The 47568-nt window shown below is 70.3% G+C and carries 53 protein-coding genes and 1 pseudogene; 25 read left to right on the top strand and 29 right to left on the bottom strand.

The genetic code is table 11. The annotated features are described in order from the left end of the window. The 9 genes and pseudogenes from H293_RS60580 to H293_RS59345 all read left to right on the top strand — a co-directional run. Positions 1 to 155 (top strand): annotated as a pseudogene (locus H293_RS60580) (FtsK/SpoIIIE domain-containing protein); the annotation flags it as partial. Positions 156 to 241: 86 nt separating this feature from the next. Continuing rightward, a complete protein-coding gene (locus tag H293_RS0137925) occupies positions 242 to 871 on the top strand; it encodes a DUF2637 domain-containing protein (protein ID WP_020123012.1) in 630 nt (209 codons plus the stop codon). Between the two features lie 14 nt (positions 872 to 885). Beyond that, the gene (locus H293_RS0137920) at positions 886 to 1077 is read left to right on the top strand and encodes a mobile element transfer protein (RefSeq protein WP_020123011.1); all 192 of its coding nucleotides are present in this window, start codon (positions 886 to 888) and stop codon (positions 1075 to 1077) included. Between the two features lie 16 nt (positions 1078 to 1093). Next, positions 1094 to 1288 carry a hypothetical protein gene (locus H293_RS0137915; protein WP_020123010.1) on the top strand — a complete coding sequence of 65 codons (195 nt, stop codon included), beginning with the start codon at positions 1094 to 1096 and terminating at the stop codon, positions 1286 to 1288. A 25-nt stretch (positions 1289 to 1313) separates the two neighbouring features. Next, positions 1314 to 1559, top strand: a complete 246-nt coding sequence (locus tag H293_RS0137910) for a hypothetical protein (RefSeq protein ID WP_020123009.1) — start codon at positions 1314 to 1316, stop codon at positions 1557 to 1559. Positions 1560 to 1679: 120 nt separating this feature from the next. Beyond that, the gene (locus tag H293_RS0137905) at positions 1680 to 2996 is read left to right on the top strand and encodes a replication initiator (protein ID WP_020123008.1); all 1317 of its coding nucleotides are present in this window, start codon (positions 1680 to 1682) and stop codon (positions 2994 to 2996) included. Further along, complete coding sequence (locus H293_RS0137900) at positions 2989 to 3228, top strand: helix-turn-helix transcriptional regulator (protein ID WP_020123007.1); 240 nt, start codon at positions 2989 to 2991, stop codon at positions 3226 to 3228. The genes H293_RS0137905 and H293_RS0137900 overlap by 8 nt, the downstream gene beginning before the upstream one ends. Beyond that, positions 3228 to 4469 (top strand): tyrosine-type recombinase/integrase, encoded by a 1242-nt coding sequence (locus tag H293_RS0137895; protein WP_020123006.1) that lies wholly within the window; start codon positions 3228 to 3230, stop codon positions 4467 to 4469. Before H293_RS0137900 ends, H293_RS0137895 begins: the two co-directional genes overlap by 1 nt. A 585-nt stretch (positions 4470 to 5054) precedes the next feature. Beyond that, positions 5055 to 5231, top strand: a complete 177-nt coding sequence (locus tag H293_RS59345) for a hypothetical protein (protein WP_199790243.1) — start codon at positions 5055 to 5057, stop codon at positions 5229 to 5231. 80 nt (positions 5232 to 5311) lie between these two features. Here H293_RS59345 and H293_RS0137880 read toward each other — a convergent pair whose 3' ends face one another. Then, complete coding sequence (locus tag H293_RS0137880) at positions 5312 to 6073, bottom strand: phosphoglyceromutase (RefSeq protein ID WP_020123003.1); 762 nt, start codon at positions 6071 to 6073, stop codon at positions 5312 to 5314. A 164-nt stretch (positions 6074 to 6237) separates the two neighbouring features. Here H293_RS0137880 and H293_RS0137875 point away from each other — a divergent pair, with 164 nt between their 5' ends. Then, on the top strand, positions 6238 to 7497 hold the full coding sequence (locus H293_RS0137875; protein ID WP_020123002.1) for an MDR family MFS transporter: 1260 nt from the start codon (positions 6238 to 6240) through the stop codon (positions 7495 to 7497). A 57-nt stretch (positions 7498 to 7554) separates the two neighbouring features. Here the strand turns inward: H293_RS0137875 and H293_RS0137870 are convergent, their stop codons facing one another. Beyond that, positions 7555 to 7980 carry a DUF2000 domain-containing protein gene (locus H293_RS0137870; RefSeq protein WP_020123001.1) on the bottom strand — a complete coding sequence of 142 codons (426 nt, stop codon included), beginning with the start codon at positions 7978 to 7980 and terminating at the stop codon, positions 7555 to 7557. 49 nt (positions 7981 to 8029) lie between these two features. Here H293_RS0137870 and H293_RS0137865 point away from each other — a divergent pair, with 49 nt between their 5' ends. After that, positions 8030 to 8878 carry a helix-turn-helix transcriptional regulator gene (locus H293_RS0137865; RefSeq protein WP_020123000.1) on the top strand — a complete coding sequence of 283 codons (849 nt, stop codon included), beginning with the start codon at positions 8030 to 8032 and terminating at the stop codon, positions 8876 to 8878. A 9-nt stretch (positions 8879 to 8887) separates the two neighbouring features. Next, a complete protein-coding gene (locus H293_RS50730) occupies positions 8888 to 9412 on the top strand; it encodes a hypothetical protein (protein WP_199790242.1) in 525 nt (174 codons plus the stop codon). Between the two features lie 22 nt (positions 9413 to 9434). On the opposite strand, the gene H293_RS0137855 is transcribed toward H293_RS50730, so the two are convergent. Then, on the bottom strand, positions 9435 to 9935 hold the full coding sequence (locus tag H293_RS0137855; RefSeq protein WP_020122999.1) for a type III secretion system chaperone family protein: 501 nt from the start codon (positions 9933 to 9935) through the stop codon (positions 9435 to 9437). After that, complete coding sequence (mshA, locus tag H293_RS0137850) at positions 9928 to 11265, bottom strand: D-inositol-3-phosphate glycosyltransferase (protein ID WP_020122998.1); 1338 nt, start codon at positions 11263 to 11265, stop codon at positions 9928 to 9930. The genes H293_RS0137855 and mshA overlap by 8 nt, the downstream gene beginning before the upstream one ends. Before the next feature lie 226 nt (positions 11266 to 11491). Between mshA and H293_RS0137845 the strand changes: the two genes are divergently transcribed. The 3 genes from H293_RS0137845 (at position 11492) to H293_RS0137835 (ending at position 15362) form a co-directional block, all read left to right on the top strand. Then, the gene (locus tag H293_RS0137845; protein ID WP_199790241.1) at positions 11492 to 12322 is read left to right on the top strand and encodes a class I SAM-dependent methyltransferase; all 831 of its coding nucleotides are present in this window, start codon (positions 11492 to 11494) and stop codon (positions 12320 to 12322) included. A 387-nt stretch (positions 12323 to 12709) separates the two neighbouring features. Continuing rightward, positions 12710 to 13783 (top strand): C40 family peptidase, encoded by a 1074-nt coding sequence (locus H293_RS0137840; RefSeq protein WP_020122996.1) that lies wholly within the window; start codon positions 12710 to 12712, stop codon positions 13781 to 13783. Between the two features lie 274 nt (positions 13784 to 14057). Then, positions 14058 to 15362 (top strand): PP2C family protein-serine/threonine phosphatase, encoded by a 1305-nt coding sequence (locus H293_RS0137835; protein ID WP_020122995.1) that lies wholly within the window; start codon positions 14058 to 14060, stop codon positions 15360 to 15362. 88 nt (positions 15363 to 15450) lie between these two features. Here the strand turns inward: H293_RS0137835 and H293_RS0137830 are convergent, their stop codons facing one another. From H293_RS0137830 to H293_RS0137800, 7 genes are all read right to left on the bottom strand, one after another. Further along, complete coding sequence (locus tag H293_RS0137830; protein ID WP_030318102.1) at positions 15451 to 15789, bottom strand: DUF2516 family protein; 339 nt, start codon at positions 15787 to 15789, stop codon at positions 15451 to 15453. 143 nt (positions 15790 to 15932) lie between these two features. Next, positions 15933 to 16607 carry a hypothetical protein gene (locus H293_RS0137825; RefSeq protein WP_020122993.1) on the bottom strand — a complete coding sequence of 225 codons (675 nt, stop codon included), beginning with the start codon at positions 16605 to 16607 and terminating at the stop codon, positions 15933 to 15935. Between the two features lie 89 nt (positions 16608 to 16696). Then, positions 16697 to 17284, bottom strand: a complete 588-nt coding sequence (locus H293_RS0137820) for a helix-turn-helix domain-containing protein (protein WP_020122992.1) — start codon at positions 17282 to 17284, stop codon at positions 16697 to 16699. 120 nt (positions 17285 to 17404) lie between these two features. After that, a complete protein-coding gene (locus tag H293_RS50725) occupies positions 17405 to 18511 on the bottom strand; it encodes an AraC family transcriptional regulator (RefSeq protein WP_020122991.1) in 1107 nt (368 codons plus the stop codon). Between the two features lie 60 nt (positions 18512 to 18571). Further along, entirely contained in the window at positions 18572 to 20023 is a 1452-nt protein-coding gene (locus tag H293_RS50720) for an aldehyde dehydrogenase family protein (protein WP_051138211.1), read from the bottom strand. A 2-nt stretch (positions 20024 to 20025) separates the two neighbouring features. Continuing rightward, the gene (locus tag H293_RS0137805) at positions 20026 to 20904 is read right to left on the bottom strand and encodes an SDR family NAD(P)-dependent oxidoreductase (RefSeq protein ID WP_020122989.1); all 879 of its coding nucleotides are present in this window, start codon (positions 20902 to 20904) and stop codon (positions 20026 to 20028) included. Further along, entirely contained in the window at positions 20901 to 22247 is a 1347-nt protein-coding gene (locus H293_RS0137800) for a flavin-containing monooxygenase (protein WP_020122988.1), read from the bottom strand. The genes H293_RS0137805 and H293_RS0137800 overlap by 4 nt, the downstream gene beginning before the upstream one ends. Positions 22248 to 22881: 634 nt before the next feature. Between H293_RS0137800 and H293_RS0137795 the strand changes: the two genes are divergently transcribed. The 4 genes from H293_RS0137795 to H293_RS0137780 all read left to right on the top strand — a co-directional run bounded on the left by H293_RS0137795 (position 22882) and on the right by H293_RS0137780 (position 26040). Then, positions 22882 to 24099: an MFS transporter gene (locus H293_RS0137795; RefSeq protein ID WP_020122987.1), complete on the top strand. Its 1218-nt coding sequence runs from the start codon at positions 22882 to 22884 to the stop codon at positions 24097 to 24099. Positions 24100 to 24492: 393 nt separating this feature from the next. Further along, positions 24493 to 24855 carry an ArsR/SmtB family transcription factor gene (locus tag H293_RS0137790; RefSeq protein WP_020122986.1) on the top strand — a complete coding sequence of 121 codons (363 nt, stop codon included), beginning with the start codon at positions 24493 to 24495 and terminating at the stop codon, positions 24853 to 24855. Next, on the top strand, positions 24839 to 25375 hold the full coding sequence (locus tag H293_RS0137785) for an SRPBCC family protein (RefSeq protein ID WP_020122985.1): 537 nt from the start codon (positions 24839 to 24841) through the stop codon (positions 25373 to 25375). Before H293_RS0137790 ends, H293_RS0137785 begins: the two co-directional genes overlap by 17 nt. Beyond that, positions 25375 to 26040 carry a dihydrofolate reductase family protein gene (locus tag H293_RS0137780; protein WP_020122984.1) on the top strand — a complete coding sequence of 222 codons (666 nt, stop codon included), beginning with the start codon at positions 25375 to 25377 and terminating at the stop codon, positions 26038 to 26040. Before H293_RS0137785 ends, H293_RS0137780 begins: the two co-directional genes overlap by 1 nt. 69 nt (positions 26041 to 26109) lie before the next feature. On the opposite strand, the gene H293_RS0137775 is transcribed toward H293_RS0137780, so the two are convergent. Then, positions 26110 to 27150 carry a hypothetical protein gene (locus tag H293_RS0137775; RefSeq protein ID WP_020122983.1) on the bottom strand — a complete coding sequence of 347 codons (1041 nt, stop codon included), beginning with the start codon at positions 27148 to 27150 and terminating at the stop codon, positions 26110 to 26112. 89 nt (positions 27151 to 27239) lie between these two features. Here H293_RS0137775 and H293_RS0137770 point away from each other — a divergent pair, with 89 nt between their 5' ends. Further along, on the top strand, positions 27240 to 27980 hold the full coding sequence (locus H293_RS0137770; protein ID WP_020122982.1) for a VOC family protein: 741 nt from the start codon (positions 27240 to 27242) through the stop codon (positions 27978 to 27980). Between the two features lie 67 nt (positions 27981 to 28047). Here the strand turns inward: H293_RS0137770 and H293_RS0137765 are convergent, their stop codons facing one another. The 3 genes from H293_RS0137765 to H293_RS0137755 are packed head-to-tail and all read right to left on the bottom strand — an operon-like array spanning position 28048 to position 30008. After that, entirely contained in the window at positions 28048 to 28773 is a 726-nt protein-coding gene (locus H293_RS0137765; RefSeq protein WP_020122981.1) for a class I SAM-dependent methyltransferase, read from the bottom strand. Between the two features lie 52 nt (positions 28774 to 28825). After that, positions 28826 to 29347, bottom strand: coding sequence for an HAD domain-containing protein (locus H293_RS0137760; RefSeq protein WP_020122980.1), 522 nt, complete (start codon positions 29345 to 29347; stop codon positions 28826 to 28828). A 37-nt stretch (positions 29348 to 29384) separates the two neighbouring features. Beyond that, entirely contained in the window at positions 29385 to 30008 is a 624-nt protein-coding gene (locus H293_RS0137755; RefSeq protein ID WP_020122979.1) for an RraA family protein, read from the bottom strand. 157 nt (positions 30009 to 30165) lie between these two features. Between H293_RS0137755 and H293_RS0137750 the strand changes: the two genes are divergently transcribed. Continuing rightward, positions 30166 to 31014, top strand: coding sequence for a nitroreductase/quinone reductase family protein (locus H293_RS0137750; protein ID WP_020122978.1), 849 nt, complete (start codon positions 30166 to 30168; stop codon positions 31012 to 31014). 75 nt (positions 31015 to 31089) lie between these two features. On the opposite strand, the gene H293_RS0137745 is transcribed toward H293_RS0137750, so the two are convergent. The 5 genes from H293_RS0137745 to H293_RS0137725 all read right to left on the bottom strand — a co-directional run bounded on the left by H293_RS0137745 (position 31090) and on the right by H293_RS0137725 (position 37686). Beyond that, positions 31090 to 33147, bottom strand: coding sequence for a HelD family protein (locus H293_RS0137745; protein WP_028808536.1), 2058 nt, complete (start codon positions 33145 to 33147; stop codon positions 31090 to 31092). A gap of 56 nt (positions 33148 to 33203) precedes the next feature. Next, positions 33204 to 33812, bottom strand: coding sequence for a TetR family transcriptional regulator (locus tag H293_RS0137740; RefSeq protein WP_020122975.1), 609 nt, complete (start codon positions 33810 to 33812; stop codon positions 33204 to 33206). A gap of 404 nt (positions 33813 to 34216) precedes the next feature. Then, a complete protein-coding gene (locus H293_RS0137735) occupies positions 34217 to 34414 on the bottom strand; it encodes a hypothetical protein (protein WP_020122974.1) in 198 nt (65 codons plus the stop codon). Further along, a complete protein-coding gene (locus H293_RS50715; protein ID WP_020122973.1) occupies positions 34374 to 36494 on the bottom strand; it encodes an aminoglycoside phosphotransferase family protein in 2121 nt (706 codons plus the stop codon). Before H293_RS50715 ends, H293_RS0137735 begins: the two co-directional genes overlap by 41 nt. A 274-nt stretch (positions 36495 to 36768) precedes the next feature. After that, positions 36769 to 37686, bottom strand: coding sequence for a winged helix-turn-helix domain-containing protein (locus tag H293_RS0137725; protein WP_020122972.1), 918 nt, complete (start codon positions 37684 to 37686; stop codon positions 36769 to 36771). A gap of 168 nt (positions 37687 to 37854) precedes the next feature. Between H293_RS0137725 and H293_RS0137720 the strand changes: the two genes are divergently transcribed. Beyond that, positions 37855 to 38037, top strand: a complete 183-nt coding sequence (locus H293_RS0137720) for a hypothetical protein (protein WP_020122971.1) — start codon at positions 37855 to 37857, stop codon at positions 38035 to 38037. Here H293_RS0137720 and H293_RS0137715 read toward each other — a convergent pair. Both H293_RS0137715 and H293_RS0137710 read right to left on the bottom strand, forming a co-directional pair. After that, the gene (locus H293_RS0137715) at positions 38034 to 38747 is read right to left on the bottom strand and encodes an HAD family hydrolase (protein WP_020122970.1); all 714 of its coding nucleotides are present in this window, start codon (positions 38745 to 38747) and stop codon (positions 38034 to 38036) included. The genes H293_RS0137720 and H293_RS0137715 overlap by 4 nt on opposite strands. A 29-nt stretch (positions 38748 to 38776) precedes the next feature. Continuing rightward, complete coding sequence (locus H293_RS0137710) at positions 38777 to 39655, bottom strand: winged helix-turn-helix domain-containing protein (RefSeq protein WP_020122969.1); 879 nt, start codon at positions 39653 to 39655, stop codon at positions 38777 to 38779. Positions 39656 to 39827: 172 nt separating this feature from the next. Between H293_RS0137710 and H293_RS0137705 the strand changes: the two genes are divergently transcribed. Continuing rightward, on the top strand, positions 39828 to 40016 hold the full coding sequence (locus tag H293_RS0137705) for a hypothetical protein (protein WP_020122968.1): 189 nt from the start codon (positions 39828 to 39830) through the stop codon (positions 40014 to 40016). 35 nt (positions 40017 to 40051) lie between these two features. Here the strand turns inward: H293_RS0137705 and H293_RS0137700 are convergent, their stop codons facing one another. Beyond that, positions 40052 to 40969 carry a winged helix-turn-helix domain-containing protein gene (locus H293_RS0137700; protein WP_078612783.1) on the bottom strand — a complete coding sequence of 306 codons (918 nt, stop codon included), beginning with the start codon at positions 40967 to 40969 and terminating at the stop codon, positions 40052 to 40054. A gap of 185 nt (positions 40970 to 41154) precedes the next feature. Between H293_RS0137700 and H293_RS0137695 the strand changes: the two genes are divergently transcribed. Beyond that, positions 41155 to 41340, top strand: coding sequence for a hypothetical protein (locus H293_RS0137695; protein WP_020122966.1), 186 nt, complete (start codon positions 41155 to 41157; stop codon positions 41338 to 41340). Positions 41341 to 41608: 268 nt separating this feature from the next. Here H293_RS0137695 and H293_RS0137690 read toward each other — a convergent pair whose 3' ends face one another. Together H293_RS0137690 and H293_RS0137685 are read right to left on the bottom strand one after the other, a co-directional pair. Further along, positions 41609 to 42859 carry a GNAT family N-acetyltransferase gene (locus tag H293_RS0137690; protein WP_020122965.1) on the bottom strand — a complete coding sequence of 417 codons (1251 nt, stop codon included), beginning with the start codon at positions 42857 to 42859 and terminating at the stop codon, positions 41609 to 41611. A 112-nt stretch (positions 42860 to 42971) separates the two neighbouring features. Next, positions 42972 to 43595, bottom strand: coding sequence for an RsiG family protein (locus tag H293_RS0137685; protein ID WP_020122964.1), 624 nt, complete (start codon positions 43593 to 43595; stop codon positions 42972 to 42974). Between the two features lie 168 nt (positions 43596 to 43763). Between H293_RS0137685 and dtd the strand changes: the two genes are divergently transcribed. Next, positions 43764 to 44189: a D-aminoacyl-tRNA deacylase gene (gene dtd, locus H293_RS0137680; protein ID WP_007382986.1), complete on the top strand. Its 426-nt coding sequence runs from the start codon at positions 43764 to 43766 to the stop codon at positions 44187 to 44189. Positions 44190 to 44191: 2 nt separating this feature from the next. Here the strand turns inward: dtd and ygfZ are convergent, their stop codons facing one another. The 4 genes from ygfZ to H293_RS0137655 all read right to left on the bottom strand — a co-directional run bounded on the left by ygfZ (position 44192) and on the right by H293_RS0137655 (position 47319). Beyond that, a complete protein-coding gene (ygfZ, locus tag H293_RS0137675) occupies positions 44192 to 45157 on the bottom strand; it encodes a CAF17-like 4Fe-4S cluster assembly/insertion protein YgfZ (protein ID WP_020122963.1) in 966 nt (321 codons plus the stop codon). A 10-nt stretch (positions 45158 to 45167) separates the two neighbouring features. Beyond that, a complete protein-coding gene (locus tag H293_RS0137670) occupies positions 45168 to 45605 on the bottom strand; it encodes a Fur family transcriptional regulator (RefSeq protein WP_007382988.1) in 438 nt (145 codons plus the stop codon). A gap of 86 nt (positions 45606 to 45691) precedes the next feature. After that, positions 45692 to 46267, bottom strand: a complete 576-nt coding sequence (locus H293_RS0137665; RefSeq protein WP_020122962.1) for a heme-binding beta-barrel domain-containing protein — start codon at positions 46265 to 46267, stop codon at positions 45692 to 45694. Positions 46268 to 46482: 215 nt separating this feature from the next. Beyond that, positions 46483 to 47319, bottom strand: coding sequence for a hypothetical protein (locus H293_RS0137655; protein ID WP_028808535.1), 837 nt, complete (start codon positions 47317 to 47319; stop codon positions 46483 to 46485). Between the last annotated feature and the right edge of the window lie 249 nt (positions 47320 to 47568).

Genomic DNA, 47568 nt, shown 5'->3' with positions numbered 1-47568 from the left:
CGTATCTCTCCCTCGGCGACGCCGCCGAGATCTGCCGGGAATCGGCGCACCTGGTGCCCGAGCTGCCCGCGCTCAAGCCCTTCCAGCCAGCCATCCCCATACGCCTCGTCGAGACTCCGGCCCCGGCAGTCCTGCCGCACCCGGTGACCGACTGACGCACCCCCTCTTCACCCGGTCGGCGTGACCGCCTCGCGCCACGTCCCTACCCCTGCCATGGCCAAAACAGAAAGGAGCCGGACCGTTGCGCGCCCATCTGGCCCGTGTCGACGCGGTGTTGGTCCAGGCGCTCATCGCCGCCGCACTGTCCTTCGCCCACATCCACGACATTGCCATGGCGGCCGGACAGGGCGGATGGAAGGCGTGGGCCTATCCGATCAGCGTTGACCTGCTGCTCGTCGCCGCATGGCGTCGACTCCGCACCGGTACGGCCAAAGCGGCGGCCTGGTGCTGGTTCGTCATCGCCCTCATCGCATCCCTCGGCGCCAACGTCGCCACCGCCGGACTCCTCGACATGACCGACGTGCCGGCCTGGCTGCGCATCCTCGTCGCGGGCTGGCCCGCGGTCGCCTTCCTCGGCGGAACCCTCCTCGCACACTCGGCGCCCAAGGCCGCCACCGACGAGATCAGCGCAGAACTCATCGAGGACCAGGAGGACGAGCCCGAAGCCACACCCGACCCGCCTGCTCAACCCGCCACCGAATCGGCCCCGCCAACCGCGCCCATCCCGGTCCCGGTTGCGCTGGTCGACCACGCCCGCAAGGTCGCCGCCGAACACCACACCCGCACCGGAGCCCCGATCGACATCCCAACTCTCCGCGTCCGCCTGGGCGTTCCGGAGCCCCTGGCCGAAGCCATTGCCGCCCAGCTCTGAAGGGAGAACTCCACGTGTCCGCGAACCGCTGCTTCCGCAACGTCACCCGCATCGGCCCCGTTCAGGTCGCCACCTCGTACGACGGCCGGGGCCGCGAGAAGCACACCGCCGCCTGCACCGCCCCGCGCTGCAACTTCTCCGCCGACTACGACAGCCGCGCCGCCGCCGAACTGGCCGCCCGCACCCACCGCTGCCCCGTCCGCTGAAAGGACCCACCACCCCGTGACCGTCAGCCTCCCCCTCGTCGTCCTCCTCGGCTTCTTCGCCTGGGGAGCAGTCAAGTTCCTCGGCGTCCGCACCTGGATCGTCGTCCTGATCGCCCTCTTCGGCTTCTGGCTCTCCCACACCTTCCTCGCCCCCGCCATCGAATCCGGCACACGCTCCGGCGTGACCGTCATAAACGGACAACACATCTAGACGAGTAGATAAGAAGGGCTCCGCCGTGTTCCTGCCCAAGTACCCCGACAACCCCACCCCGCCGCCCGCACACACCCACGCCACGTCCGACCCGGCACCCGCCCGCCGCTCGCTGCCCTCGGTGTCCATCGATCAGAAGACGGTCGTCGCCCTGGTCGTCGGAGGAGTCGTCCTCACCGCACTCCTGGCCGCCGTCGCCGTCACGGCCATCTCCGTAGCCGTGGCCGCCGTCGTCCTGCGCTCCCTGCTCCGCGACCAGCACCGCCGCTAGACCCCGCCCGGCCTCCGGGGCGACGGCACACGACCAAGCATTACGCCGCCCCGGGGCCTTCCTCCCGACCGAGCCAGTCAGAAGGGAAACGCCATCTTCACCCGCACCACCCCGGCCCCCGTGCCGGAACTCGCGAACCTGGCCGCCCAGGGCACCCTCCCCGGTATCCTCCGCCAGCTCTCCGGCCTCGGCAGCTGCACCCACCCCATCCGCCTCGACGGCCACCGCACCGAATACGACCTCGACACCGCAACCGGCGAGATCGGCCGCATCCTCCAGCACCTCGACTCGACCAGCCTCCCCGCCGGCCAACTCCTCGTCCGCTGCAACAACCGCCGCACCACCCGCTGCCCGGCTTGCGCCGAGGTCTACCGCCGCGACACCTTCCACCTCATCACCGCCGGACTGCGCGGCGGCAAAGGCACACCCGAACAGGTCGGCACCCACCCCCGCGTGTTCGCCACCTTCACCGCCCCCGGTTTCGGCCCGGTCCACAACCGCCGCACCGACGGCCGCCCCTGCCGCTGCGGCCTCCACCACGACCAAGACGACGACCCCCTCGGCACCCCGCTCAACCCCGACACCTACGACTACGAAGCCGCCGTCCTCTGGAACGCCCACGCAGGCGCCCTCTGGCAACGCTTCTCCATCTACCTCCGCCGAGAAGTCGCCAAGCGCGCGGGCCTCTCACAACGGCGTCTCCGCGACTACGCCCGCGTTTCCTTCGCCAAGGTCGCCGAATACCAAAAGCGCGGAGCCGTTCACTTCCACGCGGTCATCCGCATCGACGGCCCTGAAGGCGGCAACACCCCACCGCCCGCATGGGCCACAGCCGAGCTCCTCACCGACGCCATAGAAACCGCCGCGACCAAGGTCCGTGTCGACGGCCCGGTCATCGACGGCCGCACCCACACCTTCACCTTCGGCCGCCAACTCGACGTCCGCACCATCCGCTCCGCCGACTTCAACGACGGCCAGGAACTCACCGAACGCGCCGTCGCCGCCTACATCGCCAAGTACGCCACCAAAGGCGCGGAGACGGCCACGGGAGCTCTCGACCGGCCGCTGAAGTTCGTTGCCGAACTCGCCCAGCTCGACATCAGCGACCACGCCCGCCAACTCATCCGAACCGCCTGGGCTCTCGGAGCCCGTAAGGACCTCGAACACCTCCGCCTGCGCGCCTGGGCTCACATGCTCGGCTTCCGCGGCCACTTCTCCACCAAATCCCGCCGCTACTCCACCACCCTCGGCGCCCTCCGCAACGCCCGCGCCGAATGGCGACGAGCACAGGCAGCAACGAATGAACCCGCCCCCGAGACGACGTACGTCCTCGCGCACTGGGTCTTCGCCGGGACCGGCCTCTCCGACGCCGAAGCCTGGCTAGCCGCATCCGCCGATCTCGCGCCCGGAACAGAAGGAGAACCCACCCGTGACTAGCCGACGCCTTGCGCCGGCCGACGTGGCCACCGAACCGCGCCCTCTGCCCCCGCGGTACCTAACCCCTGACGACCTGGTGGAGATGTTCGAGTTGCCCAGCGTCGAGACTGTCTACCAGTGGCGACGTAAGCGCACCGGTCCCCGTGGGTTCCGCGTAGGCCGGCACCTGCGCTTCGACCCGGCCGACGTGCAGACCTGGGTGGACTCCCGGCGTGAAGCGGCGGCTGCCTGATGGCCGGACACATTCAAGACCGCTGGTACAAGACCGAGGTCGGTCCGGACGGCAAGAGCCGCAGAGTGAAAAGTGACCGCTACGGTTCGGGCGCGCGCTACCGCGCCCGGTACGTCGGCCCGGATGGTACGGAGAAGTCCAAGAGCTTCCCCGACAGACAGAAGCGGCTTGCTGACCAGTGGCTCGCCCACACCGAGGCGGACATGGCACGCGGGCAGTACATCGATCCGCGCGCCGCTCGGATCACCTTCCAGCAATACGCCGAGGCATGGGTATCCACCCAGGGAGCCGACCCGAACACCCAGGCTTCGATGGAGTCGCAGCTTCGGCTGCACGCGTTCCCGTACCTGGGATCGCGACCGCTCGGCTCCTTCCAGCCTGCGCACATCCGGGACTGGGTGCGGCAACTGAGCGAGAACGGCATCCGAGGCTCGTACGCCCGCACTATCTACTCCAACGTGCGTGCCGCCCTCAGCGCAGCCGTGGATGACGGGCACCTTCCCCGGAATCCGTGTGCGGCTCGATCGGTCCGACCGCCGACCGTCGATGACAGGCGCGTCGCTCCCTGGACACCGGAACGGGTCTTTGCCGTCCGGGCCGGCATGCCCGAGCGGTTCCGGGCCATGGTCGATTTGGGTGGCGGCTGCGGCTTGCGCCAGGGCGAGATCCTCGGCGTGGCCGTCGACGCGATCGACTTCGAGTCGGACACGTTGCACGTGGTCCAGCAACTCAAGCTGAGCCGAAGCAAGGCCGTCTTCGCCCCGCCCAAGGGCGGCAAGCTCCGGGACGTGCCGCTTCCTGAGCCGGTCGCTGATGCCCTGCGGGCGCACATGAAGCGGTTCCCACCGGTCGACGTCACCTTGCCGTGGAAGGTGGCAGACGGGCCGCCGGTGACCAAGCGGCTGATCTTCACCGGGCCGCGCGGTGGTCATGTCTGGCGGACGTCACTCAACGAGGAGGCATGGAAGCGGGCGCTGGCCTCGGCCGGAGTGATCCCCGAGCGGAAGCAGGGCCAGCCGTATGCCGAGTCTCGCGAGAACGGCATGCACGCGCTCCGCCACTTCTACGCCTCGGTGCTCCTGGACGCCGGGGAGAACATCAAGGCCCTCGCCGAGTACCTGGGGCACTCGGACCCAGGTCTGACGCTTCGCGTCTACGCGCACCTCATGCCGTCCAGTCAGGAGCGCACTCGCAAGGCTGTGGCCGCCATATTCACCAACTGTCAGCCCCTCCATCCGTAATCTTCTCCAGCAAAACCAAGTCACGTTACACAATCGCGGACACCAGCATTGCGGATCACCAATCACAAATGCTCCACCCGGCGAAACCAAATCACGGTACGCAAATCGCGGACACCAGCATTGCGGATCACCAATCACAAATACTCCACCCGGCGAAACCAAATCACGGTACACAAATCACGGAACCATTTGGCCTCGCAGCCCATCCAACGTGCAGGACGACGTGCAGGACGACGTGCAGGACGACGTGCAGGACGACATGCAGGACGACATGCAGGACGACATGCAGCACTACATGCAGGACGACGTGCAGGACGACGAAAGCGAATGACTCGAAGAACGCCTTCACCTGGAAGGTCTAGATAGAGCCCAGAAGGCTCCGGGTGGGCACCCCCACCGACAGGCCACGTGATTATCGACCGATACCCGGCCAGGGTATCGGTCGAATTTGGCCCGCCAGATGATCCGTGGTTAAGTTCTCCTCGCGGATTGGAAAGGCCGCCCCCGTTACAGCGGAGGCGGCCCCTTCTCCATCCATGCTCGGAAAACCTGCGACGGCTCCTCAAGACGATGGAGAACACAAGCATGCCACGATTCGGATTGACCATCGACGTCTGGCCTCGAGATCTGCCGTTCTCGCTGCTGGGGGTGGCGGTGGCGGGATACGCCCACTGGACCGGCGTTCCCGCCGAAGTCGCCGACCCCGTGGCCCTGCTGATCGTCCTCGACATCCGGGTCCACCGCTGGCGTCGTCGCACCTGACGGCCCAGGGACGGCCCAGCCCCACCAAAAAGCCCCCGCCCTGCCGAGAAACAGCAGGTCGGGGGCTTGCTGGTGTTGCGTTACTTCTTCTTGCCCTGGTTCTTGACCGCCTCGATGGCCGCCGCAGCCGCCTCCGGGTCCAGGTACGTGCCGCCCGGGGTCACCGGCTTGAAGGACGCGTCGAGTTCGTAGTACAGCGGGATGCCCGTCGGGATGTTCAGGCCCGCGATGGCGGCGTCGGAGATGCCGTCCAGGTGCTTGACCAGGGCGCGGAGGCTGTTGCCGTGAGCCGCGACCAGGACCGTGCGGCCGGCGAGGAGGTCCGGGACGATGCCGTCGTACCAGTACGGGAGCATGCGGACGACGACGTCCTTCAGGCACTCCGTGCGGGGGCGGAGCTCCGGGGGGATCGTGGCGTAGCGGGGGTCCGACGCCTGGGAGAACTCGGAGTCGTCAGACAGCGGGGGCGGCGGGGTGTCGTAGGAGCGGCGCCACAGCATGAACTGCTCCTCGCCGAACTCCGCGAGGGTCTGTGCCTTGTCCTTGCCCTGGAGGGCGCCGTAGTGGCGTTCGTTCAGGCGCCAGGAGCGGTGGACCGGGATCCAGTGGCGGTCCGCGGACTCCAGCGCGAGCTGGGCGGTGCGGATCGCGCGCTTCTGGAGGGACGTGTGGACCACGTCGGGCAGGAGGTCGGCGTCCTTCAGGAGTTCGCCGCCGCGGACTGCCTCCTTCTCGCCCTTCTCGTTGAGGTTGACGTCCACCCAGCCGGTGAACAGGTTCTTCGCGTTCCATTCGCTCTCGCCGTGGCGGAGGAGGATCAGCTTGTACGGTGCGTCGGCCATGCGTATGAGCGTAATCCACGCCTTCGATCGGGGCGGTGCCCGCTCGACAGACGGACGGTTGACGGGATCTGCTAATTGAGTGGCCCCCGGTCGCCTCGGCTTCGTAAGTTGTGCTCGCCGCCCGAGACGCTTACACCCGTACCGCAACACCTGGGGGACCCGCCATGTCACTCGTCACCCTGAGACGCGCCACCCGCGAGACCGTCTCCGGGCTCCCCCGCGCGTTCTGGTGGCTGTGGATCAGCACCCTCGTCAACCGCCTGGGTGCCTTCGTCGCCACCTTCATGGCCCTCTATCTCACCCTCGACCGCGGCTACTCCGCCTCCTACGCCGGTCTCGTCGCCTCGCTGCACGGGCTGGGCGGTGTCGTCTCGTCGATCGGGGCCGGGGTGATGACCGACCGGCTCGGGCGGCGGCCCACCCTCCTCGTCGCGCAGTCCGCCACCGCCGCCTCCGTCGCGCTGCTCGGCTTCATGCACCACCCCGTCGCCATCGCCGCCGTCGCGTTCCTCGTCGGCATGACCTCCAACGCCTCCCGGCCGGCCGTGCAGGCGATGATGGCCGACATCGTGCGGCCCGAGGACCGGGTCCGGGCCTTCTCGCTCAACTACTGGGCCATCAACCTCGGTTTCGCGATTTCCTCCTTGGCCGCCGGTTTCATCGCCGAGTACAGCTATCTCGCGGGCTTCCTGATCGAGGCCGGGATGACCACCGTCTGCGCGGTCGTCGTCTTCCTCAAGCTGCCCGAGTCCCGGCCCGTCGCACAGCACGCCGAAAAGGTCCCCGACGACGTCCGCCTCGGCACCGTCCTGCGCGACGGGCGGTTCATGAGTGTCCTGGGGCTGTCCTTCCTGGTCGCCGTGATCTTCCAGCAGGGTTCGATCGGGCTGCCCGTCGCGATGGGCGAGGCCGGGTTCACGCCCGCCGACTACGGCCTGGCCATCGCCCTCAACGGCGTCCTGATCGTCGCGCTGCAGATCCCGGTGACCCGTTTCATCCAGGACCGGGATCCCCAGCGGCTCCTCGTCGTCTCGTCCCTGCTCGCGGGATACGGCTTCGGACTCACCGCCTTCGCCGGGTCCGTCGGCCTCTTCGCCCTCACCGTGTGCGTGTGGACCCTGGGCGAGATGATCAATGCCCCCACCCAGACCGGGCTCGTCGTGCGCCTCTCCCCCGCCCACGGCCGCGGCCGCTACCAGGGCATGTACACCCTGTCCTGGTCCGTCGCCGCCCTCGTGGCGCCCCTGATGTCCGGCTTCGTCATCGACCGGTTCGGGGCGGAGTGGCTGTGGGGGCTGTGCGCGGTCGTCGGGACGGTGGCGGCGGTGGGGTACGCGGCGCTGATGCGGCGCCTGTCCGGGGAGACGGCCACCGGGGTCGCCGTACCCGAGAAGTCTGCCGCCACCGAGGCCAGCCCGGCCTGATCCGGCACCGAGGCCGGCGCGGCCTGATCCGGCACGGATCCAGCCGCACGGCCTCCGTCACGGATGCATCCGCGCGCCCTTGAGCACCTTGTCCACGGCGTTGCGCGGCCCGTACACCGCGAGCCCCACCAGGTCCAGCTCGGCCGTGGCCACCGCCCGTACCGCCGCGCGGTTGTCCCGGTCGTTGCCCGTCGCGAACAGGTCGCTCGTGAAGAGGGCGCGCGGGAGCGAGCGGGACAGCACGCGCGCGTGGGCCGCCGTCAGCGTCTCCTTCGTGCCCTCGAAGACCAGCACGGGCTGCCGGAACATCGGCAGATAGGGCACACCGCCGGCGTCCTCGTACGGTTCGCCGACCACCTCGGGGGCCTGGCTGCCCAGGCCGCTGACGAGGAACGCGGTGACGTTCAGGCGCTGCCAGGTCTCCAGGTCCTCGCGCAGCAGGACGGCGATCTTGGTGTCGAAGCGGATGGGTTCAGTGCTCATGGGTCGAGACTGGCGGGCATCGTACGACCTCGTCTTGTACGTTCTTTGCATGGCGGCCACCACCCTGCCCGCGCAGCACGTCACCGCGTGGCGCCCGGCCGTCCCGGGCGTCACCGAGGTCTTCCACGCCCACTTCACCGAGTACGCGTACCCGATGCACGTGCACGAGGCGTGGACGCTGCTCATCGTGGACGACGGGGCCGTACGGTACGACCTCGACCGGCACGAGCACGGCACGCCCGACGACACCGTGTCGCTGCTGCCGCCGCACGTCCCGCACAACGGCTCGCCGGCCACGCCCGACGGCTTCCGCAAGCGGGTTATCTACCTCGACCGGACCCACCTCGGCGACGAGCTCATCGGGCCCGCCGTCGACGGCCCCGACCTGCGGGACCCCGTACTGCGGCAGCGGGTGGGGCAGTTGCACACGGCGCTGCGCGGGCCTGGCGAGGAGTTCGAGGCCGAGAGCCGGCTGACGCTCATCGGCGACCGGCTGCGGACTCTGCTGCGGCCGCGGTCGTACGGCGAGCCTGCGCGCCGCGACCCGGCCCTGGCCCGCCGGCTGCGCGAACTCCTCGACGAGCGGGTCGTGGCGGGACTGTCCCTGGAGGCGGCCGCGTTGGTCCTGGGGGCTCATCCGGCGCATCTCGTACGGGCGTTCAGCAGCGCCTACGGCATCGCACCGCACCAGTACCTGACCTCGCGCCGGGTCGACCGGGCCCGGGGTCTGCTGCTCGCGGGGGACGGTCCCGCGGAGGTCGCCGCGCTCACCGGGTTCCACGACCAGGCCCATCTCACCCGGCATTTCAAGCGGTTGGTGGGGGTGACGCCCGGGCGGTACCGGGTGAGTGCGAGGAGATCGACGGAAGGCGCCCGTCCGGTGATCGGCGGCGGTTAGCGTCGCCGCATGGATGACAGACAGAACATGGATGACGGTCGGCGCTCGTTACCGTTCAGACGTCTTTCCGTCACCGTCGCGGGCGCGACCGCCCTGGTGGCCCTCAGTGTCGGCGGCGCCATCGCGGCGAACTCCGCCGACGAGCCCACCGTCGAGCCGAGCGCGTCGGCCACCTATCCCGGGGACGTGGGTTCCGGCGGCAGCGTCGGCCTGAGCGAGGGCTCGGACGGCGGCTCGGACCCCGGCACCTCCGGCGGCACCGACCCCAGCCCGAGCCCCACGTCCCCCGACGACCCCCCGGTCACGGACGACCCCACGGACGGGCCCTCCACACCGAGCGAGCTGGAGCAGCTCAACCGCCGTATCACCGAACTCGACCGGAAGATCGACGAGTTGCCCACCAAGAGGGAACTCGCCGACGCGCTAAGGGCGTTCGCGGACGAGCTGGACAAGCAGTCACCGCCCGAGAGCCCCGGCGAGACGCACCAACCGACCAACGAGCCCCAGCCGACCGACTCGCTGCCGCCCCACTAGGCCTGGCTCAGCGAAAACGGGGTCAGTCCTGCGAGCGCCGGGTCAGATGCGCGAACGCGTCCAGGTTGCGTGTCGACTCGCCCCGCGCCACCCGCCACTCGTACTCCTTGCGGATCGCGGCGGCGAAACCCAGCTCCAGCAGGGTGTTGAAGCTGCCGTCGGCCGCCTCCAGGACCTGGCCCAGGAGGCGGTCGACCTCGTCGGCGGTGACCGCGGCGAGGGGGAGCTTGCCGGTGACGTAGATGTCGCCGAGCCGGTCGACGGCGTAACTCACGCCGTAGAGCTTGAGGTTGCGCTCCAGGAGCCAGCGGTGGACGCCGGGTTCGTTCTCGTCGGGGTGGCGGATGACGAAGGCGTTCAGGGACAGGGAGTGGCGGCCGACGAGGAGCGAGACGGTCGTCTTGAGCTTGCGGGTGCCGGGGAGCTGCACGACGTAGTTGCCGGGCGCGGGGCTCTCCCACTCGACCTCGGTGTCCTTGAGGACGCCCTCGATGACCTGCGCTGCCTTCTCTGCCTCAGCCATGGTGGGAGCGTACGTGACGCCGGTACGACTGCGCCGCGGCCACATACACGTCCGCCGTCGCCGCGGCCGCGGTGTCCCAGCCGAAGGACTGGGCGTGCCGGGCGGCCGCCTCGCCCATGCGGGGCGTGAGCGCCGGGTTGTCGGCGAAGTCGCGCAGCACGCGCGCGTACGCGGCCGGATCGTGCCCGCGTACGAGGAATCCGGTCTGTTCGTCGGCCACGGCCACCGGCAGCCCGCCGACCGACGCCGCGAGCACCGGGGTGCCGGCCGCCTGGGCCTCTATGGCGACCAGGCCGAAGGACTCGCTGTAGGAGGGCATGACGAGCACGGACGCGGCCCGGAACCAGTCGGCGAGCTGCTCCTGGCCGACGGGCGGGTGGAACCGTACGACATCGGCGATGCCGAGCCGGGAGGCCAGTTTCTGCAGGCCCTCGGGTTTTGCGAGGCCGCTGCCGCTGAGGCCGCCGACGACCGGGACGAGGATGCGGGAGCGCAGGTCGGGGCGCTGGTCGAGCAGGACCGCCACGGCTCGCAGGAGGATGTCCGGGGCCTTCAGGGGCTGGATGCGGCCCGCGAAGAGGGGGATCAGGGCGTCCTGCGGGAGGCCGAGGCGGGCGCGGGCGGCGGCGCGGCCGTCGGCGGGGCGGAAGCGGTCGAGGTTCACACCGGGGTGGACCACGGCGACCTTGGCGGGGTCGGCGGCGTAGTGCTGGACGAGTTCCTCGCGCTCCTCGGCGGTGTTCGCGATGAGCCGGTCCGCGGCGGCGACGATCTGGGTCTCGCCGATGACGCGGGCGGCGGGCTCGGGACTGTCGCCGTCGGCGAGGTTGGCGTTCTTGACCTTGGCCATGGTGTGCATGGCGTGCACGAGCGGGGTGCCCCAGCGCTGGGCGGCGAGCCAGCCGACGTGGCCGGAGAGCCAGTAGTGCGAGTGGACGAGGTCGTAGTGGCCGGGGCGGTGGCCCGCCCACGCCTGCATCACACCGTGCGTGAAGGCGCACAGCTGGGCGGGGAGGTCCTCCTTGTTGAGGCCCTCGTAGGGGCCCGCGTCGATGTGGCGGACCAGGACGCCTGGAGCCATCTCGACGGTCGGCGGGAGGCCGCCGGTCGTCGCGCGCGTGAAGATCTCGACCTCGATGTTGATCGCGGCGAGGCGCTGGGCGAGCTCGACGATGTAGACGTTCATGCCGCCGGCGTCGCCGGTGCCGGGCTGGTGGAGCGGGGAGGTGTGCACGGAGAGCATGGCGACGCGGCGGGGGCGGCGGTGCAGGCGCAACCGGTGGGGTGCGGCCTGGGAGCGACGCTGGAGCCTGCTGACGTACTGGCTCACGTGGCGTTCCTCCTTGCAGCGGGCATGCCGGACGGAGGGCGTGGGGCACCCTCCGACGGGGGCAACACCGGAGGGAGGCATTCCCATTCCGGACGGAGCGGTTTTTGCCGAGGTATTACCGAGGGTCGCTCAACCGTTCGACGAGTGGCCGCGTCGGCCGTGCGGTGCGATGAGGGGAACGCCTCGCCCGCGGTGACCCGGGTCCCCGGCGCATACCCTCTTAGGCATGACATCCCGCGCCGCCTCCCGCCCTGTGGGCACGGTCACGCGCGGGACGACCAATCCCAACCGGCTGCGCCGCATGGACCGCTGGATCGCGGACACGCACGGCGCCGAGCTGCGCCGCGCCGCCGACCCGGTCGCCGTCGACCTCGGGTACGGCGCCGCGCCCTGGACCGCCGTGGAACTGCTCGCCCGGCTCCGCGAGAACGCTCCACGCACGCGCGTGGTCGGCGTCGAGATCGAACCGGCCCGGGTGGCGGCCGCGAAGCCGTACGAACGCGAGGGGCTCGTCTTCCGGCACGGCGGGTTCGAGATCCCGCTCCCTCGGAGGCCGCTGCTCATCCGGGCGGCCAATGTGCTGCGCCAGTACGACGAGGCAGACGTGGCCGCCGTCTGGGAGCGGCTGTGCGCCCGGCTGGCTCCGGCCGATCCGGCGCGAGGGTCGCGCGGCGGGCTGCTCGTCGAGGGGACCTGCGACGAGATCGGGCGCCGGCACGTGTGGGTCGCGCTCGGCCCCGAGGGACCGCGGACGGTCACCTTCGCGACCCGGCTGGGCTCGCTGGAGCGCCCCTCCGACCTCGCCGAGCGGCTGCCGAAGGCACTGATCCACCGCAACGTGCCGGGCGAGCCGGTGCACTCCTTCCTCCGCGACTTCGACCGCGCGTGGGCAGCCGCCGCACCCTACGCGTCCTACGGCGCCCGCCAACGGTGGATGCGCACGGCGCGGGACCTGACGGCCGACTGGCCGGTGACGGACGGGCCTTCACGGTGGCGGCAGGGGGAAGTGACGGTGGCGTGGGGGGCGTTGGCGCCGGGTGGGGCGGCGGCGGGGTGAGCTCGGGGGTGACGGGGGCGGTTGGGGGCGGTGTGTTGGGCGCTGGAAGTCGCTCGCGCGCGCGTGCCGGGGTGCCGCTCGCCTGAACTCCGGCGTCCCGTAGCCGCCTCCCCATGAACTCCGGCCCTCCCCCACCCGAACTCCGGGACACCGTCCGGGAATCCCTCCAGAAGCCCTGACCTGCCAGGGAACGATCTCGGTGAGTCGTTCGTCACAAAGGCGGGGAGATCGTCTTCGGGGGGCGGGGAGAGGGGGAGGCACCGAGCAGCGCCGGGACGTGCGGGGATACGCCGGGAAGGCCTGCCTCTGTCACTTTCCGCCGTGACGTGGCACGATCCCCCGAGCACCGTAAGTTACTGACGGTAAATCAGCTTTGGGGGCAACGGTATGGGGACGGGCAAGCGCGGTCTGATCGCTACCGCCGTGACCGTGATCGGCGCGGTGGCCGTGCTGGCGGCACCCGGCACCGCCTTCGCCGCCCCGAGCCCGACGCCCTCTCCCACCGCCTCACCGACGGCCGTCACCAACAAGGACATCGAAGCCGTCCGCGAACAGCTCGACGCGCTCTACCACGACGCGGCCGTCGCCACCGACGCCTACAACGCCGCCGAGGAGAAGGCCGAGCAGCAGTCCGCGCAGATCGTCGCCCTGGCCCGGAAGATCGTCAAGGGCCAGGAGAAGCTGGCGAAGCTGAAGGCCCGCGCGGGCGCCGCGGCCGCCGCCCAGTACCGCTCCTACGGCCTGTCGGACGAGGCCCAGCTGATGCTGAGCGACGATCCGCAGGAGTTCCTGGACAGCACCGGCCGCGTTCTCCAGGGCCAGCGCGCCACCAAGGCGCTCATCGCGGAACTGACCCGGACCCAGCAGGACTTGAAGCAGTACGCCGCCGACGCCTCTGCCCAGTGGACCAGGCTGGAGGCGAACCGCAAGGCCAAGGCGACGGCCAAGAAGAGGGTCGAGCAGCAGATCGCGGCGGCCGAGAAGCTCGAGTCCCGGCTGGAGGAGAAGGAGAAGAAGCGCCTCGCCGAACTGGAGGAACAGGCCGCCCACCAGGCGCAGACCGCCTGGCTGGACTCCGGCGTCCTCAAGGAGGTCAGCGGCAAGGCGAGCGAGGCCGGTAAGGCCGCCGTCGACTACGCGACGACCCAGATCGGCAAACCGTACGAATGGGGCGCCGAGGGCCCGGACTCGTACGACTGCTCCGGACTGACCTCACAGGCCTGGGCCAGCGCCGGCAAGCCCATTCCGCGCACCTCGCAGGAGCAGTGGAAGCAGCTCAAGCACGTCGACGTCAAGGACATGCGGCCCGGCGACCTGATCATCTACTTCGACGACGCCAGCCATGTGGCGATGTACCTCGGCGACGGCGCGATCGTGCACGCCCCGCGGCCCGGGCGGACGGTGACGATCGCCGGGGCGGGCTCCATGCCGATACTCGGTGTGGTGCGGCCGGACGCGTGAGCGCCCCTGAACGACCGGGTGAGACCTGGGTCATGTGATGCGGGGCACCTCTGACGCCCTCACAAACCTTCCGCGAACGTGACGTTCGTCATCCCCGCGACACTCCCAACGTGTCCAACTGCGGTACATAACGCGGCATATGACAGTGGCCACCGGCCAAGCGGGGTGTCTCACGCCATTCCTTTCCCGGCCCGGCACCCGCTATGGTCCCCGTCGGTGGATCGAGGTCCCTCGCTCCACCATGCCCTCGGGGGGAGGGAAGGAAGCCAAGACGATGCCCGTACCCATACCGCGGCAGCGAGCGATCCCGGCCGTGGAGAGTGGTCAGGCGCCGGCCGCACCCCAGCACCACCAGCCCTCCAAGGAAGAAGCCCCGCGCAAGGAAGCCACGGTCGACAACAACGGCGCCACCCAACTGAGCCTGCTGGTGATCGAGGACGATCCCGGCGGGTCCACGGTCGTCCCCGAGCTCCTGGACTCCGCCGGCAAGCCGATCCGCGTCCGTACCGCCCGCAACCTCACCGAGGCGGAGCGGCTGCTCACGGATGACGTGCACTGCATCCTGCTCGACCTCGCGCTGCCCACGCCCGGCCGCTCCCCCGACGACGACGAGCTCGCCGTACTCCGCCATGTCCTGGAGCTCGCACCCCGGCACGCCGTCCTCGCGCTCACCGCTTCCGGCGACGCCGAGCGCGGCGCCGAGGCGGTCCGGGTGGGCGCCCAGGACTATCTCTTCCGGGACGAGCTGGACAGCAGGCTGCTGAGCCGGGCGATCCGGTACGCGGTCGAGCGGAAACGTTCCGACACGGCGGAGCGCAGGCTCGCCGAGGGCCGGGTGCGGGCGCAGGAGAACCGGCGCCTGGAGCGCGGGCTGCTGCCCACACCGCTGCTGGAGGGGTCGTCGCTGCGATTCGCCGCGCGATACCGGCCCGGGCGCTCACGGGCCCTGCTCGGCGGGGACTTCTACGACGTCGTACGGACTCCGGACGGGACCGTGCACGCGATGATCGGTGACGTCTGCGGGCACGGCCCCGACGAGGCGGCGCTCGGCGTGGAGCTGCGGATCGCCTGGCGTGCGCTGACCCTGGCGGGGCTGTGCGGGGACGAGCTGCTCGGCACGCTGCAGGAGGTGCTGGAGCACGAGCGCTCGGACGACGAGATCTTCGCGACGCTGTGCACGGTGGACATCGCGCCGGACGGACGGCGGGCGGGACTGTGTCTCGCCGGGCATCCGTCGCCGCTGGTGGCCCGGCCTGGGCGGCCCGCGCGGCTGCTGCCGTACGACAACAACGGCCCCGCGCTGGGCCTGCTGCCGGGAGCCCGCTGGCCCCGGATGCAGGTGGAGCTGGGGGCCGAGTGGAGTCTGATGCTCTACACCGACGGCCTGATCGAGGGGCGCGTCGGCGAGGGCGGGGAGCGGCTGGGCCAGGACGGGATGGTGTCCATGATCCGCCGCCAGCTCTCCGAGGGGCTGCGCGGGGAGGCGTTGCTGCGGGCCGCGGTGAACGAGGTGCGGTCCCTCAACGGCGGCGAGTTGGCGGACGACGTGGCCGTACTCCTGCTCGACCGGGAGACGTGACGGGCCGGCGGGGCCCGGCGCGTTGCCGGCCCGGGGTGGAGCGGACCGGTGTCCCCTTCAGTGCTCCGCGCCCTGACGGGGCGCGTTTCTAGCGGCCCCCGTTGTACGGGCCGTAAGGGCCGTCACTGCTCGAACCCCTGCCCCGGCCGCTGCGGCCGCCGCCCGGGAGGGCGCGGATCGCCGGGCGCACGTCGACCATGTAGACGATCGTCGCGATGAGGCCGATGATCGGCAGGAACGACAGGATGTTGAAGATCAGGTTCACCACGAAGGCGAGCCCGAGGATGATCAGCCAGAAGGGCTTGGTCTTCTTGTCGGCCGCTCGGTAGGCGTCCTCGCGGCGGATGGCCGCGTCGAACAGCGCGAAGCCGCTGAAAACGATCAGGGCCATGCTCAGCAGCCACATGAAGCCTGCGAACCCCTGCATCAGCACAACGTCCACCACCCGACTCGGCTCGTCATTTCGCGATTACGCGGTCACCGTACCCGCTCCCGCAAGGTCGCTACCCGCAGAACGGGCCGGGCACTCGGTAAGTGCCCGGCCCGGCGTCCTGCGTGTCCCGCGGTGCCTTACTTGGCGGGCGGGGTCTTCTTCGCCGGGGTGGTCTTGCGCGGCGCCGTCTTCTTCGCGACGGGGGCCGTCTTCTTCTCCTGGGCCGGGGCGGCGGCCGTGGCGGGCGTGACCGGCTTCGCGACCGGAGTCACGGTCGCCGACTCCTTGGCCTCGGCCGGCTCGGCGTTCGGCTCGACGGCGATCGCCAGTTCCTCGATCTCCTCGGCGGCCTCGCCGCGCCAGGTCTTGACGGCCTGCTCGCCGTGCTCGGCGACCTTCTCGTAGGCCTCGCGGGCCTTGACGGCGTACTCGGCCGCGACGCCGACACTGCGCAGGGCGAGGTCCTGGGCGGACTCGCCGAGCTTCTTCAGGTCCGCGTCGAGCGTGCTGCCGAGCTTCTTCAGGTCACCGTCGAGGGCGCCCAGGAACTCGTTGACCTTGGTCTGCAGGGTCTCCTGCGTCTCCTTGACCTTGGCGCCGGCCTCCTTGGCACGGGCCTGGGCCTTCTCCTGGACCGCCTTCGGGTCGGTGCCGCGCACGGCCTCGATACGGGCCGGCGCCTCGGCGCGCAGCTGCTCCACCAGGCCGGGCACCTTCTTGGCCTCCTGGAAGGCCAGGTCACCGGCGCCGGCGAGGAAGTAGAGCGGGGTCGGGTCCTTGACGGCCTTGCGGATGTCGTCGGTGATGGCCATGGTGATGGTCCTCCCGGGTCGCTTTCTGATGAGGGTTTTGGGTCCCGCGGTGCCTGTCGGCGTGCTCGGGCCGTCGGACCGTGTCGGTCTCAACTGGCCGTCTGCTGCGGGTCGGCGTCGCTGCCGTCGGTCTTGGGGGTCTTGGTGGTGCGGGGCTTGCGGGTGCCGCGGGGCCGGCGGGCCTGACGTATCGCGGTGGTCCCGTCGGGGTCCCCGCCGGCCGGGACGTCGTCGTCCCGAAGGTCCGCCCGGGTGTCCGCCGTACCGTCGTCCGACAGGTCGCTCTGCCCGTCGCCCGGCGCGGGAGCCGCGTCCGGCGGGGCGATCTCGAAGCCGTTCTCCTTGCGGAAGGACTCGTAGATCTGGAGCAGCACCTGCTTCTGCCGCTCGTTGAGCGTGGGATCGGCGAGGATGACCGCACGTGTCTCCACGTCGTCCCGGTCGCGCTCGGCGTCGAGGATGCCGGCCCGCACGTACAGCGTCTCGGCGGAGATCCGCAGGGCCTTGGCGACCTGCTGCAACACCTCCGCGCTCGGCTTGCGCAGCCCGCGCTCGATCTGGCTCAGATACGGATTGGACACCCCGGCGGCATCGGCGAGCTGCCTGAGCGACAGCTGCGCAGTGCGCCGCTGTTCACGCAGATAGTCACCGAGATTGCCGACGTTGAGCGATGCCATGCGTCCACTGTGCACCACTCGCGCTAACTATTGCAAGCAGCCGCTTGCAATAGTGTGTCACGCCACTCCGTGGGCTCTTGCGCCTGAGCACGACAGGTGTCGTATGTGCACGACAACCGGTTACGGCTGGTCGCGTAGTTCCCCGCGCCCCTGACTCGGCGTTGTTCCCGCCGTCTCCGAGGAGAAGCCCTCGCGCAGTTGCAACGGTGCCATGCCGTGCCAGCGGCGGACAGCGCGGCGCAGGGCGCGTTCGTCGGAGAAGCCCGCCTGGCGGGCCACCTCGCGGAGGGTGAGGTGAGGGCGGTGCAGGAGCTGTTCGACGCGCTCACGGCGGACGCCGTCGACGATCGCCTCATAGGAGGTGCCGCAGCCGGCCAGGCGCCGGCGCAGTGTCCGCTCGCTCGACGCGTGTATGCGGGCCTGCTCGGAGAAGGAGGGGACGGCCGGGAGGCTCTGCGCGACGGAGATCTCCAGGATTTCCAGCAGGTCCTGCTGACGACGGCGGGAGGCCATCTGCCCTTCGAGGAGTTCGAGGGCCGAGGCGTAGGTGACCGGATCGCGGCCCGGCATCGGCCGGTTGATCCATGCCTGCGGTACCACCAGCCGGTTGTGGGAGGCGCCGAAGTGCAGGGGGCAGCGGAAGAGGTCGTGGAAGGGCTGGACGTCGCGCGGGGCGGCGAAGGCGAAGTGGACCTCCTGGGGTGCGAGGCCGGCGTCGGCGGCGAGGCGGCCCAGGGTGACGACGCTCGAGAACGCCTCCTCGACAAGGAAGACGGCGACGTTCGGGTCGACCATCGGGTCCGGGAGGTCGGCTCGGACCACGTAGCCGGAGCCCTCCCGGCCCGCCGACCAGACCGTCATCGCCCCGGACACGTTCTGGAAGCGCACCCCCGCCTCGATGGCGACCTGGAGGGTGTCGCTGGCGAGCATGGCGAAGCCCACCAGCCCCCAGGCGGTGAGGTGCTGCGCGGCTCCTACCCGCAGGCCCAGGTTCTCGTCCCCGGTGAGTTCGACAGCGCGGCGGATGACGGCACTGCCCTGGCGGTACGAGACGTGCAGGGCCGCCGAGCGCATCAGGGTCTCGGTGAGACCGACCCGGGCCAGTTCCGGCTTCAGGTCGACTCCGTACTCCTCGGTGATCTGGTCCAGGTAGCGCAGAATGTTCGGGGAGATCGTCGCCGACGTGCTGCGGGTGGTGCCGTTCTCCGGACGGGGTGCCTCGGTCATGGGTCTCTCCAGGGCCGTACTCGCGACCACTTTAGGCAGCCACGTCCGGTTTCGGCCGCGCTAGCGGGTACGGATCCAGACGGTCTTCTCCCTGGTCCACTGCGCGAAGGCGTCGGTGGACCGCTCCGCCCCGCCGAATCCGGACTGTTTCCACCCACCGAAGGGGGCGGTGATGTCGCCCTCGCTGTAGGAGTTGACGGAGACCACTCCCGCCTGGATGCCGCGGGCGAGGCGGAAGGCGGTGTCGAGGTCGTGGGTCCACAGCGAGGCGGCAAGGCCGTAAGGGGTGGCGTTCGCCGTCCGGATCGCCTTCTGCTCGGAGGCGAAGGTCTGGACGGTGACCACGGGACCGAACAGTTCCTCGGTGAGGACCCGGCTGCCGTCGGGGGCGCCGACGACGACGGTGGGCGGGTAGTAGGCCCCGTGCGGGTGCAGGCCCGCCGGCAGCCCGGCGGTGTGGGCCACGGCTCCGGCGGCGACCGCCTCGTCCACGGCGCGGGCGACCCGGTCTCGCGCCGCGCTGCTGATCAGCGGTCCCATACGGGTGTCCGGCTCGGCCGGGTCGCCGATGACCAGGGCCCCGGCGGCGGCCGTGAACCGTGCGACGACCTCGGCGGCGATGTCCTCGTGGACCAGGATCCGGGAGCCGGCCGTGCAGTTCTGGCCCATCGTCAGGAACGCGGCCGCGATCATGTCGTCGATGAGGTCGACGCCGAAGTCGAGCGCGTCCGGCATCAGCACCTGGGGACTCTTGCCGCCCATCTCCAGGGAGACCCGCTTGAAGTTGGTCTCCGCGGCGTCGGCCAGGATCCGCCGTCCGGTCGCCGTCGAGCCGGTGAACGAGAGTGCGCCGATCCCGGGGTGGCGGGCGAGCGCCCGGCCGGCTTCCGCGCCGTGGCCGGGCAGCACGGCGAGGGTGCCGTCCGGCAGTCCCGCCTCCGTCGCCAGCCGGGCCACGTGGAGGGCCGAGCGCGGGGTCGCCTCGGCAGGCTTGAGCAGCAGGCTGTTGCCCGCGGCGAGGGCGGGCCCGATCTTCCAGGCGGCCATGGCGAGCGGGTAGTTCCAGGGGAGGACGGCGGCGACCGCTCCGACGGGTTCCCGGCTCATCAGACCCAGGTGGTCGTGGCCGGTGGGGGCGGTGCGGCCGAAGACCTTGTCGGCCGCCTCCGCGAACCAGCGGATCGACTCGATCGCGCCCGGCACATCGCCGGTACGGCACTCCGTGATGGGTTTGCCCGCGTCCTCGCAGTCCAGGCGGGCCAGGATCGCGGCGTCGCGCTCCATCAGTTCGGCGAGGCGCAACAGGACCGCGGCCCGCTCCCGGGGCGGCCGAGCCGCCCACACCCCGCTGTCGAAGACGCGGCGCGCCCGGTCCACGGCCGTGTCCACCTCGCCCGCGGTGGCGGCGGGCAGGGTGTCGAGGGTCTCCCCGGTGGCCGGATTGATGACGGTGAGCAGGCGGTCGTCCGGGCGGGTGTCCGTGTCCGTGTCCGTGTCCGTGTTCATGGTCATGGTCATGCCTCCTTCACCAGTTCCCAGCCGCCGTCGACCTGCCGGGCCAGTCCTCTGCGCCGCAGGTCCTCCAGATACCGGGCCAGGCCGCGTTCGCCGCGCTTGCGGAAGAGCGGGAGAAGGCTGGGGAGAAGGTTCGGCACCAGCATGGAGAAGCGGACCAGGAGCGATTCACCGACGCGTGGATACGCTTCGAGCCGCGGCCGGTCGAGCAGGCTCACCACCGCGGCGACGACGTCGGACGGCTGCTGCGGCGGGTCCTGGAACTGCAGGGAGTTGCCGCCGTCGACGGCCTCCCGGCGCAGCATCGGGGTGTCGGTGGCCGACGGCAGCACCGAGCCGACACGAATGCCCTTGGTGCCCAGGTCGAGGGCGATGGACAGCATCGCGCCGCGCAACCCGAACTTCGACGCCGCGTAGATCGGAGTCTCCCCCTGGGGGAAGATGCCGGCGAGGGACACCGTGGTGACGACGCGGGGATCGGCGGAGGCCCTCAGCAGGGGAACGGCCAGGCGGGTGGCCACCAGCGGGGAGATCATGTTGAGGTCGATCTCCCGCTCGATGGTCTCCACCGGGCGCACGTCGAACCGCTCGGTGCTGGTCATACCGACGTTGTTGACCAGCACATCTAGGCGGCCGAATTCGGCGCCGACCCGTTCGAAGAGGTCCGCGACCCCGGCCCGGTCCAGCAGGTCGCAGCCGAGGCCCAGGTGACCGGTGCCGGGCAGGCTGTCCGCGACCCGCCGCGCGCGCTCACCGTCGATGTCGGCGACGACGCACACCGCGCCGCCGATCGCGAACCGCCGGCACAGCGCGCTGCCGATGCCACCCGCGCCACCGGTCACCAGCATCACCTTGCCGGTGTAGTCGTAGCCGCTCATGCCACCGTCTCCTTGCTGCCGACGGCCCGCATGGCCGGCGGACGGCCCTCGGTGGGCCAGCCCATGGCGGCGGCGACCTTGGTGACGTACTTGGTGTATGCGGCGCTGTCGACGTAGCCGGTGTGGCGCGGGGAGTCCACGAACCGCAGACCGCCGCTCAGGTCCGGGCGGTCACCGCGGACCATGCGGGCGAACCGCTCGGCGTTCGGCAGGCCCCGGCGGGTGTCCTGGACGAAGCCGGCGATCAGCTGCGCCTGGGTGTCGAAGAGTTGGTAGGCGCCGGAGTTGGTCTCGATGAAGCCGACGCCGAACAGCCCCTCGTGCTCGCGGGAGAACGACGACAGGTACAGGTCGGGGTGCTGCTCGTCGCCGAAGTAGGCCTGCGCGACGGGCACTTTGTGCACATAGCCGGTCGCCATCAGGATCAGGTCGAAGTCGTTGCTGCTGCCGTCGGTGAAGTGGACGGTGCTGCCCTCGGCACGCGTGACGCCCGGCCGCGCGGTGATGTCGCCGTGCTGCAGGTGGTGCAGGAGCATCGAGTTGACCGTGGGGTGGGTCTCGAAGAGCTTGTGGTCCGGCTTCTGCAGGCCGAGGCGGGTCGGATCGCCGTTGACGATCCGCAGGAGCGCGCCGAACACCCTCTGCTCCAGCCACTTCGGCAGCCGCGGACCGACGCCTTCGAGGGTGTCCACGGGCCTGCCGAACAGGTGCTTGGGGATGAACCAGTAGCCGCGGCGCATGCTGATCTCCGCGTGGTCGGCGGCACGGGCCGCGTCGCAGGCGATGTCGCAGCCGGAGTTGCCGGCGCCGACCACCAGGACTCGCTTGCCTCGCAGTTCGTCGCTGCTGCGGTAGCCGACCGTGTGCCGGATCTCGCCGCTGAAGTCACCCGGGATCTCGGGGATGCTGGGGTGCCACTGCGAGCCGGTGCAGACCACCACCTGCGCGTGCCGGCTGGCGCGCCCGTCGGCACGGGTGACCGTCCAGGTGCCGTCCGCGTTCTTCGCCACGTCACGCACCGCGGTGCCGAACTCGATGCGTTCCGACAGCCCGTACGCGTCGGCGAACGACGTCAGATACGACAGGATCTGCCGCCGCGGCGGGTAGTCGGCGAAGTGGTCGGGCATCGGCCAGCCTCCGAACCCCGAGAGGGTCTTGCTGGAGACGAAATGGGCTGACTCGTACATCGGGCTGCCCGGGTTGTCGATGTCCCACAGGCCACCCGGACCGGTGTGCCGCTCGATGTGCGTGTAGGGAAGCCGTCGCTCACCGAGCGCCCGTGCCACCGCCAGCCCAGCGGGGCCGGCACCGATGACACACGTGTCGAATTCGGACTCCTTCACAAGTCCACCTCCTGTCGTCGCCACTTTCGGCGTGGGAGGAACTTAGGCAGCGCGCAAGCACCGGCGGACTGGCCCGTGCGGCCACAAAGGGGGCTGCGGCGGCCAGCCCACTGACCGTCCCGGCGCGCCACAGACCGATGCCCTTGCCACCCGGCCGACGGCGAACCCGCCCCATGAGACACCCCCAGCCCGTCGGTTTCGCGACTGCCGGGCTGTCGGCTCCCGGCCCCCGGCCGCCCGTTTCCGGCCGCGCGCGCCCTCGGTCCCTGCCCCTGGGCCTTTCGCTCTTGGCCATGGGGCTGTTGGCTCCTGGTCGCCCGGGCCGTCGGCTCCCGGTTGTTCGGGCTGTCGGTTCCTCGGTCCGCTCGCTTCGCTCCTGGCTCCTGGGCTGGCGCCTTCCGGCCACCCGAGCCATCGGCTCCCGGCCACTCGAACCGTCGGTTCCCCGACACCGGCCGGCGTGGGCTGTTGAGGCCGAAGTCATCGGCTACCGGCCCCGGGCCGCCCGCTGCTGGCCGCCAGGGTCCCCCGTGTGGCCGTCGGTGCCCTCCAGCGAGTCGGTTCGGATTTCTACCGTTGCTCCCATTCGCGCACGCCGGCCCGTCCACGGTCCGTGTCAGGAAGAGGGTCCCCCATGACCGCATCCGTCGGAGCGACGGCTCCGCCCCGGTCCGCGAGCGGCGGCTCGCTCGCGGGAGCCCGTCGGGTCACGGCCACGGTGTTCGCCGCTCAGGGCGTGGCGGTGGCCGCCGTGTCCACCACCGTGCCCGCCGTGGAGAGCCGTCTGGGGCTGTCGTCCCTGGCGATGACCGCCCTCACGATCGCCCTGACCCTGGCTGCGGGTGTCGGCAGCTTCGCGGGTCTGGCCGCCGTACGCCGCTGGGGTCCCGTCGCCGTCATGCGCGCGGCGGTGCTGACCGCGGCCGCGACCCTGCTGTCCGTGGCGTGGGCACCCGGCCGGGCCGCCGCCTCGGCGGCGTACGTCCTCTTCGGGCTGGCGCTGGGCGCCATCGACGTGTCCGTCAACACCCGCGCGGCCACCGTCGAACGCCACTACGGGCGCAGCATCCTCTCCTCCTTCTACGCCGCATGGAGCGCCGCGGGCGTGGCAGCCGCGCTGCTGACGGCGGGCCTTTCCCGGCTGGGCTGGCCTGTCCAGTACGTCCTGACCGCGCACCCCGTACTCGTGGCCCTCCTGGCGCTGACCGTCCGGCCCCACGCCCTCGCGCCCGTGCCCTCCTCGTCCAGCGACCGACCTGCGCCGGACGACGAGATCCCGGGGCGGCGGGTGTGGGCGCGGCTCGTCCCCTTCGGTGTCGTTCTGCTCGTCGCCTACGTCGTCGACTCCACGATCTCGGCCTGGTCGACGGCCTACCTTCACCACACGCTCGCCGCGTCCCTGGCCGCCGCGCCGCTCGCGTACGCGGCCTACCAGGCGGGCACGGTGACCGGCCGGGCGGGCGCCGACCTCATGGTGCGCCGGGTCGGGCCGGTGGCGGTGGTCCGCGCCGCGGCCCTGCTCGCGGCCGTCGCCCTGGCCGGTCTGGCGGTGGCCCCGAGCTGGCCGTACGCGGTCGTCGCGGCATGCTGCGCGGGCCTCGGAGTCGCCGCGCTGATCCCGTTGTGCGTCGCCGCGGCCGGCCGGCTGCGACCCGGTGCCCCCGAGACGGTGCTGGCCCGGCTCAATGTCTTCAACTACGTCGGCGTGCTCGTCGGAGCCGGCGCGAGCGGGGGTCTGGGGGCTACGGGCCACTTCCGCATCGCCTACGCGATACCCGCTGCCCTCGCCGTGGCCCTGGTGACCATGGCGCGCTTCTTCCGCCCGACGGCACCCGGGCCGCCGCATGCGTGAACAACCCGCCGCCCGGGCCCGGCCCACGTCCTCCCCGTGGCCGTGGACAGAGGTCGCAGGCCCTGACCGCGATGTCCGCCCGACCGGCCGGTCCCGGACGCTCCGCGCCTCGACTCGGTTCTCATGCCCAGCCAGGCACCGGCGGTCCCTGGGGTACGGCGGCCCGGAATGGCAGAAGGTCTGCTTCCGGCTCGGCAACAGCGTCGAGGGCGGCGAACCGCGCAAGATCAAGAAGTGGCCGGACACCCTGTCGCTCGTCGGTGCCGGATGCCGTGGTCACCGATCCCGATGAGGTCGCCTGGCATGGCCGGCTGACCCAGCCGGAGCTCGGCTCGGCCCTGTCACCGATCGCGCGAGTGGTCACACATTCCGATATAGGCATACGATGGTCCCATGGCACGAGCGGCGACGACCTCGGACGCGTTCAACGCGATCGCCGAACCGCAGCGCCGGGAGATCCTGGTGCTGCTGCGGTTCGGTGAGCGGCCGGTGACCGACCTGGCGCGGGACCTCGGGATGACCCAGCCGCAGGCGTCCAAGCACCTGCGGGTCCTGAGGGAGGTAGGGCTGGTGCGGGTCCGGGGGGCGGGCAGGCAGCGGCTGTACGGTCTGGACGCCCGCGGGCTGCGGCCGTTGCACGAGTGGCTGGGCGGCTTCGAGCGGTTCTGGAGCGAGAGCTTCGACCGGCTGGACGAGTACGTGCAGGAGTTGCGGCAGGCGACGCAGGAGGGACCACACGATGGCGACGACCAGTAGCGGCGGCGAGGCCGCGCACCCGACCGCGGACCGCGAGATCGTGATCGCCCGGACGATCAGCGCCCCGCGGGAGGTGGTGTTCGAGGCGTTCACCCGGGTCCGGCACCTGTCGCGGTGGTGGGGTCCGGAAGGGTTCACGACCACCACGCGGGCCTTCGAGTTCCGCGTCGGCGGCGCCTGGGACTTCGTGATGCACGGGCCGGACGGAACCGACTACCAGGAGTGGATCACCTGGCGGGAGATCGTCCCGCCGGAGCGGATCGCGCTGCTGCACGGCGAGTCCCGCGACGACCCGAACGCCTTCGAGTCGGTCCTGACCTTCGAGCCGGCCGGCGAGCGGACCCGGATCGTGATGCGCACGCTGTTTCCGAGCAAGGAACTCCGCGACGAGGCCGTGGAGAAGTACCACGCGATCGAGGGCGGCGAGCAGACCCTGCGCAACCTGGCGGCCTACGTCGCCGACCTCACCGGGAGCGACACCGACCGGGACGAGACCGTCCCGAAGGGAGCGGAGAGCTGATGGCCGGCAAGGTGTTCTTCAGTGTGACGATGTCGCTGGACGGCTTCATGGCGCCCGAGGCCGTACCCGTCGAGTACGTGTTCTCGCCCGAAGGCCACCAGGACCCAAGGGCCCAGCGCTGGTTGGCGAAGTGGTCGGAGCTGCAGGCGTGGCTGTTCCCGCAGCGCTGGTTCCGGGAGAACCTCAAGCTCGGCGAGGGCGGCGAGGAAGGCCTCGACAACGACATCGCACGGGCCACGTACGAGCGCACCGGCGCGAGCGTCATGGGCAAGCGGATGTTCGACGCCGGCGAGCTGGCCTGGCCTGAGGAGGCGCCGTTCCACACCCCGGTGTTCGTCGTCACCCACACCGGGCGCGATCCGTGGGAGCGGCCGGGCGGCACCACCTTCCACTTCGTCGACGACGGCATCGAGAGCGCGCTGCTCCGGGCCCGCGAGGCCGCCGGCGACCGGGACGTGCGCATCGCGGGCGGCGCCGAGACGATCCAGCAGTACCTGGACAGCGGACTGATCGACGAGTTCTCGATCACCCTCGCACCCGTCCTGTTCGGCACCGGCATCCGCCTGTTCGAGCACGTGGACCCCGACCGCCTCACCCTCGACCAGACCCGCTCGGACGGCTCGTCCCGGGTGACGCACCTGACGTACACCGTCGCGAAACGCTAGTCCGCGAAACGCTGTCCGCCTTCTCGGAGAACGTGGTGCCGGCGCAGGTCCCGGTGCCTGGCGTCCTTCCTACTCGGGCAGCTCGGCGAACCTCACCCGCACGGCGACAACGGCACCTGACGGATCACGGTCGGCGAACACCGGGAAGTACCCGTCACCCCAACTCGTCATCGCGCAGAGAAGCCGGGCGTCACCGATGTCCACAGTGCCGACTTCTGCTTCGGAGGCGCGGACCTGGCGCATCACCTCCCAGTGGTGGGAGTGCGGCCGGAAGTCCACCATCATGCGGCCTCCGCTCTCCTCCTTCCAGCGCAGCAGAGCGCGGGCCTTCTCCAGCGCCTCCGGCACAGCCAGCCCGCGCCAGCCGCGGACACCTTCCTCGCCGGGTTCGCCCAGTTCGGGAGCCGCGAACCTGGTAGCAGCCGTTTCTGCCGCAGCGCCCCAGAACGCGACGTCGGCCAAGCCGTCCACAGGCTCCTCGTGCTGCCAGGAATTCAGGGCATCGGCATCACCGAAGAGCACCCGCGCCCAGTCGACTCCGATGACACCGAGCAGTGCGGACGACTCCACCGGGGCGTCGCCCGTCCGAACCGATATCTCTGACCAGCGCGGCCCCACCCCGCCGCCGAGGTCGACCCGCGAGGCCAGCACCGGCAGACGCCGGTCGCGGGGCACGCCGCCCACCGCGACGACGGGCACCCCGAACATCAGGAAGCTGCCGCCGCCTCCAGCAGCAGTCCGGCGCACCCGTCGCGCATGTGGTTCGCGACGCGGCAACGCCTCCAAGCGAGCGTCCAGGCCGACAGCCAGACAGTGTTCCTCGAACCGGGCCCCGAGCTCCGCCGCCCGGGAGGCCGGGATGTCATGGAGCAACACGCCCGGCTGCCGGTCGAAGCTCCGGACCGCTTCCGACGCGTCCGGGCCGACGACGGTGAAGTCGACCGCACCGAGGACGTCGTCGGCCATATCCGCGTCGTCGATGCCGAGAAGGGCGGGGTCGATCTCCGCCGGCGACCGCTCTCCGCTCCACAGGCCCAGGTGGCCCCCGTCGATGACGACCAGGTCCCCCGACGGGCAGCTGATCTCACCGAGCTCGAAGATCTCTTCCATGGCGCGGAAGTCTATGGCGGCCCCTGCCCCCGTCGGCAGGAGCAGGCGGGCGGGGTAACCCCGCGAGACGACTGCATAGGATCACCGCCATGGCGCTGCGACCCGTTCAGGTGAACATCAAGGCTGTTGACGCGTTGGCGGTCGGCCTGTTCTGGGCGGAGGCGCTCGGGTGGACTGCCTACCGTCCCGGTGTGACCACCTACGTCGGCCCCGCGGGCGGGCTCGTGTGGCCGGACCCGGTCGCCTTGGGGATCGACGTCGTTCCCTTCCCGGAACCCAAGTCGGCGACGAAGAACCGGGTGCACCTCGATCTCGCCACCACCTCCGCGGCCCATCAGGCGGAGTTGGTCGCGCGTCTGGAGGCCGCCGGTGCGAGGCCCGTCGACGTGGGCCAGGGCGATGTGCCGTGGACGGTCCTCGCCGACCCCGAGGGCAACGAGTTCTGCGTGCTGGAGCCCAGGGAGGTCTACCGGGACACCGGGCCGATCGCCGCCGTGGTCGTGGACTGCGTGGATCCGCGGGCCATGGCCCGGTTCTGGGGCGCGGCGACGGACTGGACCCCGCACGAGGTGACCGGCGATCAGGCGGTGTTGCGTTCCGCCGAGGGGGGCGGCCCGTATCTCGAGTTCCTCCGTACGCCCGGCGTGAAGACCGTGCCGGACCGCGTCCACCTCGACCTGCTGCCGTACCCGGGTGACGACAAGGCCGCGGAGGTGGACCGGCTGCGCGCCCTCGGCGCCACCGACCTCGACCTCGGCCAGGGCGACGTCCCGTGGACATGCCTGTCCGACCCGGAGAGCCACGAGTTCTGCGTCCTCGCCCGGCCCTGACCCGGACTCCCCACGAGACCCGCCGAGGCCGCATGTCACCGCACCGCTGGGTGGTCCTGTGCCGTCTCTAGGGGCGCCGCGCCACGAAGACCAGCTCCCTGCCCGGTCGGTCCGGCGCGTCACGTACGTCCTCCACCACGAACCCCCGCGCGCCCAGTTCCGCCTCGACCTCCGCCCGCTCCCGGAAGCGCAACGTCGAGTCCGAGGTCAGCGTCCGCCCGTCCGAGGCGAACACATAGGTCCACCGGAACGTCACCAACTGCCCGTCCACACGGGTCACTTCGACCCAGCTCTCCACCACCCCGGCACCGGGCACGTCCGTCACGGCGTACGAGGTCTCCCGGTTCCACTCCTCCCAGGCCCGCCGCGCGGGGTCCCGCGTCTCGAACACCAACCGCCCACCGGACCGTAGCGCCGCGTACGCCCCCCGCAGCGTCTCCCGCCAGTCATCCGCTCCTACGATCTGCTGGGCCACGTTGGCCGCCATGGTCACCAAGTCCACGCACAGCGGGGGCAGTTCGCGGGCGTCGCCGTGGATCCAGCGCACCCGCTCGCTCCCCGGTTTCCCCCGGGCCACGTCGAGCGAGGCCAGGGCGGGATCGACTCCGACGACCTCGACGCCCCGCCCGGCCAGCAGCAGCGCGAACACACCTGTCCCGCAGCCGACATCCAGCACCTGCCACGCCCCGAACTCCTCGACCATGCGGACATACGCGTCGAGGTCGCTGCGATCGGGATCGAGCGCGTCGTAGATCGCGGCGAGCCGTGGATGGGTGAAACCCTCGTCAGCCATGCGGGCGACCGTAGGGGGAGCGGGGTTCGGCCGGCCACCCGATATCTCCGGTTCACCGTCCCCCTCGCGCCAGCCACCCCTCCAGCACCGCGAAGTCCCCTTCGGTGAGGCCCACTTGGTGATCCACTCGGTGAAGGAGAGCCCGTTCGGGATGACGGGCCGCCACCCAGGCCCGGTCGGCGTCGGTGATCTCGTCGTCGACCCAGACGAACGGCCGTCCGGCCGCCCAGGAGACGAGGGAGCGGGTCTTCCAGTGCAGGCCGGACCGCTCCTCATCGTCGTCCGAGTCCGGCCAGTCCACGAGCGGCAGCCGGGGCAGCCCGAGCCAGGGCGCCAGGACGGTGTTGGCATCGTCACCCCAGGTCGTGGCCCACACCAGCTCACAGCCGAGCGACGCCAGACGCGCACCGAGCGCTGGGTCCACGCGCGCCAGCAGCGGATGATCGGTGACGGGCCCGGGCAGCGAATGACCGGTGACGGGCCCGGTCGTCGGAAAGGCCGGTTCGTACAGCGGATACGGCCCCGCCGCCCCGAACGGCAGCAGCGTCCCGTCGACGTCCAGAAAGAGAAGCACCCTCAGCCCTCAGCCCTCAGCCCTCAACCCTCGGCCCTCAACCCTCGAACCCGCCCTGCGCGAGGATCTCGTCGATACGAGCCCGGTGCGCCGCCTCCCAGTCGTCGAGCGTCTCGGCCGCCTCCTTCGCCAGCTTGGCGCGGGCACCGGCGAGGATGTCGGCCCGCCGCGCGGCGGGGACCGCCACGACCCCCTCCTCGTCGGCGACCACCACGTCCCCGGCCTCGACCCGCACTCCGCCGCACCGCACGCCCCCGCCCAGCGGCGCCACGGCGTTCTTCGCGCCCGGGATCGGGATGACACCCCGTGCGAAGACGGGGAAACGGGCCTCCCGCACCTCGGCCAGGTCCCGGATCAGCCCGTCGAGGACGAACCCGGCAACCCCCCGCTGTTGCGCAACCGCACACACGTTCCCGCCGGCCAGGGCGTGGTCGAGGTCTCCCGACTCGACCACGATCACCGAGCCGGCCGGCGCCCGGTGGATCGCCGCGTGCAGCATGAGGTTGTCGCCGGGAGGGCACCGTACGGTGAACGCCGGCCCCGCGACCCTTGGCACCGGCCCCCACAACGGCCGTATCCCGATGTCCATGACCCGGTCGCGACCGAGCAGATCGGCCAGAGTGGTCGTGGGAATGTCCGCAAACTCGGTGGTCTCGATCATGCCCCGGACGTTACCGTGCGTGCATGACTGCCGGGTCGGCCTTGTGCCGTGAGCGAGTTGGGTGCCCGGCCTCTGAATGAGGCCAGGGCGGGCCAGGAGCCCGCCCCTTTCTCTCCGCCTTCGCCTCCATGAAGACCAGCGAGAGAAAGAAGAGAGAGTGCCCCACCCCGTCCAGGACTTCAACCAGCGGATCATCGACGAGTTCCGCGCGCACCACGGCCGGGTCGGCGGCCCCTTCGAGGGCGGCCGCCTGATCCTCCTCACGACCACCGGCGCCCGCACCGGCACCCCGCACACCACTCCCGTCGGCTATCTTCCCGACGGCGGCGACCGCATCCTCGTGATCGCCTCGGCCGGCGGCGCGCCCCGCCACCCCGACTGGTACCGCAACCTCGTCGCGCACCCCCAGGTCACCGTGGAAAGCGGGGTGTTCACGTACGAGGCGGAGGCCGTCGTCCTGGCCGGCGAGGAACGGGACCGAGCCTTCGCGCGGGCCGTGGAGGCGGACCGCGGCTGGGCCGTGTACCAGGAGAAGACCGACCGGGTCCTCCCCGTGGTCGCCCTGCACGAGATCGCCCGCCCGGGCCCGCCGAACATCAACGCCTCCTCACCGGGCCAGGCCATCAAGCTCGTCCATGACGTCTTCCGCCGCGAACTGGCCCTCATCCGAAAGGAATTGGCGGCAGGCGGCGGCACCTCCACGCTCGGCGCCCAACTCCGCGTCAACTGCCTGACGTTCTGCCAGGGCCTGCACAACCACAACACCGGTGAGGACATGGCGATGTTCCCGTTCCTGGCCGACCGCCACCCGGAGGCCGCCCCGGCCCTCGACCGGCTGCGTGCCGAGCACGAACACATCGCCGCGCTGGTCGAGGAGTTGCGGCAGACCCTCGCCGGCACGGACCTCGACTCCGTCCGCACGGAGGTCGACCGCCTGACGGCCGAGCTGGAGGCCCATCTGACCTACGAGGAGGAACAGTTGATCCCACTGCTCGCACACCCCTGACCTGACCGCCGGCGGCCACCACGCTCTCCCGGGGCGGCCGCCGCGACCGCACTCCCCTGGGCGGCCGCCACCGCGCTAGAACGGCAGCGGCCGCCCGTGCACCACCACCAGCCGTGACACCGCCCGGGTCAGCACGACATACAGCCGGTGCAGCCCCCGTTCCTCCGCCTCCGCGATCGCGGCCGGCTCGACGGCCACGACATGGTCGTACTCAAGGCCCTTGACCACACTTGCCGGTACGACGCTCACCCGCGCACCCAGCTCGTCCGGCCCCGCGGCGGCGATCCCGGCCGCGTCGAGGGCCTGCCGTACGCGTGCCACGTCGGCGTCGGCCGCGACGACCCCCACGGACCCTTCGTGCGCGAGCGAGTCCCGTACGGCGTCCACGACCGCGTCCGGCAAGGCGTCCGACGAGGTGGGCCGGATGGCCAACTCCCCGTCCCCGCGCAGGGAACGCCCCTCCGGCACCTCCACGTCCAGGTGCCCGAGCAGCCGGTTGGCGAGCCCCACGACGGCCTGCGGCACCCGGAACCCGATGGTCAGCGGCACGACGGCGGCGTCCGGCTTGCCGAGGTGCCGCAGGACGGTCTCCCACGAGCGGGCCGCCCAGGGCGTGGTCCCCTGCGCCAGGTCACCGAGCACGGTGACCGACCCGAACCGGGCCCGGCGGGCGATCGCCCGGCACTCCATCGGCGACAGATCCTGCGCCTCGTCGACGACGAGATGGCCGTACCCCGCAGGATGCTCCACCAACCCGGCGGCCTCGTCGAGCAGCACCAGATCGGCCGCCGACCACCGCGCCGACTTCCACGACCTGGGCGGCCTGGCCCACAGCAGGTTCTTCTGCTCCTCGGCATCGAGAACCCCGTCGGCAGCCGCCTCCAACTCCCCCCGATCACCCAGCAGTTCGGCTACCACCTCCTCGGGACGCACCTTGGGCCACACGGCGTCGAGGAAGGCCCCGATCACCCGCGACCGCGAAACCCGCTGCACCCAGGCGCCGTTCTGCGGCCCGGCCCGCCGCTCGGCCTGCAACTGCACGCTCCGCACCACCCGGCTGCGCACCCGCTCCCGCCCGATCCCGTAGGGCGGTTCCTCCTCCCGTACGTCCGCCACGATCCGCGCGAGTTCACCGGCCCCGACCCGCCAGCTGTACGAACCGTCTCTGATCTCCAGGGAGTTGATCTCCCTGGAGTTGATCTGTGCGGTCGACACACGTGCGTACAGCGCCCGGCGCAGCACCTCCGCCATCCGGGGATCGTGCTTGAGGACGGCGGTGGCGCGGGCGTCGGTGGCGGTGACCGGACGGCGGGCGATCTCGTCCTGGAGCGTGGACTGCCGCACCCCGCTCTCGCCGAGCGCGGGCAGCACCTGGGAGATGTAGGACAGGAAGATCCGGTTGGGCCCGAGGACGAGGAGCCCGCCACGCCGCATGCGCTGCGGGTGGGTGTAGAGGAGGTAGGCGGCCCGGTGCAGCCCGACGGCGGTCTTGCCGGTCCCGGGGGCGCCCTGGACGCACACGGAAACGGCGAGGTCGCTTCGTACGAGATCGTCCTGCTCGGGCTGGATGGTCGCGGCGATGTCCCGCATGGGCCCGACGCGGGGCCGTTCGATCTCCCGGGCGACGATGGCGCTCGGCCCCGACTCCCCCTTGCCCAGGTGCTCGTCCTCCAGCCCGCTGAGGTCGGCGGAGTCCCCCTTGCTGCCCGCCGCCCACCCGAACCGCCGCCGCACGGCGACCCCCTGCGGATCGCGGGCGCTCGCCTGGTAGAAGGCGCGGGAGACGGGCGCACGCCAGTCGACGACGAGGGGCGGGGCGGCGGGATGCTCGGTGATCCGCAGCCGGCCCAGGTGATACGCCTGCCCGGCATGGTCGCCGCGGTCGAACTCCAGCTTCCCGAAGAACAGGGGCCCTTCGGGAAGCTCCCGCATCTCCTTGGCCTGACTGCGCAACTGATACCCGAGGACTTCGGCATCGGCCCCGGAGGCGGAGACGTCCTCCCCTATGACGACCTGCTCCTGCGCCCCGTCGACCATGGCGGCCAGGGCGGCACGGCAACGGTCGTGGTGGACGCGCTCGAGGTGCAGGGACTCTTTCAGGGCGAGACGGGGAGCGGGATCGGCTGGCGTCATGGGGACGAGGGTACGCGAGAAAATATGACCGAGTTAAATTTTTAACGCGCTCTCACTCACGCGAGCCACGGCAACCCGTCCGCCAGGACCCGAAACGCCCGCTCAGCCGCGGCCACGGCATCCCCGCGTACGTCCTCGACCTTCTCCCCCTTGGCGATCCGCCCCCAGTTCTCCATCGCGAGAATCCGCCGCACGGCGATGATCTGCCCAGCGGCCAGCCGTGCGTCGAGATCACCCCCGAGCACCTCGGCGAGCGCGGCCTCCTGCCGTTCCAGGTGCCCGTGGGCCCGGGCGACGAGGGCGGGGGTGCCGTAGAGCAGCGAGTGAAAGGCGAGAACGTCCGGGTGATCACTGAGCCCGGTGACGGGATCCTCCCGCTCCAGCCCGTCGAGGAAGTGCCGCCGCAGGGCCACGAGCGGCGCCTCGTCCGACTGGTCCACAACCCGCGCGGCCTCGTCCTCGTGATCGGCGATCCGGTGGAGGACGAGGTCCTCCTTGGCCGGGAAGTACCGGAAGAGGGTCGGCTTGGAGATCTCCGCGGCGGCGGCGATCTCGGCGACGGAGACGGCGTCGAAGCCCTTCTCCAGGAACAGGCGGACGGCGATCTCGGACACGGTCTCGTACATCCGCTGCTTCTTGCGCTCACGCAGGCCGGGGGCGGTCATGGGGTGAGCCTACGCACCGGGACCGGGGGTCAGGACACCTTGAGCGAGGCAGGCGCCTTCGGCACCACACGCCTGCGGAGCCCCAGAGAGCCCCTGGCGGCGGAAGGGCCATCTCATACGCGTCGACGGCCCGCCGGACGTTCGGGGCGCTCCGTGCTGCTCCCGTCGTCATCCGGTCCAGGTCGACGTAGGCCGAGCGGATCTGCTCCTTTGAGGGCAAGACCTGTCGGACCTGTCTGGTACGCGCGGGGAGTCCGCCGTGCGCCTTTGACCATCAGTCACGTCAGTCACGTCGAGTCTCGGCGGCTGCGGCGACCTCGGCCGTGGAGACAGCGCCGGCGCCCTTCTGAGGAAGAGGCGGATGGCGGCGAAGCCGCGGAAGCGTGGTCACGTTGTTGATTCGGTCAGCGCGGGCAAGTGCAGCGCCATGGTGGCTTCTCGGCCAGACCCCACAGGTCGTCGAAGTGCACGGCGGCATCGGCGTCGTCGCCGTCCTTGCGGGACCAGACATTGAGCTCGGTCCGACAGCCCTTGGAGTCGACGTACTCGGGCTCGGTACCGTCACATGCCGTCTGGGGGTCCGTCCGCCGCCAGTCCTCCATGGTCTCCGTGCGGCAAGGCAAGAGCGAGATACGGGTTCGCCATGGACTTGGTCTTGAGGCCCAAATTCGCGGTCGCCTCGGCCAGGGTCATCGTGTACCGCTCCACCGCACGGCGGACATTGGGCGCTTCCAGGCTGTCGCCGGTCACCAGACGATCGAGGTCCACGTACGCCGAACGGACGGTCTCGATCCAGCGGTACACCCGCCAGTCCTGCGCCCAGCCGCTCGTGCACTCCTCCGGCAACAGCCTCGACCAGCGGGTGAGCAGTCGCTCGCGGATCTCTGGGAGCGTGGGCGTCAGATGCATGTGTCGGACCAGGTCGTACAGAGGATCGCCCACCATCGCCATCTCCCAGTCGATGAGGGTCAGGCCCGATCCGTCCTCGCGGCGAATCAGATTCCACGGGTTGAGGTCGCCGTGGAGGAGGACGGGCCGACGCCACGTCACCTGGTGCCGGCGCAGGATCTCACCCAGGCGCAGACTGCTCGGCAGTCCCAACTCGCGGGCCAGGTCGGAGGTCCGCTTGGGGAGTTCCCCTACCAGTCGGATCAGTTCATCGCAGAGCCCCTGGAAGAAGTTCACGGATGAAGCGTTCGGGTCGAGTTTTTCCAGCTTCTCCCGGTCGACGAAGGTCAGCGCCTCAAGCTGGTTGACGAGGTCGTCCGCCTCGTGGGGCAGCAGTCCGTCCACAGGATGCTGCGGATGCTTGATCTCTCCCTTGGGCCCCTCGTACGTGTGGATGGTGAACTCGTCGCCGAGCTCACTGACGCCCAGCGCCAGCACTCTCGGAGCCCGCACCAGCACTCCGGAGACTTCGATCGCGCGGAGGACCGCGTGCTCGTACAGGTACCTCCGCTCGCGGGAGTTGTACGTGCCCACCTTCCGTCGCACCATGACCGGATCCGGATAGTCGGCGGCCGACACCCGCACCGCGGTGCTGAGATGTGCCGTCCCCTTGAACACGTGCTCCGCCGAGGCCGCTCCCTCCTCGAACAATGCCTCCGACACCGCGCGCCTCGGAAACAGCGGATGCTCCAGAAGACGATCGTCGCGCTCCCACTTGATGGATGACACGGCACGCTCCCGACTGTGCCGTTTGCCGTGCGAGGCGTTCCAGCGGAACAGGATGCGCTCGATGGCCTTCTCGTCGGGCACGCTCTTGAGACGCAGGGGCTCCGCAGCCGCCACCAGAGCACGGTGTACGGCATGGGTGGCCGCGTCCAGGTCCCGCTGTCCGTAGGAATCACCCAGCGAGGTCGCCGCACGCATCACGTCCGGGTAAACGGACTGGGCCTTTTCGAAGGCCACGTAGTGCTTGAGATCCCGCTCCAGGCCGTGAACCGCTTTGCTCCGGCGCTGCCCCATGCCCGTGCGCCACGCCTCCACCACCTCCCACCACTGATGATCCGGATACTGCATCCGCACCAGGTGCGTCGCGAGGTCGTGCAAGGGATCTCCGTAGCTGGCGAGCTCCCAGTCCACGCAGATCAGTGGCGGATCACCGTGGTACGACACGATCACGTTGTCGCGGTGCAGGTCGGTGTGCAGCAGGCTGAAAGGGCGGCTGATCATCGACGGAACACGCTCGGCGAAGCGCACGAGCGCGTCCTCGGGGATGCCCAGCGTGGCGAACAGACCGCCGAACCTGCCCCAGTTGTGCCGCCGCACCTGCTCGTCAGCGGTAATCGCCAGTGTGCGCAGGAAGGCTCGGCTGTCGCGGCTGGAGCGCGGCCAGGACTGCGGGAGGGGCGGCAGATCCTTTCTGCGTACCTGCGTCATGTCGGCCAGCAGACCTGCGAGCGCCTGGATGAGGTGGGACGCGACCGGCTTGCCGTTGGGGCAGATGCTGGACAGCGGCACGCCCTGCACATAGCTCAGGATGCTCACATCGCCGTACTGAGCGAGGCAGCGCGGCACGTGCGGCAGGACGCCGTGGATCGCGGCGAGGATCTCGGCCTCGTCCTGCCAGGTTCTGATGACCACGGGCAACGCGGTGCGGATCCGCTCCCGCACCGTGATGGTCTCCCCCTCCTCGCAGCCCATGAGCCGGCGGTCGGACTCGTTGAGCAACCGCACCATGTAATTCAGGTTGTGGTGCCCCCGGCCGAACTCTCCGAGTGCCCTGGCATAGCGCAACGCGGCGTCGGGCGCCGAGCGTCGGGCTCCAGGCGATGGTGGACCACCCAAGGGGCACTCCTGAATAGCTATGCGTTACCTATAAAGGTCATGCGGCCGGGAGGAGAATGGGCCATACTCTAGACCTACACAACATGAGCTTGCGGCCAACCTTGGCAAAGAGCCACGTAGTTAGCCCACTCGTGATCGACCGGTGACGGTCTCAGTATGAGACGGGTCAGTCGATCGAAGGACTTGCGAGCTGCGAGGTCAGCAACTTCCAGCAGGAGTCGAACCATGCCTGCCAGCTCTCTATGAACACGGTTCCGGTGGAGTTCGGGTCGCCTTCGTCATTGACGTGGCGCGTCAGAACCGAACCCAGGCCCAGGACGTCCACGGCTTCGATCTCCGTGTCGTCGTCCAGCAGGATCGAGCGCTCCACGGCCTCATACGGACCGAACAGTATTTCGACCGTGCGGCGCAGGTAGAGCTTGAAGGCCGGAACCACCTGGATCCTCCGGACCTCGACATCGACGGACTGCACGTGTCCCTCCGTCTCCAGGTCCCGCAGAGCGGCGCGCAGTGAGGAAGTATGCCGCCGGGTGATGCTGTGCAGCCGCTCCTGGAGCAGCCGGTCCACCTCCTCCAGGCCACTCCCATCCGGCATCCGCTTCGCCCGGGGATACGGCAACTTGACTGATTCGTCAGGCAAGAGCAGGCGCATTTCGATGCGCTCGGGGGGCTTGATCTCCCCTGTGCGGACGCGCTCGGCCTGCAGCCTGATGTGCGCGTCCAGACTTTCGGAAGTGAGGGTGAACACGTCCAATTGGACTGTTGACTGGGAGAAGGCCCGCTGGATGAAGGGCCCCAGCGCGGCCCGAACGCGAGGGGCCGCCGCAGGCGAACGGGTGACGGAATGTATCGGCTGCCTCACCACCCGCGAGCCACTGCCCTGACGGGACTCGATCCAGCCTTCGCTCTTCAGCTCGCGCAGTGCACGCTGCACCGTGTCTCGTGACACGTCGAACTCTTCGGCCAGAGCCCGTTGCGTGGGCAGCATGGAGTCCAGCGGGTAGGCACCCTCGGCGATCCGGGCGCGCAGCGCCTCCAGGACCGCCTGCCCCCTGGCAACACTGTCACCACGATCCGTACTCACCTCGCGACCGTACCACTTCCAGTCATATTGGTTGCCGCAACAGCACCGCCCAAAGGGAAGCTGAAAGGCCGTTAGGCGACCAGTCAACCTGGGCACAACCAATTCAAGAAAACAGTCCAATTGGACTGGAAGTTGATCGCTCCTCAGGAAGTCGCGGTTGGGGGAATCATGATCGTCTTTCAATTACTGTCCGCCTTCGCGCTGCTGGCCGTCGACCAGCTGTTCCAGACGCGCTACGGCACTATCGGCGTCCTTTGCCTGACCTTGGTCGCCGTGGGCTTCCGCGCCCGCAACACGACGTGTCTGTCGGTCGGCGCCGTGGTCTTCGTCCTGCTGATGGTCCAGGCCTAGGCCCTGAGTGCCACCAGCACCGGCCACAGCGACTCGACGATCGACTCGGCTCCGGCATCGCTCAGCAGCTTCGCCTTGTATTCGTTACGCGCGTAGCCGAGGAACGGGACGCCGGCACTCCGGGCCGCGAGGTAGTCGGAGGGGGTGTCACCGATCATCAGCGCGTCGCGGGGGGCGGCACCCATGGCGTTCAGCGCACGGTTGAGGCAGTGCGGGTGCGGTTTGAGGTGGTGCAGTTCTTGGGTGCGACCGTAGATGTGCGGGGCGAAGCAGGAGACCAGACCGCGGCCGGCAAGGTACTTGCGTACCACGCGCGGTGAGTTGTTCGTCGTGATGGCCAACCGGGAGCCCACTGCGGTCCAAGTGCGTATCAGGGGGTCGGCGTACGCCGTCGGCATCGCCGAGGAAGCCGCTCTCAGCTCCTCATTGGTGAGACGTTCCTCCAACTCCGCGACCAGGTCACTGCCCGGGTGCCGAGCATCGACGGCACGCAGTACGACATGCGGGTCCAGGGTGCTGCGCTCGCCGTCGGTGACGACGCCGCGCAGGCCTCGCCCTTCCAGCCACTCCACCAGTTCGCTGGCCACCTTCGCCGCCGAGTGCCCGGAGAACAGGCTGCAGATCGGTCCGTCGAAGTCCCAGAGCACCACCCGCGCACGGGTGATCAGACCCTGCAGTTTCCCGGTCTCGTTCTCGGTGTGCGCTGCCACCTGCTCAGTGTGCGTCGTCTCAGGAGTCACTAGGAGAGTGTCAGGTCCGTCGTGATGGTTTCCCAGAGGGCATCGAACCACTTCTGCGATTGCTCGACGAACGCGGCGTCGCGTTGGCCGGCGTTCCTGTCGAAGGAGAACAGCAGGGATTCCGTTCCGAGGACGTCGTACATGTCGAGCATCCCGGTGTCGGTCGCCTCCTCCCTGCGCGCGACCATGTAGTACGCGAGCAACGCCTCCACGCCGTTGAGCAGGTACAGCTTCACCGGCGGAGTGAACGGCAGCGCGCGGAACCCCACCTTGACGTCGATCCCGTGGGAGGAGCGCAACGACCGGAGGTTGTGGCGCAGGACGTGACCCTGGGCGTTGCGCATCTCCAGCCAGCGCTGGTGGACCGGGTTGTCGTCGTCGGGGGCCTCGACCGGGACCGGGAAGGCCAGGTTGATGTCCCGGGAGGGCAACAGAATGCGGACGTCGATCGACTCGGGATGGATCCGGCCCTCGTGAATGAGGCGGACCGGTTCGCTCAGGGCCACCATCAGGCTCTCCGCCGTCAGGCAGGCCGCGTCGATGCGGACCTGCGGGCTCGCGAACGCCTCGGCCAAGCGAGGCGCCAGGGCCACCATCGTCGGCTGCGGGCCCCCCCGGGTGACCGGCACCTCCGCGATCCGCGGCGGACTCCCCTTGCTCACATTGCTGAGCAACCCGTCCTCCTGCAGCGCGCGCAGCGCCTGGCGGACCGCGCCCCGTTCCACTCCGAACTCATCCGCGAGTTCCGCCTGGGTGGGGAGGCGGTCGCCGGCCTTGAGGTCGCCCGTGCGGATGCGTTCCCGCAGGGTGTCGGCGATTTCCTGGGGCGAGAGCCTTCTGCTGCCGTTCACTGCCACGTTCTCCTGGGTCACGACCAAACGGTACAACTCCAATCCATCTATGGGGAGTTGTTGCGAAGTTGTTTATCAACCCCAACCAAGTGGGGACAACATAAGTAGAGTTGGTTGCCAACTTGGTTGAGTTGGTGGAAGTTTTGCCTCCGCATCACCGCCCGCCTCGCCCAGCCCGATGCCCGAAGGGGGAACCACCATGCCGGTCCTCGCCCTCCTCTCCGCCGTCTTCGTCGTCGGCGTCGAGCAGACCCTGCAGTGGAAGTACGGTGCCAGCGGCATCATCGGGATGCTCCTGCTCACCATCGGTCTCAAGGCCAAGAACCCCGCCATCAGCTCGGTGGGGGCCGTGGTGCTCGCCCTGCTCGTCGCGGGACCTGCCCTATGACCCGAGCACACCCCGATCCGCCCCTGTGGGAGACCTCAGCTCGTGAGCGTCAGCTCCGAACTGATCGTCTCCCACAGTGCGTTGAACCACAGGTGGGACTGCTCCACGAACGTGGTGTCCCGCAGGCCGGCGCCCTGCTCGAAGGCGAACAGCATCGACTGCGTGCCCTCGGAGTCGTACAGCTCCAGGTGCTCGTCGTCGATCTCCTCCTTGCGGCGGGACAGCGTGTAGTACGCGAAGAGCGCCTCCATGCCGTTCAGCAGGTACAGCTTCACCGGTGGCGTGAAGGGCAGGGCGCGGAAGGAGACATGGACGTCTATGCCGTGCGTGGCCCGCAGGGCCAGGAGGTTGTGCTGGAGGACCTGTCCCTGGGCGTTGCGCTGGGCCAGCCAGCGCTCGCGTACCAGGTCGTCGTCGCCGCGGCCCTCGACCGGCACCGGGAAGGCGAGGTCGATGTCCCGGCCCGGCAGCAGGACGCGGACGTCGATCTTGGCCGGATTCAGCTCTCCGACGTGGATCTGGCGCAGCCCCTCGCCGACGGCGAGGTTGAGGGACACCGACGTCAGGCACAGGGCGTCTATCTCCACGTGCGGGGCCGCGAAGGCGGCGGCGATCCGGGGGCCGAGGGTGACCATCGTGGGCTGCGGCGCGACCCCGGGGCCGGTCAGCGTCCTGCTGAGCCCCAGGTCGGGGGCGACGGTCGCCGGGCTTCCCTTGGAGACGTTGGTGAGCAGGTGTTCCGTCTGCAGCAGGTGCAGCGCCTGCCGTACGACCCCCCGCTCGACGCCGAACTCGTCGGCCAGCCGCGCCTGGGTGGGCATGCGCTGACCTGCCCGCAGCGTGCCGGACCGGATCCGGGCGCGGAGCTCGTCGGCCACCTCGCGATGTGATTTCTGTGGCCGCTGTGATCTCTTCCGCCCATTGGCGGAGGCGTGTTTCGGGTCCACGACCAAACACTACAACTTCCCGCCATCTTTAGGCAGTTCACCGGAAGGTGGTTATGAGACGCATCCAAGCGGAGATAACTACAGTGAAGTTGGTCGCCAACTTGAGCAACCTTGAAAAACATGGTCAAAGCTTCACAAGGTTGGCCAACTCGGTGGCCGACAGGGGCCACAGTCCCGAAGGGGGGACCGTCATGCCGTTCATCGCTGTCGCCATCGCCGCCCTCGCCGTCGGCTTCGAAGCGCTCGTCCAGTGGAGGTGGGGTGCGATGGGCATCATCGCGTTCCTCGCGCTGACCATCGGCGTCAAGTCCAAGAACGTCGCGATCGGCGGCATCGGAGCGGTCATCCTCGTGATGCTGCTCGCCCAGTCCGGATGACGCCCGCCCGCCGGGCCCAGGATCCGGCTGACCGGGCTCCCCCCTGGAGGGGAGCTGGGAGCCCGGTCGGTCTGCACAGCCACAACTGAACATCGTCGGCACCGAGCACAGCCACAACTCAACAGCTCCATGACGGAGCACCCGAGCACAGCCACAACTGAACAGCTCCGAGGGGGAGCACCCGTGCACGGCCACAACTGAACACTTCGCTACGGATGCGAAAGCACAGTCAGGAACACCGTCCACCCGTCCCCGCCTGAAGGGAGCCTCAGAACATGTCCGGGCACCAAGGCCGCCTGGACGTGCGCAGCAGGGCGTCGGCCTCCTGGCCGGCGCCCGCTCGTTCTTCCCGCACCCGCCCCAGGGCCGCGAGCCGCACCGCCGACTCGTCACCGAGCCACAGCGTCGCCAACTCCCGGACGTCCAGCGTGAGATCGGCACTCCGGGTCGTCGCCGTACAGGAGGCACCGTCCGGCGAGGCGTCCAGCCGGTAGCGGCCGCCCGTCATCCCCGAGCCGTCCACGACCTCCAGCACCAGCGCCCCCTCGCCCGCGTACGTCCGCGCCTCCAGGGCCCGTACGACATCGAGGATCCGCACCCACAGCCAGTCCGCGTGCATGGTGATCCTGGCCGCCGGGGGGTTCGGCAGGAGGTGTGGGAGCAGGTCGTCGGGGGCCCGCCAGCCGCTCTTGACCTGCATGACCCAGTCGATCGAGCACAGGTAGTGCCACAGGGCGCGCTCGGCGGCCGGAGTCGAGGCGATCATGCTCCGCACGCTCGCCGTGTTCGACGGCTGCATGGTGTCGGCCCACTTCTCGTCGGCCTCGTACGCCATCAGTCCCTCGACCGTGCCGTCCGAGGCCCGGTACACCGCGTAGAACGGCTCGGTCCAGCTCGGGTCGGGGCGCACGGCACCCGTGTTCAGCTGCCAGTACCACTCGTCCCGGCTGATCGCCCCCGGCGTGGCCCGGCGCATCCGGTCGTGCAGTTCGGGACCGATCTTGCGCACCTCGTCGGGGTCCACCAGGTCGATACGGCCGCCGTCCAGATCCGGGCCGCGGGGGTCGAGGCCCGTGCGCGGGACGTCGACCGTCCACTCGGTGCCCGAGGTGGCGGGGCCGAAGCCGTAGCGGCCGTAGATCCCGTACTCGGCCGCGATCAGCGTGGCCAGGACGTCCCCGCGCTCCTTGGCGGCGGCGAGGTCCTGGCTCATCATGCGGGTCAGCAGACCGCGCCGGCGGTGGGTGGCGGTCACGGTGACGGCGGAGATCGCGTCGGCGGGCACGAGCTCCCCGCCGACCGCGGTGACCTCCTGCGCGAACGACCGGAAGGTCGCCACGCAGCGGTCCCCCTCGAAGGCGCCGATGAACCGACCGGGCTCGAACTGCCGCCTACGGGCCTCCCGTTCCGCCGCCGACACGACGGGCTCCCGCAGGAACCCGGCCCGCACGGCACGCAGCCACTCGGGATGCTCGGCCTCGGTGATCGGACGGACGTCGATGTCGGCTGGGGCGCTCATGGGGCCACGGTAGGCGGGCGGGGTGGGAGTGTCGTGCGGTTTTCCGCACCCCGAACGGCAGGCCGGTTCCCCTGGTCAGCCGGTCGGTTCCCCAGGTCAGCCGCCCGGTTCCCTAGGTCAGCAGATCCTCCACCTGCGCCTCTCCCTCCCGGTAGCGCCGCGCGATCTCCCCGCTGCACTCGTCCGCCGTCCGCTGCAACCGCTGCCGGCGCCCCGACACCCGCTGCTCGTACCGCACGAGCCGGCCCATCGCGGTGCTCAGTTCCAGGTCGGTCCGGGCGGAGAGGTCCGAGAGCTCGACCTCGGCGAGCATTTCGGCGGCCAGCAGCCGGTACTCCTCGCTGTGCGGGGTGCCCAGCCTGACGTGGCGGGCCGAGGAGCGGTGGCGGGCGGGGGCGTCGGTGAGGATCTCCGGGAGCCGCTCGACCACCGAGGCCTCCGGGAGCCGCTCGGGCACCGAGCCCGTCGGGGACCGGCGGAGCAGTTCCGCGCGGAGGATGTCGATACGGCCCTGCAGCAGCCGTCGGACATAGCTGAGGTCGGCCTCGTCCCGCTGGGCGTCCCTGCGCAGGGTGCGCAGTTCGGGCAGGCTCAGCGTGGCGAGGTCCTGCTCGGGTGGATCGGGGGGCAGCAGGGGGCTGTCCGTACGCTGCGCGGGCGGCCGGGGTGGCTCCGGCTCCGCTCCGCAGGCAGCGCGGACGGGCCCGGAGTGCTGCCCCGTACTCGGTGTGCTCATGCGCCTCTACCGTCCCCTCGACCGGCGTGTGGAAGCATCGTGCCACCCCAGGTGGCCGCTATGTGACCGAGTGCCCCCGAACGGCCCTGAACGGCCCCAGATGGGGGGTTAAGGATCAGAAACAAACCCGAACACGGGCCCTTCCCGCGCGACCGGCATGATGGGCACATGCGTGCAGTGGTGCAGAGGGTGGACGGCGCGAGCGTCGTCGTGGACGGGGAGACGGTCGGGGAGATCAGCGGCGAGGGACTGTGCGTCCTGGTCGGGGTCACCCACGAGGACACCAAGGAGAAGGCGGCCCAACTCGCCCGCAAACTCTGGTCGGTGCGGATGCTGCACGACGAGAAGTCGTGCAGCGACATCGACGCCCCGCTGCTGGTGATCAGCCAGTTCACCCTGTACGGCGACGCCCGCAAGGGCCGCCGCCCCACCTGGAACGCCGCCGCCCCCGGCGACGTCGCCGAGCCCCTCGTCGAGGAGGTCGTCGCCCAGCTCCGCGCCCTGGGAGCGACGGTCGCCACCGGCCGCTTCGGCGCGCGGATGCGGGTTTCCCTGACGAACGACGGCCCGTTCACGGTCCTGCTGGAGATGTGAGCCTACGGCTCGACGACCGCCTCCTGGGCGGCCGCCGTACTGTCGGCCATCAACCGGGCGTCCAGCGGGACGTTCCGCTTGACCAGCGCGAGCGCGACCGGGCCGAGCTCGTGGTGCCGTACGGACGTCGTCACGAAACCGATCTTGCGGCCGTCGGGCCCCTCGTCCGCGAGCCGGATGTCGGTGCCCGCGGGTGGCAGGTGCACCTCGCTGCCGTCCAGGTGCAGGAAGACCAGCCGCCGCGGCGGCTTGCCGAGGTTCTGGACGCGGGCCACGGTCTCCTGGCCGCGGTAGCAGCCCTTCTGGAGGTGCACCGCGCTGCCGATCCAGCCCAGCTCGTGCGGGATGGTGCGGTGGTCGGTCTCGAAGCCCAGGCGGGGGCGGTGGTGCTCGACGCGCAGCGCCTCGTAGGCGAGCAGGCCGACCGCGGGGCCGGACTTCTCCGCGAACGACTCCAGGTCCGCGCGGGGCAGGAACAGATCACGGCCGTACGGCGTCTCGCGTACGACGACCCCCTCCGGCACCTCGGCGATGGAACCGGCGGGAAGGTGGACGATCGCGACCTCGTCGGTGCGGTCGGCGACGTCGACCCGGTAGAAGAACTTCATCGACTCCAGGTAGGCGATCAGCGCGTCCTGGGTGCCGGGTTCGACGTGCGCCCACACGGTCGTGCCGTCGTCGACGAGATACAGCGCGTGCTCGATGTGGCCGTGCGCGGAAAGGATCAGCGCCTCGGTGGCCTGGCCCGTGGGGAGGTCGCTGACGTGCTGGGTGAGCAGCAGGTGCAGCCAGCTCAGGCGGTCGTCGCCGGTGACGGACACGACCCCGCGGTGCGAGAGGTCGACGAATCCGGTGCCGCCGGCGAGGGCGCGCTGTTCGCGGAACAGGTCGCCGTAATGCGCGGCGACGCCTTCGTCCACGCCCTCGGCGGGGACGGCGCCGGGCAGGGACAGCAGGGGGCTCTTCATACGCATAAGCCTACGACTCGGTAGTTGAAGCCTTGAGAGAGCAGTCCTTGCAGCGGCCGAAGATCGCGAAGTGCTTCATGTCGGTCTCGAAGCCGAACTCCTGCCGGAGCTTCGCGGTGAAGTCGGCGGCCACCTTGATGTCCGCCTCGATGACGTTCTCGCAGTCGCGGCAGACCAGGTGGATGTGGTGATGGCGGTCGGCCAGGTGGTACGTCGGCGCCCCGTGCCCGAGATGGGCGTGGCTGACCAGGCCGAGCTCCTCCAGGAGCTCCAGGGTCCGGTAGACCGTGGAAATGTTGACCCCCGACGCCGTCTTCTTCACTTCCGTGAGGATGGCGTCGGGGGTCGCGTGCTCCAGGGTGTCCACGGCTTCGAGGACAAGCTGGCGCTGCGGCGTCAGCCGGTAGCCGCGCTGCCTCAGGTCGCTCTTCCAGTCGGTGCTCACCACACCGGGAAGTCTAGGACCTCTCGGCGCGGGACCTGCTGGAAGTGCGGGACCTGCTGGAAGTGCGGGACCTGCTTGTGGTGCGGGACCTACTTGAAGAAGGCGATCCCGTCGTCCGGCATGTCGTCGGGCAGGGCCTTGGCCCAGCGCTCGACGTCCTCCGGGGTGACGACCTTCTTCAGGTGCGCCGACATGTAGGGGCGCAGCTCGACCTCGGGGGTCTGCTTCTCGCCGACCCACATGAGGTCGCTCTTGACGTAGCCGTAAAGCCGCTTGCCACCGCTGTACGGCCCCGAGGCGGCCGTACGCGCGACGGCGTCGGTCACCAGGTCGATCTGCGGCTTCTGATCGGCCATCTCGCCGTACCAGATCTCGACGACGCCGTCGTCGCGGACCATCGTCACCTCGACCTTGCGGTCGGCGTCGATGCGCCAGAAGCCGTGCTCGGTCTCCAGCGGGCGGACCTTGTTGCCGTCGTTGTCCAGCACCCAGGTGTGGGACTCGTACTCCAGGAAGTCCCGGCCGTCGTGGCCGAAGGTCACCTCCTGGCCGAAGTTGCACTTCTCCGAGCCGGGGAAGTCGTGCACGCCCGCGCCCGCCCAGTTGCCGAGCAGGAAGGCGAGCGGGACGAGGTCCTTGTGGAGGTCGGACGGGATCTCGATCATGAGTGGCGGTTCCTAGAGGGGGATCAGCGCTGGCCCTGGTACAGCTTCTTCACGGTCAGTCCGGCGAAGGCGAGAACGCCGACGCAGACCAGGACCAGCAGGGCTTCGAAGAAGATCTCCACGGGGTGCTCCTCGGATGAGCGGGGTGCGGTGCATGTACACAGGGCCGGGCCCCAGCTTACGCGGCCGGGGCCCGGGGGGCCGTGCGGGTCTCCTCAGCCCAGGAGCTGGCTCTGGAGCGCCACCGTCTGCTGGAAGGGGACGGGGTTGACGGTGCCCCTGCGGGACTGGACGACCAGGGCGAGTACGTCGCCGGCGCCGAGGTAGGCGTGGCGGGCCTGTTCCTTGCCGTACGGCTTCGGCTCGACGTAGACGGACGCGGTGATGTCGGGGATTCGGGCCGCGTTCGGGAAGGCCTCGTCGGAGCGGGAGTCCGGGGCGTCGCGCAGTTCGTAGCCGGGGCTGCCGTACGGGGCGATGTCCTCGCCGAACAGGTCGTCCACGACGGCCGCGGTGTCGAACTGGAGCAGATAGATCCGGGTGCGGGTGCCGTCGGGGGTGGTCCAGCCGCGGACCGCGATGTGCCGCAGACCGTTCTCGGAGAGCTTCGTCCCGAGCTCGTCGCGGTCCTCCTTCTCGGCGTACTCCGAGAGCAGGTCCTTCGTCGGCAGCCAGCCGTCGGTACCGCTGAGCGCCTTGTCGACGGTCGCCCCTTCGGGCGCGGGCAGCACGAGCGCCCGCAGATCGGCGTAGTGGCTGCCGGCCTTGTTCTCCCTGGCGAGCGGCCCCGGGCTCCCGGACGGCAACGGCGCCTTCGTCAACACCGGATAGACCCATCGCCCGTCCGACACGGTCCCGAGCCCCGGCACGTCCGTCCGCTCCATCCCGGCGATCCCGTACGCACTCCCGGCCCCGAACGCGGCGAAGGTGAGAAGGGCGGCGGTCCAGCGGAGCGTTGCTCGGAGGACTCGGCGGGTCTTGGGGGCGGGGTTTGGGGTGAGAGCGGGGTCTGGGGTGAGAGCGGGATCCGGGGCGGCTTCGGGCTCGGGCATGTGCTCGGCCTCGGGCGCGGGTGCGGGCTGCGGCTCGGGGGCGGGTGCGGATTGCGGGGCGGGCGGGAGCACCGACCCCGAGGCAGGCACGGGCGCCGGCACCGGTGCGGCCACCGGGACCGGCGCGGGCTCGGACGGGAGCGCCGCCGCAGGCTCGGGAGCGTGCACGGGATCCGACTCGGGGCCGGGCACGGCCGGAACCGGCGCGGGCTCGGACCGGAGCACCGCCGCGGCCTCGGGCGCGCGTGC

Source organism: Streptomyces canus 299MFChir4.1, from assembly GCF_000383615.1.
Taxonomy (GTDB): domain Bacteria; phylum Actinomycetota; class Actinomycetes; order Streptomycetales; family Streptomycetaceae; genus Streptomyces; species Streptomyces canus_C.
Note: the sequence above shows the minus strand (reverse complement) of the source record. Positions and strands in the feature narration are given on the sequence as shown.

Bases quoted from the DNA above. Each gene is read 5' to 3' on its own strand.
- H293_RS0137895 (WP_020123006.1), top strand. From the start codon at position 3,228: ATGGCCGGACACATTCAAGACCGCTGGTACAAGACCGAGGTCGGTCCG.
- H293_RS59345 (WP_199790243.1), top strand. From the start codon at position 5,055: ATGCCACGATTCGGATTGACCATCGACGTCTGGCCTCGAGATCTGCCG.
- H293_RS0137880 (WP_020123003.1), bottom strand. From the start codon at position 6,073: ATGGCCGACGCACCGTACAAGCTGATCCTCCTCCGCCACGGCGAGAGC.
- H293_RS0137875 (WP_020123002.1), top strand. From the start codon at position 6,238: ATGTCACTCGTCACCCTGAGACGCGCCACCCGCGAGACCGTCTCCGGG.
- H293_RS0137870 (WP_020123001.1), bottom strand. From the start codon at position 7,980: ATGAGCACTGAACCCATCCGCTTCGACACCAAGATCGCCGTCCTGCTG.
- H293_RS0137865 (WP_020123000.1), top strand. From the start codon at position 8,030: ATGGCGGCCACCACCCTGCCCGCGCAGCACGTCACCGCGTGGCGCCCG.
- H293_RS50730 (WP_199790242.1), top strand. From the start codon at position 8,888: ATGGATGACAGACAGAACATGGATGACGGTCGGCGCTCGTTACCGTTC.
- H293_RS0137855 (WP_020122999.1), bottom strand. From the start codon at position 9,935: ATGGCTGAGGCAGAGAAGGCAGCGCAGGTCATCGAGGGCGTCCTCAAG.
- H293_RS0137845 (WP_199790241.1), top strand. From the start codon at position 11,492: ATGACATCCCGCGCCGCCTCCCGCCCTGTGGGCACGGTCACGCGCGGG.
- H293_RS0137840 (WP_020122996.1), top strand. From the start codon at position 12,710: ATGGGGACGGGCAAGCGCGGTCTGATCGCTACCGCCGTGACCGTGATC.
- H293_RS0137835 (WP_020122995.1), top strand. From the start codon at position 14,058: ATGCCCGTACCCATACCGCGGCAGCGAGCGATCCCGGCCGTGGAGAGT.
- H293_RS0137830 (WP_030318102.1), bottom strand. From the start codon at position 15,789: ATGCAGGGGTTCGCAGGCTTCATGTGGCTGCTGAGCATGGCCCTGATC.
- H293_RS0137825 (WP_020122993.1), bottom strand. From the start codon at position 16,607: ATGGCCATCACCGACGACATCCGCAAGGCCGTCAAGGACCCGACCCCG.
- H293_RS0137820 (WP_020122992.1), bottom strand. From the start codon at position 17,284: ATGGCATCGCTCAACGTCGGCAATCTCGGTGACTATCTGCGTGAACAG.
- H293_RS50725 (WP_020122991.1), bottom strand. From the start codon at position 18,511: ATGACCGAGGCACCCCGTCCGGAGAACGGCACCACCCGCAGCACGTCG.
- H293_RS50720 (WP_051138211.1), bottom strand. From the start codon at position 20,023: ATGACCATGAACACGGACACGGACACGGACACGGACACCCGCCCGGAC.
- H293_RS0137805 (WP_020122989.1), bottom strand. From the start codon at position 20,904: ATGAGCGGCTACGACTACACCGGCAAGGTGATGCTGGTGACCGGTGGC.
- H293_RS0137795 (WP_020122987.1), top strand. From the start codon at position 22,882: ATGACCGCATCCGTCGGAGCGACGGCTCCGCCCCGGTCCGCGAGCGGC.
- H293_RS0137790 (WP_020122986.1), top strand. From the start codon at position 24,493: ATGGCACGAGCGGCGACGACCTCGGACGCGTTCAACGCGATCGCCGAA.
- H293_RS0137785 (WP_020122985.1), top strand. From the start codon at position 24,839: ATGGCGACGACCAGTAGCGGCGGCGAGGCCGCGCACCCGACCGCGGAC.
- H293_RS0137780 (WP_020122984.1), top strand. From the start codon at position 25,375: ATGGCCGGCAAGGTGTTCTTCAGTGTGACGATGTCGCTGGACGGCTTC.
- H293_RS0137775 (WP_020122983.1), bottom strand. From the start codon at position 27,150: ATGGAAGAGATCTTCGAGCTCGGTGAGATCAGCTGCCCGTCGGGGGAC.
- H293_RS0137770 (WP_020122982.1), top strand. From the start codon at position 27,240: ATGGCGCTGCGACCCGTTCAGGTGAACATCAAGGCTGTTGACGCGTTG.
- H293_RS0137765 (WP_020122981.1), bottom strand. From the start codon at position 28,773: ATGGCTGACGAGGGTTTCACCCATCCACGGCTCGCCGCGATCTACGAC.
- H293_RS0137755 (WP_020122979.1), bottom strand. From the start codon at position 30,008: ATGATCGAGACCACCGAGTTTGCGGACATTCCCACGACCACTCTGGCC.
- H293_RS0137745 (WP_028808536.1), bottom strand. From the start codon at position 33,147: ATGACGCCAGCCGATCCCGCTCCCCGTCTCGCCCTGAAAGAGTCCCTG.
- H293_RS0137740 (WP_020122975.1), bottom strand. From the start codon at position 33,812: ATGACCGCCCCCGGCCTGCGTGAGCGCAAGAAGCAGCGGATGTACGAG.
- H293_RS0137735 (WP_020122974.1), bottom strand. From the start codon at position 34,414: ATGGAGGACTGGCGGCGGACGGACCCCCAGACGGCATGTGACGGTACC.
- H293_RS50715 (WP_020122973.1), bottom strand. From the start codon at position 36,494: ATGGTGCGGTTGCTCAACGAGTCCGACCGCCGGCTCATGGGCTGCGAG.
- H293_RS0137720 (WP_020122971.1), top strand. From the start codon at position 37,855: ATGATCGTCTTTCAATTACTGTCCGCCTTCGCGCTGCTGGCCGTCGAC.
- H293_RS0137705 (WP_020122968.1), top strand. From the start codon at position 39,828: ATGCCGGTCCTCGCCCTCCTCTCCGCCGTCTTCGTCGTCGGCGTCGAG.
- H293_RS0137695 (WP_020122966.1), top strand. From the start codon at position 41,155: ATGCCGTTCATCGCTGTCGCCATCGCCGCCCTCGCCGTCGGCTTCGAA.
- H293_RS0137690 (WP_020122965.1), bottom strand. From the start codon at position 42,859: ATGAGCGCCCCAGCCGACATCGACGTCCGTCCGATCACCGAGGCCGAG.
- H293_RS0137685 (WP_020122964.1), bottom strand. From the start codon at position 43,595: ATGAGCACACCGAGTACGGGGCAGCACTCCGGGCCCGTCCGCGCTGCC.
- dtd (WP_007382986.1), top strand. From the start codon at position 43,764: ATGCGTGCAGTGGTGCAGAGGGTGGACGGCGCGAGCGTCGTCGTGGAC.
- ygfZ (WP_020122963.1), bottom strand. From the start codon at position 45,157: ATGAAGAGCCCCCTGCTGTCCCTGCCCGGCGCCGTCCCCGCCGAGGGC.
- H293_RS0137665 (WP_020122962.1), bottom strand. From the start codon at position 46,267: ATGATCGAGATCCCGTCCGACCTCCACAAGGACCTCGTCCCGCTCGCC.
- H293_RS0137655 (WP_028808535.1), bottom strand. From the start codon at position 47,319: ATGCCCGAGCCCGAAGCCGCCCCGGATCCCGCTCTCACCCCAGACCCC.